We start from the raw sequence: 57671 nt of genomic DNA on the forward strand, positions 1-57671 counted from the left end.
AGTTACCCTGCCATTTAAGAATAGATGACAGCGCCAGGTTTTCCAGTCCGCGACTAAAGTGGCCGGAAAAAAAGGACGTCTGTTACGCATCCAAACGCGAAAACCGCAAGTTCTCCTGCGAGATCCTTGCGGTTTTTTATTGGAAATCAGAGCGCTACATCTGGCAATTAGCAGAGCTTTTCTGCACGCTCTACAAACGGTGCCAGGCTCATTTTTTCGCCCGGTTTCGCAGGATCATCGATCTGGATAATCTCGATCGGCTTTGCCGTGACTTTTCCGCTCTCCACCTGCTGTCTGGCGACATCATTCAACGGGTATTGCACCAGCGTACTGGGATTGATGACATACAGCGCGTTACCTGGACGGCAGGTCAGCATCACCTCTTCCCGATTAAACGCCCACTTATCTTTGCCAACCTCAAAACGGCTGACGGTAATGACCTGCGGCGCAGCCAGCGCGGTTCCGGTACTTGCCAGGAGTAATAAAGAGATAATGATTTTTTTCATGCGTTTCGCCAGTCCATCAATCAGAAAGGTTCAAGGGTTGCAAACAAGCTGACAATCGCCAGCACAACGGCTCCTATGCCCCATTCCAGCTTGGTCATCCAAATAAAATAGAGAGTCATGCCGCGGTTATCCTGCCGCATGCGTGGTACCAGAACATACCGATTCACCAGCGCAATCGCCACCATTAACATGACCAGGGCACCTTTTAACAAAAGCAGTCGCCCGTAAGCCATGTGCCAGGGAACAGAAAAACCGACAATAAACAGCGCATTCATAATACCGGTTAGTAAAACACCGATAACGAAAAGATGCCCATAGCGTGAGAAGCGCATCATGGTACTGATGGCCTGTTCCCGCCAGCGACCTTGCGCCATTCGCATACAGTAAAGTACGGGCAGCAAACCGCCGAACCAGGCGGCAGCGCATACCAAATGTAAGGCGTGGTTAACCTGCTGGATTGCGCCAGGGATACCGCTGTGCAGCGTCGCATGTCCGACGCCAGCCAGCAAAATAAACTGCGCAATTGTCAGCATTAACAGCAGTCGCGGCATGCTACGCGGCACCATGATGTTCACCACCAGCGTGACCAACGCGAGGATAATCTGCCATAACCAGACGCCGCCAAATTGCGTTTGCAACACGGCGAGCCAAACATCAGTAGAGACAACATCCCGCCAGCCTGAGCCCATTAACCCACCCTGAATCGCCAGCATCAGCGTCGCGCTGATAAAGCTCCACGTCGCAGCATGCCGTTGCAGACGTAAAAAACGACGCATCATTAAACGACGAACCGAAACGGGGGCCAGCCATGCGCCGTAAAGCGCACAGCCAAACACCAGCATCAAAGCGGTAAAATGGATAAACCGTAGCGCAACCCAGGTAAATGCCAGCATTGGTTATTTCACGCTAAAGGTATATTGCCCCTTCGTCTTGTGACCATCCACGGAGACAACGTGCCAGTCGACCGTATATTTTCCTGCTTCAAGCGTTTGATCAAGCGGAACAATCAGCTGCGTTTTGTCCTGCTCACTGCGCGATGCCTTGCCCGTTTTGATCTGTTCTTTGTTAGGACCGGTCAGCGTTGCACCGCTGAATCCCGGCTCTACGCCTTCAGAAAAATTCAGCGTCAACGCCTGAGGAGATGCCGCCACTTCAGCGTTAGCCGCCGGACTTTGTTTTGTGAGGTGGGCATGCGCCAATGCCGCAGGTGTTGCCAGAACGCTGGCGAGTACGATGAGCGCGTTGCGAAGCATAGATGCAGATGAAGCCATTTCAACTATTCCTTTTTGTTATGTCTAACCTGTAGAGAATAACCTTCTACAATGGTCGAGTCGAGAATCATCATTTCTGTCTTGCCATTAACGCACACTCTTAGTAACTTTGCGCGCCGAAAGACAGAGAAAAGGAGAAGCCCATGAACATCAATCTGGCCAAACTTGAGCAAGCGGAAATGGACAAGGTCAATGTCGATCTGGCTGCGGCTGGAGTGGCATTTAAGGAGCGATACAATATGCCCGTTGTTGCAGAAGTTGTTGAACGCGAACAGCCAGAGCATTTACGCGACTGGTTCCGCGAAAGACTCATTGCGCACCGCCTGGCATCCGTTTCGCTTTCACGTTTACCATACGAGCCTAAAGTTAAATAAAACTTATATTACGTTACGATTCCTTACATGACGCCTGCTACAGTATAAGCATATTCTTAATCCACACATTAAGGATGGTTGTAGACACTATGAAAAGGAAATCATTATGTCATACTGGAAAATCGCAGCAGCACAATACGAACCTCTTCACACCTCAGTTACCGAACATGTCGCGCATCACCTGCAATTCATTCATGCGGCAGCTCAATGCCAATGTGAATTGCTGGTCTTCCCTTCCCTCTCATTGCTGGGTTGTGTTGATGAGAATGACGCGCTTCCTGCCCCACCCGATGAAGCGCTGTTAGAACCTCTCGCACATGCCGCCGCGACTTATCGCATGACGATAATTGCGGGACTACCGGTAGAACATAACAACCGGTTCGTGAAAGGCATTGCGCTTTTCTCTCCCTGGATGACTTCGCCATTAACCTTCCATCAGAGCCACGGGGCTTGTATTGCCAGACAGCGAAATGCCATCAGCGTTGTAGATAGCCAACCGGAAGGCATTGATATCGACCCGGCTTATTCGCTATTCACCAGCTGCCAGTCAGTCAGTGAACCGGAACTGCTCTCCTCTACATCTCGCCTACAAAGTTTCTCACATAAATTTGCCATCGCGGTATTAATGGCCAATGCGCGGGGTAGCAGTGCGTTATGGGATGAACGAGGTCGATTGATTGTTCGCGCAGACAGCGGTTCGTTGCTGTTAACCGGCCAACGCACGCCACGGGGTTGGCAAGGTGATATCATTCCATTACGCTAGTCGTTTTGGGTCAGGAGCATGGCATGTTGCGCATAATAGATACAGAAACCTGTGGTCTACAGGGAGGCATTGTTGAAATTGCTTCTGTCGACGTGGTTGATGGAAAAATAGTCAACCCCATGAGCCACCTGGTACGCCCCGACCGCCCCATCAGCCCACAGGCGATGGCTATCCATCGCATTACTGAAGCAATGGTGGCCGATAAGCCATGGATTGAAGACGTCATCCCGCAGTATTACGGCAGCGAATGGTACGTTGCGCACAATGCCAGCTTTGACCGCCGCGTATTGCCCGATATGCCCGGGGAATGGATTTGCACCATGAAGCTCTCCCGTCGGTTGTGGCCGGGGATCAAATACAGCAACATGGCGCTGTATAAATCGCGCAAGCTGAGCGTCCAGACGCCAGCGGGTCTCCACCATCACCGCGCCCTGTACGATTGCTACATTACTGCGGCACTGCTGATCGACATCATGCAGACGTCAGGCTGGACAGCCGATCAAATGGTCGATATTACCGGCCGTCCCGCGTTACTCACTACTTTCACTTTTGGTAAGTACCGCGGAAAACCGGTATCAGAAGTAGCTGAACGCGATCCGGGCTATCTGCGCTGGTTATTTAATAACCTTGACAATATGAGCCCGGAACTGCGATTAACGCTAAAACACTATTTGGATCACGCCTGAGCAGGCAGCGTTCCCTGCGCCAGTCCAATCAAAAAAGCGTACTCAAGGGCCACGCCTTCGTAAGATTTAAAACGCCCGGATTTACCGCCGTGTCCGGAATCCATATCCGTGCAAAGTAGCAGCAAACGATCGTCCGTTTTCAGCTCACGCAGTTTTGCCACCCATTTTGCTGGTTCCCAGTATTGCACCTGGGAATCGTGTAATCCCGTCGTGACCAGCAGATGTGGGTATGCCTGCGCGGTTACATTGTCATACGGGCTGTAGCTTTTCATATAGGTGTAATACTCTTCGTCCTGCGGATTACCCCACTCTTCAAACTCACCGGTCGTCAGGGGAATTGATTCATCGAGCATTGTGGTTACCACATCGACAAACGGCACCTGAGCAATAACACCATGGAAGCGTTCCGGGCGTTCATTAATGGCGACGCCCATTAACATGCCTCCGGCGCTTCCGCCCATGCCATAACATAACTCAGGCGCGCCATAGCCCATTTTTAGCAACGCATCACAGACGTCGAGGTAATCATTAAAAGTATTTTTCTTGTGCAGAAACTTACCGTCCTCGTACCACTGTTGTCCTAATTCACCACCACCACGCACATGGGCAATAGCATAAACAAAGCCACGATCCAGTAAGCTCAAACGGCTGCTGCTGAAATCGGCATCCATGCTGGCACCATATGATCCATAGCCATAAACCAGTAACGGATTTTTTCCTTTCAGAAAATACTTTTGATGATAAACCAGCGAAACCGGAACCTCGGTGCCATCACGCGCAGTTATCCATAGGTGTTCGCTACGGTAATTCGCCGCATCAAATCCGGGGACCTCCGTCTGCTTAAGCACACGACGTTCCCCGGTGTCCATATCCAGTTCAAACAACGTGTCCGGGGTGGTCATGGAGGAATAGCCATAGCGCAGACGCGATGTCTCCGGCTCTGGATTATAGGCAAGCCAGGTCACATAAGCCGGATCGTCAAAGGCGATCCCGACCACTTCGCGCGTTTTACGATTAATCTGTCGTAGGCTGGTTAAGCCCCGCTGACGCTCTTCTACCACCAGCCAGTCAGTGAATAGCGTAAAGCCCTCGAGCATCACGTTGTCGCGCGCAGGGATCAGCGTCTCCCAGGCTTGCTCATCACGAACGCGGGTACGATACAGGCCAAAATTTTTCCCCTGACGGTTGGAGCGCAGATAAAAATTGTGTTGATAGTGATCGAGACTGTATTCATGGTCTTTGCGTCGCGCTAAAAAGACCAACGGTTCGGCATCCGCCAGTTCTGCGTCAAGCAGTAAAACCTCACTGGTGGTCGCGCTGGCGATATGAATAACCACATAGTGTAGCGAGGTGGTTTTATGCAGGCTGACATAAAACATATCATCGGCTTCTTCATACACCAGCTCATCCAGTGACGATGGCGAGCCGACCGTATGTCGCCACACCTGATACGGCAATAACGTTGTTTCGTGCTTGCGCACGTAATAGAAAGTCTGAGAATCATTCGCCCAGACCAGATCCGCTTCGACGTTTTCCAGCACTTCCGGATACCAGTTGCCGCTTTGCAGGTTGCGAAAACGCACGCCATATTGCCGGCGAGAGAGATAATCTTCCGCCAGCGCCATGATGGTGTTATCCGGAGATATCGCCAGTCCTCCCAGCGTATAAAACTCGCTGTGTGCCGCGCGCTGGTTCCCATCCAACAGAGTATCCCAATCATCCCATTCTTCATTGAAAGCAGACTGACGCTGATAAATAGCATATTCGCACCCCGGTTCATAAATATGCCGGTAGCGATAACCATTCTTCACATAGGGGGCGGAAGCATCCTGAGGCGGGATACGGTCGATAATCTCTTTCAGGACGCGATCCTGCAAAGCCTGCTGCGAGGCCATAACCTGGCGGCCATAAGCATTTTCTTGTTGCAGATAATCCAGCACTTCTGGCTGCGAGCGGGTGTCATCTCGCAGCCAGTAATAATTATCAACACGAGTATCGCCATGCTGCGTCATGGCGTGGGGAATACGAGAAGCTTTTGGTAGCATGTCATTGTTCTTTTGCTTAAACATCCTATAAGGGTGGCAAAAGACAGCAATGATGCAAGCGAAACATGCGCCTTAGCGGTAAGTAATTAACCCGGTAAAGCCTGTTTTTGTTCTTTGAGATCCTGTTCAATGCCTTCACGAACATCCTGCGGGATCTTCAACGCATCACCCAGCGCATTGAGATAGCTACGCTCCATAAAGTGGTCAATATCAATCGCCGCACAGCTCAGAAAGTAAATTTCTAGCGCTTCTTCTTCGTTGCGGATCCCTTGCGCCAGGCGCTGGGGATCTAACGGTTGTTCAATGGCTCGTTCAATCAGAACGCGGCCCTGCTCTTCCACGCCCGCTTCACGAAGCTGCTGCTCAATGGCCGCTCGTTCTTTAGCATCAATATGACCGTCGCTTTTCGCCGCAAAAACCAGCGCCAGGATCAGACGCTCGGTTCGCTCATCCAGCGGTGAGCTTTGTACGCCGAACTGCGGCTCATCCTGATGCGCAGCGCGAACTTTATCTTTGTATTTGTTCCATAACACGGTACCGGCAACCGCGCCGCCGCCCACCAGAAGCGCGCTGGTGCCGTATTTACTCAGTAATTTACGTGAAGATTTGTTGGCAACCAGTAATCCTGCCAGACCGCCTAACGCGCCTGGAACCAGAAGTTTACTCAGCCCTTGCTCGCCAGAAGATGACGTGGGGGATCCTTTTTGCCCAAGAAGAGATTGTAGTTGATTCAGCCAATTAGCCATTTTGCCCCTCAAGTACAGACGAATAATCATCAAAGCGTACCCGAGGGGATGTCAGGAAGTGTTCAGGTCATCAAAAGATGTGCAAATACCTGCGTTACTGCGGCTGATATTCCGCCGTTCCGGCTTTGCAGTCGACTTTTACCTGATAGTGAATATCCGCGCTTTTACCGCGAACCGTCAGGGGAACTGACCATTTCCCGTCTTTGCCCGTAATATCGGGCGTGTTGACCCAGGCGACAGGGTCGGCTTGCCCGACGAGTTTTTGATCGTCAGCCCAGCGCGCGATGCGATTTTGCTGATAGTCACGTTTCACGCTTGCCGCAATACCGTCAGCATCCAGCCCTTCGCACTTGGGGAACTGAACATTCTTGCTTTCCATATTTGCCGCAAATACCGATACGCTGGCAGACAATAACAGCAGGCTCAATAACGCTCTTTTTTTATACATTCTTTTCTCCTTAATCTCCCCTTCATCCTTCAGGTTGCCTGCGGCAACGTGAAATTACGTCAGGGATTGCACAATGATTCAGGGAAAAGCATGGTACAAAACGTCAGGAGCGCAAGTCGTTTCAGGCAGCCTGAGTATCATCCTCAGTGTGCGCGTCGTTTTCGACCGCCTGCGGCGATGGCAGTTTGCCATTTTTCAGAATGGCGCTCAGCACATCCTTTTGCTCAGCCAGCCACAGGGAAAGTGCTTCACGCTGCTCGTCTTCGAGCGCTACCGGCGATTGTTCCAGCCATGTGTCGAGCAAATCCGCTGTGTCCAGCATTTTGTCATACGCATCGGCTTCCTTTTTGCTGGTAAACGACATTTTTTCCTCACCTTCCCGAATGACTACGTATTTAACTTCAACCGCCATTTTTGCAGCCTCTCAAATTACCTGTATTTATGTACAGTATATTCTTTTTACGCCTCGAAATCAACCTGGTAATAAAGACAGACGCAAACGTTTTCGTATATACTGCGCCCAGATAAAACAGGGGATTAATTTATGACGTTATTAGGCACAGCGCTGCGTCCCGCAGCAACGCGAGTGATGTTATTAGGTTCAGGTGAACTGGGTAAAGAAGTGGCGATTGAATGCCAACGCCTGGGTGTGGAAGTCATTGCCGTGGATCGTTACCCCGACGCGCCAGCCATGCACGTTGCCCATCGCTCCTACGTAATTAACATGCTGGATGGCGAGGCATTACGCCAGCTTGTCGAACGTGAAAAACCACATTACATCGTGCCGGAAATAGAGGCGATTGCCACGGATATGCTGATCAAACTGGAACAGGAAGGTCAACACGTTGTGCCTTGCGCACGAGCGACCCAACTGACCATGAACCGGGAAGGAATCCGTCGCCTCGCAGCCGAAGAATTGTCTTTACCCACATCATCTTTCCGTTTTGCAGACACCGAAACACGATTTCGTGAGGCCGTTGCCGAAATCGGCTATCCCTGCATTGTGAAGCCGGTAATGAGTTCCTCCGGGAAGGGGCAGAGCTTTATCCGTTCAGCCGATCAGCTCACCGAGGCGTGGAACTATGCTCAACAGGGAGGCCGGGCAGGCGCCGGACGCGTTATCGTCGAAGGCGTAGTGAATTTTGATTTTGAAATCACCCTGCTAACCGTCAGCGCCGTTGATGGTGTGCATTTCTGCGCGCCGGTAGGTCATCGCCAGGAAGATGGCGATTATCGCGAGTCCTGGCAGCCGCAGCAGATGAGTGACCTGGCGCTGGCGCGCGCGCAGGAGATTGCCCGCAAGGTGGTACTGGCGCTGGGCGGTCACGGACTGTTTGGCGTGGAGCTGTTTGTCTGCGGTGATGAGGTGATTTTCAGCGAAGTCTCCCCTCGCCCTCACGACACGGGTATGGTGACCTTAATTTCGCAGGATCTGTCTGAGTTTGCCCTGCACGTACGTGCATTTCTCGGTCTGCCCGTTGGCGAAATCCGCCAGTATGGACCTTCTGCTTCCGCCGTTATTCTGCCGCAACTTACCAGCCAGAATATCACGTTTGATAACGTGCAAGCCGCTGTAGGTGCGGGTATGCAAGTGCGTTTCTTTGGCAAGCCGGAAATCGACGGGAGCCGTCGTCTGGGCGTTGTGCTGGCCACAGCACAGAGCATTGAAGATGCGGTGATACGCGCGAAAGACGCAGCCGCACAGGTGAAAGTCGCAGGATAAAAACCAGACCCGTAGGCCGGATAAAGCATTGATGCCGTATCCGACCTACGGTTTACGCATTAACGGATTACTGCTTCGCGCCTTCTACTGCTTCACGAGCCAGCTTAGTAATGCGATCGTAATCCCCCGCTTCCAGCGCATCTGCCGGAACCAGCCAGGAGCCGCCGATGCACAGCACGCTTTTCAGTGCCAGGTAATCGCGGTAGTTAGCCGGGGAAATACCACCAGTTGGGCAGAAACGGACCTGAGAGAACGGACCCGCAATCGCCTGCAGTGCTTTAGTACCACCGTTCGCTTCCGCCGGGAAGAATTTGAATTCTTTCAAACCGTAGTCCATACCCAGCATCAGTTCAGAAACGGTGCTGATACCAGGGATCAGCGGAATAGTGCCTTCGGTTGCAGCCTTCAGCAGCGGCTCGGTCAGGCCCGGGCTGATAGCAAACTGCGCACCGGCTTCGGTCACTTCAGCCAGCTGTTGTGGGTTCAGTACGGTACCCGCGCCAACGATAGCGTCTGGAACTTCTTTGGCGATCGCGCGAATGGCATCCATCGCACATGCGGTACGTAAGGTCACTTCCAGAACGCGCACGCCCCCTGCAACCAGCGCTTTTGCCATCGGCACCGCGTGTTCCAGTTTATTAACCACAATAACCGGTACAACCGGGCCAGTGGTCAGGATTGCTTCTGCACTTGTCTTCCAGTTTTTCATCAGAGTTTTCTCTCGCCTGATTACAAAATAAGTCTTAAAAAGTGATACAGGTTGCGCCCTGCTCCGCACCGGACAGCTTTTCACGCAACGCGCTGAACATTTCACGGCCTGTACCCACGCGCGATGCGCTGAGGTCAGGAATGTGAGGCTGACGAGAGGCAAGTTCCTCTTCATCAACCAGCAGCGTCAATTCACCTGTCTGTCCATTCACACGAATGATGTCGCCATCGCGTACTTTTGCCAGCAACCCGCCATCATAGGCTTCCGGGGTTACATGGATTGCTGAAGGCACTTTACCTGAAGCACCTGAAAGTCGTCCATCTGTAACTAACGCAATTTTGAAACAACGGTCCAATAATACACCAAGTGGCGGCATGAGTTTATGTAATTCTGGCATTCCGTTCGCTTTTGGTCCCTGATGGCGCACAACCACCACGCAATCCCGATCAAGCAGACCCGCATCGAAGGCCGGTAACACATCATGCTGACTTTCAAAAACAACCGCGGGCGCTTCAATTACCTGATTTTCTACCGGAACCGCCGACGTTTTCATCACAGCACGTCCGAGGTTACCGCTCAGTACTTTGGTACCGCCGTGGTGGGAGAATGGCTGATCGATGGTAGCAATCACATTGCTGTCCAGCGACTTCGCCGCCCCTTCACGCCAGTCCAGCTCACCATCGTTGAGCCAGGGTTCCATGGTGTAACGCGATAAACCAAACCCGGCAACGGTGTTCACATCTTCATGCAGCAGACCCGCGTTCAGCAGTTCGCGCATTAACACCGGCACGCCACCCGCTGCCTGGAAGTGGTTAATATCTGCCGGACCATTCGGATACAGACGCGCCATCAACGGCACGATATCGGACAGATCGGAGAAGTCGTCCCAGTTAATCAGAATCCCGGCTGCGCGCGCCATCGCAACCAGGTGCATTGTATGGTTGGTTGACCCCCCGGTCGCCAGCAGCGCGACAATACCGTTCACCACTACTTTTTCATCGATCATTTTACCGATCGGCATCCATTCATTGCCGTTGCCGGTCAGACGCGTTACCTGACGAGCAGCCGCGGCGGTCAACGCTTCGCGCAGCGGGGCATCCGGGTGTACGAATGAGGACCCTGGCAGTTGCATCCCCATAAACTCCACCACCATCTGGTTGGTGTTTGCCGTGCCATAGAACGTACAGGTCCCCGGTGCGTGATAAGACGCCGCTTCGGATTCAAGCAGCGCCATGCGATCGACTTTGCCTTCAGCATACAGCTGACGGATACGCACTTTTTCTTTGTTCGCCAGACCGCTCGCCATCGGGCCGGAGGGAATAAAGATCGAAGGCAGATGACCAAATGACAGTGCCGCCATCACCAGACCCGGGACAATTTTGTCGCACACGCCAAGGAATAACGCGCCGTCGAACATATTGTGTGAGAGGCCGACAGCAGCCGACATCGCAATCACTTCGCGACTCAGCAACGAAAGCTCCATCCCATCCTGTCCCTGGGTCACACCGTCGCACATCGCAGGAACACCGCCAGCGACCTGGCCTACCGCATTGGCTTCATGCAGCGCTTTACGAATGATGTCCGGATAATGTTCGTACGGCTGATGCGCGGAAAGCATGTCGTTATAGGAGGTAATGATCGCGATATTGTTACGCAGCATGCTTTTCAGCGAGGCCTTGTCATCCGGCTGGCAGGCAGCAAAACCATGCGCCAGGTTACCGCACGCCAGCTGTGAACGATGAACGGTAGTCGATTTCGCTTGTTCAATACGGGCAAGGTAGGCGGAACGCGTGTCGCGAGAACGTTCGACAATACGTTTTGTTACGCGTAACAAATTCGGATTCATAGAGGCTCCTAAAATTTATCTGTCAGAGCGTTGGATCAACAATGTGTTTCAGTTGGGTTAAAAGCAGCTGAATCGCTTGTTAGCCGTAGCTCAGGGGCAAAATCGTTTCAGGCAGTGTAATAAAAAAAGCCCCGCGGGTGAATCCACGCGGAGCTTAAAAGTGCAAAAATTATTCTACAATCTGTGTTAGATCATGTTACCGGTAAAATAACACCTATGGGCTAGATGATATTTTACTCGAATTCGTTCCAGGAACGACCATCACGGGTGATCATGGCCACAGAAGCAACCGGTCCCCAGGTGCCTGCCTGATACGGCTTCGGCGCGTCGTTGTCCATCGCCCAGGCTTCGGTAATGGAGTCGACCCACTTCCATGCTTCTTCAACTTCATCACGGCGCACAAACAGCGCCTGAATGCCGCGCATCGTTTCAAGCAGCAGGCGCTCGTAGGCGTCGGCAAGGTGCGTCTGGTTGAAGGTTTCTGAATAGCTCAGATCAAGCTTGGTAATTTGCAGATTATGCTTGTGATCCAGACCCGGCACTTTGTTCAGTACCTGGATATCGACACCTTCATCAGGCTGCAAACGGATGGTCAGCTTGTTCTGCGGTAGATCCTGCCAGGACTCTCTGAACAGATTCAGCTCAGGCGTTTTGAAGTAAACCACCACTTCAGAGCACTTGGTCGGTAAACGCTTACCGGTACGCAGGTAGAACGGTACGCCCGCCCAGCGCCAGTTATCGATATCCACACGGATCGCCACAAACGTTTCCGTGTTGCTGCTCTTGTTCGCGCCTTCTTCTTCCAGGTATCCCGGAACTTTTTTGCCCTGGGCAAAACCGGCGGTGTACTGACCACGAACTGTCTTTTCACGTACGTTCGAACGATCGATACGACGCAGTGATTTCAGTACTTTCACTTTTTCATCACGGATGCTGTCTGCGCTCAGATCGGACGGCGGAGACATCGCGATCATGCACAGGATCTGCAGCAGGTGGTTCTGGATCATGTCGCGCATTTGACCGGCCTGGTCAAAGTAGCCCCAGCGCCCTTCAATGCCCACTTCTTCCGCCACGGTAATTTCTACGTGGTCGATAGTGCGGTTATCCCAGTTATTCACAAACAGGGAGTTGGCAAAACGCAGTGCCAACAGGTTCAGTACCGTCTCTTTGCCGAGATAGTGGTCGATGCGGTAAACCTGGCACTCTTCGAAATACTCGCCAACCTGATCGTTGATTTCACGGGATGTTGCCAGTGACGTGCCCAGCGGTTTTTCCATCACCACGCGGGCAGGCTTAGCATTCAGCTTTGCTTCACCCAGACCTTTGCAGATCGCGCCAAAGGTGCTTGGCGGCATTGCGAAATAGTTGATGGTGGTACGCGATTTTTGATCCAGCATTTTGCCCAGACGCTTAAACGCGGCGGTGTCGTTGACGTCCAGGTTACAAAACTCAAGACGACCGCTGAGGGTTTCCCACAACCTTTCATCAATTTTTTCTTTCATGAAGGTTTCGAGCGCTTCGCGCACAACCTTGGTATAGGCTGCTTTGTCCCAGTCGGCACGCCCAACCCCAATGATGCGGGTATCCGGGTTAATCTGGCCGGCCTTTTCCAGTTGATACAGGGAAGGCAGCAATTTCCGTCGCGCCAGGTCGCCCTTCGCGCCGAAAATGACCAGATCACATGCCTGGGCTGTTTGCGTTACCGCCATGTCATTCTCCTCAATTAAGTGCCTGGTGCTTTTGCCAGACACTGGTTGTAATTTTATTACAGTGCACTGTACTGCTTTTACGTGAATCCGGAAACCGTAAACGCTTATCCAGCCGTGCTGTTACCGCGAACAGCCGCTTTATTGGCGTATAACCCATCAAAATGGATAAAAAAGTCGTCTTTTTCGTACCCATGAAGAAGTATGAAAATCCGACTCCGATCATGTAATGAAAAAAAACAACAACTATTTTGTCCATTTTGCCCCGTTGCTGCACTAGCAGGGGTACTATCTACCAGAGTTACCGCTCGATTTCTCCTTATCGTTGAAATCGTTTTTGCCCATGACCCATGAGTCTACCTACATCATGAATATGCTGGAAAAAATCCAGTTAAAACTGGAACATTTGAGCAAGTCAGAGCGTAAAGTCGCCGACATTATTCTTGCCTCTCCCGAGCGGGCAATTCACTCAAGCATCGCTACGCTTGCTGTAGAAGCCAACGTCAGCGAACCGACGGTGAACCGTTTCTGTCGTAGCATGGATACGCGCGGCTTCCCTGATTTTAAACTGCATCTGGCACAAAGTCTGGCAAATGGTACCCCTTATGTTAATCGCAATGTGGATGAGGATGACAGCGTAGAATCTTATACGGGGAAAATCTTCGAATCGGCGATGGCAAGCCTTGACCACGTTCGTCAGTCGCTGGATAACGCGGCGGTAAACCGGGCGGTAGATTTGTTAACCCAGGCGAAGAAAATCGCCTTCTTTGGTTTAGGTTCTTCCGCCGCGGTCGCACACGACGCGATGAACAAATTTTTCCGCTTTAACGTACCGGTAATCTATTCCGACGACATTGTCCTGCAACGGATGAGTTGTATGAATTGTAGCGACGACGACGTCATTGTGCTTATTTCTCATACCGGAAGAACCAAAAGTCTGGTTGAACTGGCGCAGTTAGCAAGGGAAAACGACGCTATGGTTATCGCCCTCACCTCTCCCGGCACGCCACTGGCGCGTGAAGCCACGCTGGCTATTACCCTCGATGTACCGGAAGATACTGACATTTATATGCCCATGGTCTCTCGACTTGCTCAACTGACCGTGATAGATGTGCTGGCTACAGGATTTACTTTGCGCCGAGGGGCAAAATTTAGAGATAACTTGAAGCGTGTCAAGGAAGCGCTCAAGGAATCGCGTTTTGATAAAGAATTACTCATCAAGAGTGATGACAGCTAAAAGCAATAACAATGTTCTACCCTTTTATCATCCGGGTCGTTCATTTTACCGTTAATGTTTGAGAACGGCCGGATTAATGTTCACGCAACACCTAGTTGTTTCAGTCAACGGAGTATTACATGTCCAGAAGGCTTCGCAGAACCAAAATCGTTACCACGTTAGGCCCGGCAACTGACCGCGATAACAACCTTGAGAAGATTATCGCCGCGGGTGCGAACGTCGTACGTATGAACTTTTCCCACGGCTCTCCAGAAGATCACAAACTGCGGGCGGATAAGGTCCGTGAAATTGCCGCAAAACTGGGACGTCATGTAGCTATTTTGGGTGACCTGCAGGGACCTAAAATCCGCGTATCTACCTTTAAAGAAGGTAAAGTTTTTCTTAATGTTGGCGACAAGTTCCTGTTAGACGCCAACCTCGGTAAAGGCGAAGGCGACAAAGAAAAAGTCGGCATTGATTATAAGGGACTTCCTGCAGACGTCGTGCCTGGCGATATCCTGCTGCTCGACGACGGGCGCGTACAGCTTAAAGTGCTGGAAGTTCAGGGCATGAAAGTCTTCACCGAAGTCACTGTCGGTGGCCCGCTGTCCAATAACAAGGGCATCAACAAACTGGGCGGCGGTCTCTCTGCTGAAGCCCTGACCGAAAAAGACAAAGCCGACATCATTACCGCAGCGCAAATCAGCGTTGACTATTTGGCTGTCTCCTTCCCGCGTTGCGGCGAAGATCTAAACTATGCCCGCCGTCTGGCGCGCGACGCCGGTTGCGATGCGAAAATTGTCGCCAAGGTAGAACGTGCAGAAGCCGTCTGCGACCAGAATGCGATGGATGACATCATCCTCGCTTCTGACGTAGTGATGGTAGCCCGTGGCGACCTGGGTGTTGAAATCGGTGACCCTGAGCTGGTAGGTATTCAGAAAGCGTTGATTCGTCGTGCGCGTCAGCTGAACCGTGCGGTCATCACCGCCACACAGATGATGGAGTCGATGATCACCAACCCAATGCCGACTCGTGCGGAAGTGATGGACGTGGCTAACGCCGTCCTCGACGGCACCGATGCCGTGATGCTCTCTGCCGAAACAGCAGCAGGTCAGTACCCGGCGGAAACCGTCGCGGCAATGGCGCGCGTTTGCCTGGGTGCAGAGAAGATCCCAAGCATCAACGTCTCTAAACACCGCCTGGACGTGCAGTTTGATAACGTTGAAGAAGCGATTGCGATGTCAGCGATGTACGCTGCTAACCACCTTAAAGGGGTCACTGCTATCATTGCTATGACGGAGTCCGGTCGTACTGCGCTGATGACTTCTCGTATCAGTTCCGGTCTGCCAATTTTCGCGATGTCTCGTCATGAACGTACGCTGAATCTGACCTCTCTGTATCGCGGTGTCACCCCGGTTCACTTTGACAGCGAAACAGATGGCGTCGTTGCCGCCAATGAAGCAGTGAACCTGCTGCGTGATAAAGGCTATCTGGTTTCCGGCGATCTGGTGATCGTGACACAGGGCGATGTGATGAGCACTATTGGCTCAACTAACACCACGCGTATCCTGACCGTCGAGTAACGCCAGCGTTTGATGTAAAAAAGCCTCTCGTTTGAGAGGCTTTTTTTTATTTCTTCGGATAAAGATCTTTGCGCTTATAGGGCTCAATCTCGCCGGGTTTACGCGTCTTAAGCAGTTTCAGTATCCAGGTATATTGTTCGACATGAGGCGTGACAAAAATTTCCACCTCTTCGTTCATTCGTCTGGCAATGGTGTGGTCATCCGCTGTCAGGATGTCATCCATCGGAGGACGGACCTTAATCGTCAGGCGGTGAGTTTTACCGTCATACACCGGAAACAGCGGCACTACACGCGCGTGGCAAACCTTCATCAAGCGACCAATTGCCGGTAACGTTGCTTTATAGGTAGCAAAAAAATCGACAAACTCACTGTGCTCAGGCCCATGGTCCTGATCCGGCAAGTAATATCCCCAATATCCCTGACGTACAGACTGAATAAACGGTTTGATGCCATCATTACGCGCATGTAATCGACCTCCGAAACGACGGCGTACCGTGTTCCAGACGTAATCAAATACCGGGTTTCCCTGATTGTGGAACATTGCTGCCATTTTCTGTCCCTGGGAAGCCATCAGCATCGCCGGGATATCTACGCCCCAGCCATGAGGAACGAGAAAAATCACTTTTTCATCGTTGCGGCGCATCTCTTCGATGATTTCAAGGCCCTGCCAGTCAACCCGATTCTGAATTTTCTCCGGCCCTCGCAGGGCGAGTTCCGCCATCATGACCATCGCCTGAGGGGCGGTCGCGAACATCTCATCAACAATGGCTTCGCGCTCAGCTTCGCTGCGTTCAGGAAAACAAAGGGATAAATTGATCAGCGCTCTGCGACGTGAGCTTTTTCCCAAGCGTCCAACCATCCGTCCGAGCTTTGCCAGAATAGGATCGCGAAATGACGCCGGCGTTAACGCAATCCCAGCTATCGCCGCTACACCCAGCCAGGCGCCCCAGTAGCGCGGATAGCGAAATGATTTATCAAACTCAGGGATATACTCAATATTCTTTTTTTTCGTTTCCATGCTCTTCCAGTGTCTGGTGCGGCAAAAAGTAGATCTGCTGATAGTGTAGCGGCGCACGATGCGCCGTACAAAATAAAAAAGCCGGCACGCATCGCGTACCGGCTTTATCAGTGTGCTAATTAATCAAAACGTAGCTGAGGCATAACTTCTTTCACCTGCGCCAGATAATCGGTGCGATCCGAGCCGGTCAGACCTTCTGTACGCGGCAGTTTCGCCGTCAGAGGGTTCACGGCCTGCTGGTTGATCCACACTTCGTAGTGCAGATGCGGACCTGTTGAACGCCCGGTGTTACCTGACAGCGCGATACGATCGCCACGTTTCACTTTTTGACCTGGTTTCACCAACAGCTTACGCAGGTGCATATAACGGGTGGTGTAGGTACGACCATGACGAACCGCAACATAGTATCCGGCAGCGCCGCTACGCTTCGCTACGACCACTTCACCATCGCCTACCGACAGTACTGGCGTCCCCTGCGGCATCGCAAAGTCGACACCTTTGTGCGGCGCTACGCGTCCAGTCACCGGATTCAGGCGACGCGGGTTAAAGTTCGAGGAGATGCGGAACTGTTTCGCCGTCGGGAAACGCATGAAGCCTTTCGCCAGCCCGGTACCGTTACGGTCATAGAACTTACCGTCTTCAGCACGGATGGCGTAATAGTCTTTGCCTTCAGAACGTAAACGCACGCCCAGCAACTGGCTTTGCTCGCGCTTACCGTCCAGCATTTCGCGAGACATCAGCACTGAGAACTCATCGCCTTTTTTCAGTTTGCGGAAATCCATCTGCCACTGCATGGCCTTAATCACCGCGCTGATTTCAGAGCTGGTCAGTCCGGCCTCTTTGGCGCTGGCGACGAAGCTTCCGCCCACCGTGCCTTTGATACGGCTGTTAACCCAATCGCCCTGCTGCATTTCACTGCTCATTTTGAAACCTGTCGCAGTGCGATCGTAAGTGCGGGTTTCACGGCGGGACACTTCCCAGGTCAGACGCTGCAGGTCACCTTCCGCGCTTAAGGTCCAGGATAACTGCTGACCAATTTTCAGATTGCGCAGTTCTTTATCGGAAGCAGCGAGCTGACTGATGTCGCCCATATCGATGCCGTACTGATTCAGAATACTGCTCAGCGTATCGCCTGTGGAGACGACATACTCATGCACGCCGGCTTCACCAGACGTTTTGTCATCCAGTTCATCCTGCGGAATGGCTTCGTCTTCCTGCGCGGCCTGATCGATAGGTTCACTGGCCTCAGGCAACAGTGAACGAATCTCGCTTTTTTCCAGCTCGATAGTTTTAACGATGGGTGCAGAATCGGGATGGTAAACATAAGGCCGCCAGACGGCGACGGCCAATGTCAGTACGGTAAGCGACCCCAGCATAACGCGATGGGGTCGCGGCAGATTATTAAATGCCAGAGCGACAGAGCGGGCTATCTGTTGCACGTATTCACTTCCTCATTAATCTCCTTTCAGGCAGCTCGCATACTGGTTGGCTAATTGGTTCAAAAACGCTGAATAGCTTGTTTTACCCAGTTTGATATTCGTTCCGAGCGGATCCAACGTTCCCATTCGAACGGATGTCCCTCTCGCGACGGCTTCAACGACCGCTGGCCTGAACTGTGGCTCAGCAAAAACGCAGGTTGCTTTTTGCTCAACCAACTGTGTTCTTATTTCATGTAAACGCTGCGCACCAGGTTGAATCTCAGGGTTCACGGTAAAGTGACCAAGCGGTGTTAGTCCGTAGTGTTTTTCGTAGTAGCCATAGGCGTCATGAAAAACGAAATAACCTTTTCCCTTGAGCGGTGCGAGCTCGTTACCTACCTGCTTATCGGTTGCGGCTAATTGTGCCTCAAAATCCTTCAGGTTGGCGTCAAGTTTGGCTCGACTTTGCGGCATAAGTTCCACTAATTTTTCATGGATTGCAACCGCTGAGGCCCGCGCTATCTCTGGGGAAAGCCAAAGATGCATGTTGTAATCGCCGTGATGGTGATGCTCGTCACTTTTTTCACTGCCAGCATCATTGTGTCCATGATCGTCGTCGTCGTCATCCGCACCTTTCATGAGTAACGGTTTCACGTCATTGAGCTGCGCAATCGTTACCTGTTTCGCGTTAGGAATATTCTTGACTGATTTTTCCATAAACGCTTCCATCTCAGGTCCGATCCAAACGACTAAGTCCGCGCCCTGTAAGCGTTTTACGTCTGATGGACGCAATGAGTAATCGTGTTCGGAAGCCCCGTCAGGCAGGAGAACCTCAGTGTCTGTTACCCCGTCTGCAATGGCTGAAGCAATAAACCCCAGCGGCTTGAGCGAGGCCACCACAGCGGCATTTGCTGCCTGTGTTGCACTACCCCAAAGAGCAGCGGATAATGCTGCGAAAAGAAGCGTATTTTTATGTAACATAATGCGACCAATCATCGTAATGAATGTAAGAAATGTGATATTATAACATTCTATAACTTCTGCAAGACTAAAATTGATATGACGACTTTGGTTTCACTGGAAAATGTCTCGGTCTCTTATGGTCAACGCCGCGTCCTCTCTGACGTTTCGCTTGAACTTCGACCCGGTAAAATATTAACGCTACTCGGCCCAAACGGTGCCGGGAAATCTACGCTGGTGCGCGTTGTATTAGGCCTGGTAGCGGCTGATGAGGGAGTTATCAAGCGTAATGGTCAATTGCGGATCGGCTATGTGCCGCAAAAACTGTACCTCGATACTACGCTTCCGCTGACGGTAAGCCGGTTTATGCGTTTACGTCCCGGCACCAAAAAAGAGGATATCCTCCCGGCACTGAAACGCGTTCAGGCCGGACATCTGATGAATGCGCCGATGCAAAAACTCTCCGGCGGAGAAACGCAACGCGTCCTGTTGGCCCGTGCTTTATTGAATAAACCTCAGCTACTGGTACTTGATGAGCCAACCCAGGGTGTGGATGTCAATGGGCAGGTTGCACTGTACGATCTTATCGACCAGTTGCGACGTGAACTGGATTGCGCCGTACTGATGGTTTCCCATGACCTGCATCTGGTGATGGCAAAAACCGATGAAGTACTGTGTCTGAACCATCATATTTGTTGTTCTGGCGCGCCGGAAGTGGTTTCCATGCACCCGGAATTCATCTCAATGTTCGGGCAACGCGGTGCCGAACAACTCGGAATTTACCGTCATAATCATAATCACCGCCACGATTTACAGGGTCGTATCGTCTTACGCCGGGGAAATGGTCACTCATGATTGAATTGTTATTACCCGGTTGGTTAGCCGGGATCATGCTGGCCTGTGCCGCTGGCCCACTCGGCTCGTTTGTGGTCTGGCGTCGAATGTCTTACTTCGGTGATACGCTGGCTCACGCTTCGCTGCTGGGCGTCGCCTTCGGCCTGCTGTTGGATGTAAACCCCTTCTATGCGGTCATCGCCGTCACTTTGTTGCTGGCTGGCGGTCTGGTATGGCTGGAGAAGCGCCCTCACCTCGCGATCGATACCTTACTGGGCATTATGGCCCACAGTGCGCTGTCATTGGGGTTGGTTGTCGTTAGCCTGATGTCCAACATCCGTGTGGATCTGATGGCTTACCTGTTTGGTGATTTGCTCGCCGTGACGCCAGAAGATCTTATCTCCATCGCCATCGGCGTGGTTATTGTTCTGGCGATTCTGTTCTGGCAGTGGCGTAACCTGCTGTCGATGACCATCAGTCCGGATCTGGCATTTGTCGATGGCGTGAAGCTGCAACGCGTGAAGCTGCTGCTGATGCTGGTTACGGCGTTAACGATTGGCGTGGCGATGAAGTTTGTCGGGGCGCTGATTATCACCTCACTGCTTATCATCCCTGCGGCGACCGCCCGTCGCTTTGCCCGTACGCCGGAGCAGATGGCAGGGGTTGCCGTTGGAGTGGGAATGATAGCGGTTACAGGCGGGCTGACCTTCTCGGCCTTCTATGACACCCCGGCAGGTCCTTCCGTGGTGCTGTGCGCCGCGCTGCTGTTTATTTTCAGCATGATGAAAAAGCAAGCGAGCTAAGCATGCGTTGCCCGGTGGCGCTGCGCTTACCGGGCCTACAAAATCGCCCAGGCCTGATGAGCGTCGCGACATCAGGCATTAAGGCATCTGTGGCGGTGTAATGCCAAAATGGTTCCAGGCGCGCACGGTTGCCATACGTCCACGCGGCGTACGTTGTAGAAAACCTTGCTGAATCAGATACGGCTCCAGCACGTCCTCAATGGTTTCACGCTCTTCCCCAATCGCCGCTGCCAGGTTATCCAGTCCTACCGGTCCGCCAAAGAATTTATCGATAACCGCCAGCAGCAGCTTACGGTCCATATAATCGAATCCTTCCGCATCCACATTGAGCATATCCAGCGCCTGGGCGGCAATATCAGCCGAAATCGTGCCGTCATGCTTCACTTCAGCGAAATCGCGTACCCGGCGTAATAAACGGTTGGCGATACGCGGCGTACCGCGGGCGCGGCGTGCCACTTCCAGCGCGCCTTCATCGCTCATTTCCAGGCCCATAAAGCGTGCGCTACGCCCAACAATGTGCTGCAGGTCTGCCACCTGATAGAACTCCAGGCGCTGCACAATACCAAAACGGTCACGCAGCGGAGACGTTAACGACCCGGCGCGCGTCGTCGCCCCGATTAGCGTGAACGGCGGCAGATCGATCTTAATCGAACGGGCAGCCGGCCCTTCACCAATCATGATATCCAGTTGATAATCTTCCATCGCCGGATACAGCACCTCTTCCACCACCGGTGACAGACGATGAATTTCATCGATAAACAGCACATCGTGGGGTTCAAGGTTGGTAAGCATTGCCGCCAGATCACCCGCTTTTTCCAGTACCGGACCAGACGTGGTGCGCAGATTAACGCCCATTTCATTGGCGACAATATTGGCAAGCGTAGTTTTACCAAGACCAGGAGGACCGAAAATCAGCAGGTGATCGAGAGCATCACCGCGCAGCTTCGCCGCCTGGATAAAAATCTCCATTTGCGAACGAACCTGAGGCTGGCCAATATACTCTTCCAGCAATTTTGGGCGAATCGCACGATCCACCAGATCTTCAGGGGTAGTGCTGACAGCCGAAATCAGGCGATCTGCTTCAATCATCCGTTACCTCACAATGCCGCGCGAAGCGCTTCACGAATCAGGGTTTCACTGCTGGCATCAGGGCGGGCAATTTTGCTCACCATGCGGCTGGCTTCCTGTGGTTTATAGCCCAACGCCACCAGCGCAGCAACCGCTTCCTGCTCGGCGTCGTCCGTTGTCGGGCTTGCCGGAGACGTCAGGACCAGATCCGTTGCAGGTGTAAAGAGATCACCATGCAAACCTTTAAAGCGGTCTTTCATTTCTACAATCAGGCGTTCTGCGGTTTTCTTACCAATACCCGGTAATTTCACCAGCGCGCCCAGCTCTTCGCGCTCTACGGCATTAACGAACTGCTGAGCAGACATACCGGAGAGGATCGCCAGCGCCAGCTTCGGCCCCACGCCATTGGTTTTGATTAACTCTTTAAACAGCGTGCGCTCTTGCTTGTTGTTAAAGCCATACAATAGCTGAGCATCTTCTCGCACCACAAAATGGGTGAAAATAATCGCTTCTTGCCCGGCTTCCGGCAACTCGTAGAAACAGGTCATCGGCATATGCACTTCATAGCCTACCCCGCCCGTTTCCAGAAGGACCAACGGGGGTTGTTTTTCAATAATGATGCCTCTGAGTCTGCCTATCACGTGACGCTCCTGCGTTAAGGGCTAAAAGGTAATGCGCTATCATAAAAAAAGGCTGGATAGATATCCAGCCTCATTTGTCACTAACGTAACCGACCTCGCGCCAAATTCAGCCTCGACTCGCTCATTTGCATGGCGTTCTGACTGACATGGCAGTGGGTAATGGCAATCGCTAGTGCATCCGCGGCATCTGCTTGCGGATTCGCCGGGAGTTTTAGCAGCGTGCGTACCATATGCTGGACCTGGCTTTTTTCCGCGCTACCGATCCCCACCACGGTCTGTTTTACCTGGCGGGCCGCGTATTCAAAGACCGGTAGATCCTGATTGGTCGCCGCAACGATTGCCACGCCGCGAGCCTGTCCCAGCTTTAGCGCCGAGTCGGCGTTCTTCGCCATAAAAACCTGCTCAATGGCAAAATAGTCCGGCTGAAACTGGGTGATGATTTCCGTCACGCCCGCGTAAATCAACTTCAGACGTGACGGGAGATCGTCGACTTTGGTGCGAATGCAGCCGCTGCCGAGGTAGGTCAGCTGCCTGCCGACCTGACGAATAACGCCATAACCGGTGATGCGAGACCCCGGGTCAATGCCGAGAATAATAGACATCACGCATCTCCTGTTATTTTATGGCTTAACCACATCATTCTAAGGTGGCAGCAACCTCATCGGAGATTTCACCGTTGTGGTAAACTTCCTGCACGTCGTCGCAGTCTTCCAGCATATCGATCAGACGCATCAGCTTCGGCGCCGTTTCTGCATCCATATCCGCTTTGGTGGATGGGATCATAGACACTTCAGCTGCGTCCGCTTTCAGACCAGCCGCTTCCAGCGCGTCACGCACTTTGCCCATCTCTTCCCACGCGGTGTAAACGTCAATTGCGCCGTCGTCAAAGGTCACAACGTCTTCAGCACCTGCTTCCAGCGCCGCTTCCATGATGGCGTCTTCGTCGCCCTGTTCAAAGGAGATCACGCCTTTTTTGCTGAACAGATAAGCCACGGAACCGTCGGTACCGAGGTTACCACCCGTTTTCGTGAACGCATGACGCACTTCCGCAACGGTACGGTTACGGTTGTCAGACAGACATTCAATCATAACGGCTGTACCGCCAGGACCGTAACCTTCATAGATGATGGTTTCCATGTTGGAATCTTCATCACCACCCACACCGCGCGCAATTGCACGGTTCAGGGTGTCACGGGTCATGTTGTTAGCCAGCGCCTTATCAACCGCTGCACGCAGACGCGGGTTAGCATCCGGATCGCCGCCGCCCAGTTTAGCCGCCGTCACCAGCTCACGAATTATTTTGGTGAAAATTTTACCGCGTTTAGCATCCTGCGCTGCTTTACGGTGTCTGGTGTTGGCCCATTTACTATGACCTGCCATAAATAATATCTCCAAAAAGCGCGCCTTTTCAGGCGACGTTAATTACAAACTCTTCAATCGCCTGCCGGTTACTCCACGACTTGGTTAATTGGGCGGCTTCAACCGCATTAACCCAACGATAGGTCAGATGTTCGGTGAACACGATCTCTCGTTCTGAGGGAAGTGCCAGGCAAAACCAGGATTCAGTATTACGTTCAATTCCCGGTGCATAGCGATGACGTAAATGGCTAAAAATCTCAAACTCCACCGTGCGCTGACAGTCAATTAAGGTCAGTTGCTCAGATGCAACATCAATGGCGACCTCTTCCTTTACTTCGCGCATAGCGGCTTGCGACGCGGTTTCACCTTCTTCAAGGCTGCCGGTGACCGACTGCCAGAAATCAGGATCGTCGCGTCGCTGTAACATCAGCACTCTCCCGGTGTCCTTTGCATAAATCACGACTAACACCGAGACAGGCTGTTTATATGTCATATCAGTTATTCTCGACCTTCTTAACAACCTGAATGCTCAGTTCCGCCAGCGCAGCTGCGTTGGCAAAGCTTGGCGCTTCAGTCATCAGACACGCTGCAGCCGTAGTTTTCGGGAAAGCAATAACGTCACGAATGTTGTCAGTACCGGTCAACAGCATAGTCAGACGGTCCAGACCAAACGCCAGGCCCGCATGCGGCGGTGTACCATATTTTAGCGCATCCAGCAGGAAGCCGAATTTCTCACGCTGTTCTTGCTCATTAATGCCCAGAATACCGAATACGGTTTGCTGCATGTCGCCGTTGTGAATACGCACGGAACCGCCGCCTACTTCGTAGCCGTTGATGACCATATCGTACGCGTTAGCAACCGCGTCTTCCGGTGCTGCTTTCAGCTCAGCGGCCGTCATATCTTTCGGCGCGGTGAACGGGTGGTGCATTGCGGTCAGGCCACCTTCACCATCGTCTTCAAACATTGGGAAGTCGATAACCCACAGCGGCGCCCATTTGGCTTCGTCGGTGATGTTCAGGTCTTTACCCAGTTTCAGACGCAGCGCGCCCATCGCGTCGGCAACCACTTTCTTGTTGTCGGCACCGAAGAAAATCATGTCGCCGTCTTGTGCACCGGTACGTGCCAGAATCGCTTCCACAATTTCTGCGTTCAGGAACTTAGCAACTGGGCTGGTAATACCTTCCAGACCTTTCGCACGTTCGGTGACTTTGATGTAAGCCAGGCCTTTCGCGCCGTAAATCTTGATAAAGTTACCGTAATCGTCGATCTGCTTACGGCTCAGCGCAGCACCGCCCGGTACACGCAGAGCAGCTACGCGGCCTTTCGCATCGTTTGCCGGACCAGAGAACACTGCGAACTCAACGTCTTTCACCAGATCGGCAACGTCAACCAGCTCCATCGGGTTACGCAGGTCTGGTTTATCGGAACCGTAACGACGCTCAGCTTCGGCAAAGGTCATGATCGGGAAATCACCCAGATCGACACCTTTCACTTCCAGCCACAGATTACGCACCAGCGCTTCCATCACTTCACGCACCTGCGGTGCGGTCATGAAGGAAGTCTCAACGTCGATCTGGGTAAATTCAGGCTGACGGTCAGCACGTAAGTCTTCATCACGGAAGCATTTAACGATCTGATAGTAGCGGTCAAAGCCAGACATCATCAGCAGCTGTTTAAACAACTGAGGTGATTGCGGCAGCGCGTAGAATTTCCCTTTATGTACGCGAGAAGGTACCAGGTAATCGCGCGCGCCTTCCGGCGTCGCTTTGGTCAGCATCGGTGTTTCGATGTCGAGGAAGCCGTGGTCGTCCATAAAACGACGCACCAGACTGGTGATTTTGGCACGCGTTTTCAGGCGCTGCGCCATTTCAGGGCGACGCAGATCTAAATAGCGATACTTCAGTCGCGCTTCTTCGGTGTTGACGTGGTTAGAGTCCAACGGCAGCGAGTCTGAACGGTTGATGATGGTCAGATCGGAGGCCAGCACTTCAATTTCGCCCGTCGCCATATCGGCGTTGACGTTTTTCGCGTCACGCGCACGCACGGTGCCCGTAACCTGGATGCAGAACTCATTACGCAGTTCGGAGGCCAGCTTTAACGCGTCCGCACGGTCCGGATCGAAAAATACCTGCACGATACCTTCGCGGTCGCGCATATCGATAAAGATCAGGCTACCAAGATCACGACGACGGTTGACCCAACCACACAGAGTCACCTGCTGCCCCTCGTGGGACAGACGTAGCTGTCCGCAATATTCTGTACGCATGAGATATCCCTTAACTTTGCCGCAGGCGGATTGTCACCTGTCTCGCAGATGACGAAGTCGCAGCTTTAGCTGAATGTCACAACTGAATGAAAAAAGGCGGCTATTATACTGGAAATTCTGCCGCACGATAAGAGCCTACTGGGATAGACTCTCAGTCCGGTACTGACTGTACGCCTGTTTCCTGGACGGGCATTGCGTAATCTCACAAAAAATAACAAAAATTGTCGCCCCTTTCACACTGATTCGCGATTAAGGTGTAACGGAATTCTTTTATTACTGGAGTGACCATGCTGGAATTGAACGCTAAAACAACCGCCCTTGTCGTAATTGATTTACAGGAAGGGATCCTGCCTTTCGCTGGCGGCCCTCATACGGCACATGATGTGGTTACCCGCGCCGCACAGTTGGCGGAAAAATTCCGTGCCCACGGTTCCCCGGTGGTAATGGTGCGCGTCGGCTGGTCTGACGATTACGCCGAAGCGCTGAAACAACCCGTAGATGCTCAGTCTCCGGCAAAAGCGTTACCTGAAAACTGGTGGCATTACCCGGCTGCTTTGGGGAAATGCGCCAGCGATATCGAAGTGACTAAACGCCAGTGGGGAGCCTTCTATGGCACCGATCTGGAATTGCAGCTGCGTCGCCGGGGTGTTGATACCATCGTCCTGTGCGGCATCTCGACGAACATTGGCGTTGAGTCGACGGCGCGAAATGCGTGGGAGCTGGGTTTCAGTCTTATCATTGCAGAGGATGCCTGTAGCGCCGCCAGTGCTGAGCAACACCAGGCCAGCATGACCCACATTTTCCCGCGCATTGCGCGCGTTCGCAGCGTGGAGGAGATTCTGCAAGCGCTATGATTTATATCGGTTTACCCCAGTGGTCGCATCCAAAATGGGTGCGTCTGGGGATCACCAGCCTTGAAGAGTATGCCCGCCACTTTAACTGCGTGGAGGGCAATACCACGCTGTATGCGCTGCCTAAATCCGATATTGTTGCCCGCTGGCAGGCACAGACCACCGATGCGTTTCGATTTTGTTTTAAATTTCCGGCGACCATTTCGCATCAGGCTGCGCTGCGTAATTGTGATGACCTGGTACAGGAATTTTTTACGCGCATGTCGCCGCTGGAATCGCGCATTGGACAATACTGGCTGCAATTACCTGCGACTTTTGGCCCACGCGATCTGCCTGCCCTGTGGCAGTTTCTCGATACGCTCCCGAAATCCTTTACCTACGGTGTGGAAGTTCGCCATCCAGACTTTTTTGCCAAAGGCGAAGCCGAGCAGCTATTTAATCGCGGTTTACACGAGCGTGGAGTAAACCGGGTGATTCTGGACAGCCGCCCGGTGCATGCCGCAATCCCGCATACTGAAGCAATACGTGACGCCCAGCGCAAGAAACCGAAGGTTCCGGTGCATGCGGTAGTGACGGCAAACCATCCGATGGTACGCTTTATCGGTAGCGATAATATGGCACAAAACAGCGAGCTTTTTGCCGTCTGGCTGACCAAGCTGTCGCTATGGCAACGCACCACGACGCCGTATCTGTTTTTGCATACGCCGGACATCGCGCAGGCCCCGGAGCTTGTTGATACGCTATGGGCAGATTTACGCAGCGCCCTGCCAGAGATCGGATCAGCACCCTCTATTCCACAGCAATCTTCTCTTTTCTGAAAATGCCACCTATCATAGTCAGTGCCAGCAGCCATTTTAAAAGGGAGTTTGTATGGTAAGCGCGCTTTATGCCGTATTGGGTGCGTTATTGTTAATAAAGTTCTCCTTTGACGTCGTTCGCCTGCGCATGCAATATCGCGTTGCCTATGGCGATGGAGGTTTTAGTGAACTGCAAAGCGCTATCCGCATTCACGGTAATGCGGTGGAATATATTCCCGTCGCGTTAGTGCTGCTGTTATTTATGGAAATGAACGGCGCAGAGACGTGGATGGTGCATATTTGCGGGCTGATGTTGATTGCCGGACGACTGATGCATTATTACGGATTCCACCACCGGCTTTTCCGCTGGCGCCGTTCAGGCATGAGCGCAACCTGGTGTTCGCTGTTGCTAATGGTGCTGGCGAATCTTTGGTATATGCCCTGGGAGTTGGTTTTCTCCCTGCATTAGCGCACAATACGCCACTTTATTTTTCCCGGATTTTTACGTTATGTCTCACCGCGACACGCTTTTTTCTGCGCCTATCGCCAGTCTGGGTGACTGGACCTTTGATGAACGGGTAGCTGAAGTCTTCCCGGATATGATCCAGCGTTCCGTTCCTGGCTATTCCAATATCATTTCTATGATTGGCATGTTGGCCGAACGTTTCGTACAACCCAACACGCAGGTCTACGATCTGGGCTGTTCTCTGGGCGCGGCGACGCTCTCGGTGCGTCGCAATATTCATCACGAGAATTGCAAAATTATTGCCGTCGATAACTCCCCGGCGATGGTTGAGCGCTGCCGTCGTCATATTGACGCCTATAAGGCACCGACCCCGGTTGAGGTTGTCGAAGGCGATATTCGCAACATTACTATCGAAAACGCCTCGATGGTGGTGCTGAATTTTACCCTGCAATTCCTTGAGCCACCTGAGCGCCAGGCATTGTTGGATAAGATTTATCAAGGGTTGAATCCCGGCGGCGCGCTGGTGCTGTCTGAAAAATTCAGTTTCGAAGACGCTAACGTTGGCGAGCTGCTGTTCAACATGCACCACGACTTCAAACGGGCCAATGGCTACAGCGAACTGGAAATTAGTCAGAAACGCAGCATGCTGGAAAACGTGATGCTGACCGACTCGGTAGAAACGCACAAAGCGCGACTGCATCAGGCTGGCTTTGAGCACAGCGAATTGTGGTTCCAGTGCTTCAATTTTGGCTCTCTGGTGGCGTTGAAAGCTGAGGTTGGCGCATGATCGATTTTGGTAACTTTTATCAGTTGATTGCCAAAAATCATCTGTCCCATTGGCTGGAAACGCTTCCGGCGCAAATCGCTGCCTGGCAGCGCGATCAGCATGGTTTATTTAAACAATGGTCAAACGCCGTCGAGTTTCTGCCCGAGCTGACGCCGCATCGTCTGGATTTACTACACAGCGTTACCGCAGAAAGTAAAGAACCGCTCAGCGAAGGCCAGCTTAAACGTATCGACACCCTGATGCGTAACCTGATGCCATGGCGTAAAGGACCGTACTCGCTGTACGGCGTCAACATCGATACCGAATGGCGTTCCGACTGGAAGTGGGATCGCGTTCTGCCGCACTTGTCTGATCTCACCGGTCGTACCATTCTTGATGTCGGCTGTGGCAGTGGTTATCACATGTGGCGCATGATTGGCGCTGGAGCGCATCTGGCGGTTGGGATCGATCCTACGCAACTGTTTCTGTGCCAGTTTGAGGCGGTACGTAAACTGCTGGGCAATGACCAGCGTGCTCACCTACTGCCGCTGGGTATTGAGCAACTTCCAGCGCTAAACGCCTTTGACACTGTGTTCTCCATGGGCGTGCTTTATCACCGCCGATCGCCGCTGGAACATCTGTGGCAGTTGAAGGATCAGTTGGTTAAAGATGGCGAGCTGGTGCTGGAAACGCTGGTCGTCGAAGGTGATGAAAATACCGTACTGGTGCCGGGCGATCGCTACGCGCAAATGCGTAACGTCTACTTTATTCCATCTGCGTTGGCTTTAAAAAACTGGCTGGAAAAATGCGGTTTTGTTGATGTGCGCATCGCCGATGTCTGCGTCACCACCACCGAAGAGCAACGCCGCACCGAGTGGATGGTAACCGAGTCGCTGGCCGACTTCCTCGATCCGAACGACCACAGCAAAACGGTGGAAGGCTACCCCGCCCCATTACGTGCAGTATTGATTGCGCGTAAGCCGTAATAGATTGCCGAATGACCGTTACGTATAGCACCGTTTCTCCAAAATAGTTCAAGTTGCAGCAAGGCGGCAACGCAGCAAATCCCCGGGAGCGTAGATAACTACGTGACCGGGGTGCGCGAGGCGGCCAACGCTGCCGCGGCTTGAAATATGAAGGAGAAAAAAAGGCCCCTGTTGAAATTGCAGGGGCCTGGTACGAGCAAGCATCATATTGGGCGACATGATGCAACGGTAAAATCAGCTGGCCTGATGGTGTGCAATGATTGCTTTCATTTCAGCAACCGCCGTCCCGTCTACCGCATAGCGCGAATACTCATCCGCCTGCGCATCCGAAGACATCGACAACCCCGAATTGCGATAACGCATTGGTGAAGCCAGCCATACTCCGGCAGAACTGTGGACTTCCTGCACTCCAGCATCAAGGAACAGGGACAAATTCGAGGCGCGAACCCCCGCTCCGGCCATAATGATTGGAGCACCGGGCTGCGCAATAAGTTCCATTATTTTTGTTAAACCTTGCGCCGCATCTGATTTTTGCCCTGAAGTGAGTACTCTGGCAATGCCCAAATCAGCTAATTTTTTAAGCGCATTGAGTGGGTTAGCACACATATCAAAGGCCCGATGAAAAGTGACTTGCAGCGAACCGGCGGCAATCATTATTTTCTCCATGCGCGGCATATCGACATTGCCATCCACATCTAAAATGCCGGTCACCAGCCCTGAGAATCCCAGTTCCCTGACCATCGCAATATCATCCAGCATTGCAGCAAATTCACCTTCGGTGTAGCAAAAGTCGCCTCCACGTGGGCGAATAATGGGATTGACGGGAATCGAAATGTGCTGGCGAACGGAACGCAAGACGCCCAGTGACGGCGTTAAGCCCCCTTCTTTGGGTGCCGAGCATAGTTCAATACGATCCGCGCCGTTTTGCTGCGCCGTGCGCGCGCACTCCATGCTGTAACAGCAGATTTCCAGTATAGCCATGCTCACTCCTGACGTTCGCTTGCCACAATGGTTTCAATCGACCACGGATGGAATTTTATCGTCACGCTACCATCGCTAACCGCCAGCGTCGGATTCGGTAAACGCTCACGCTCACCTTTTGGCGAGCTGGTTTTCACAAAAATGCCCGGTTGACTCAGACCGTGATCGGAAAGCAGCGCCAGCGCTCGCGCATTCAGCGTTTCCGCCTCTCCCGGCAGAACAATTTCAATATGTTCCCAGCCTTCATGTGGGTAGCGTTTTTCGCCCGGCCACGGCAGTTCGACGATGGAAAATTGCCAATGTTGCACACAAACCGGCTCATGCAGTTTAAAAAGACAAATAGGTCTGCCGTTAATGATGTTTTCTGACAACAATTCACCGCACTGTTCAAACCCACGACGCCAGCGCTCTGCGGTGGTATTTTGATGGCAACGCAAGGAAATGTGATCGGCTTCCAGGCCTGTGATATCCAGCCCAAGACGGGTAGAAAGTTCCGTTAATGCCTGCGTGAAATGCGGTAAATCTGCAGAAATATCCTGTAGTTCTGCAACGGTTTGCCAGTTCGCCATATTAAAAGCTCATATCCATGTTCAAAGTCGCTAATTTACTCTGTTGCGCTGCGCCATCCAACCGCTGTTTTCTCCGAACACATCATGAATAAATTTACGCCATTGCATTGTTTATATTTCAGGCTACTGGCGGTACACACAATGCTGACGGCAACGGGCATTTGCAGTATACTCCCGCCCTTAATTCTTAAACTGGTGCGGTGAATTTTAGGCCGCTTCATAAATGTAAGGTATTCCGGTGAATATTCAGGCTCTTCTCTCAGAAAAAGTCAGTCAGGCCATGATTGCTGCAGGCGCGCCTGCAGATTGCGAACCGCAGGTTCGTCAGTCAGCAAAAGTACAGTTCGGCGACTATCAAGCTAACGGCATGATGGCTGTCGCTAAAAAACTGGGTATGGCGCCGCGACAACTGGCTGAGCAGGTGCTGACTCATCTGGATCTCAACGGGATTGCCAGCAAAGTTGAAATTGCAGGCCCGGGCTTTATCAATATTTTTCTCGATCCGGCATTTCTGGCGCAGCACGTTCAGCAGGCGCTGGCTTCCGATCGTCTGGGAGTAACTCAACCGACCAAACAAACCGTCGTGGTTGACTACTCCGCGCCTAACGTAGCGAAAGAGATGCACGTTGGTCACCTGCGTTCCACCATCATCGGTGACGCGGCGGTGCGTACGCTGGAGTTCCTCGGTCACAACGTTATTCGCGCTAACCACGTCGGCGACTGGGGTACTCAGTTCGGTATGCTCATCGCATGGCTGGAAAAACAGCAGCAGGAAAATGCCGGAGAGATGGCGCTGGCTGACCTGGAAGGTTTCTACCGTGATGCGAAAAAACATTACGACGAAGATGAAGCCTTCGCTGAACGCGCCCGTAGTTATGTCGTGAAACTGCAAGGCGGTGACGAATACTTCCGCGAGATGTGGCGCAAACTGGTCGACATTACCATGTCGCAGAACCAGTTAACCTACGATCGCCTCAACGTTACCCTGACCCGTGACGACGTCATGGGCGAGAGCCTGTACAACCCGATGCTGCCTGGCATCGTCGCCGATCTGAAGGCGAAAGGTCTGGCTGTTGAAAGCGAAGGCGCTACCGTCGTATTCCTTGATGAGTATAAGAACAAGGAAGGCGAACCGATGGGCGTTATCATTCAGAAGAAAGATGGCGGCTATCTCTACACCACAACCGACATCGCCTGCGCCAAGTATCGTTACGAAACCCTGCATGCCGATCGCGTACTTTATTACATCGACTCCCGCCAGCATCAGCACTTAATGCAGGCCTGGACCATCGTACGTAAAGCCGGTTATGTGCCGGATTCAGTGCCGCTGGAACACCACATGTTCGGTATGATGCTGGGCAAAGACGGTAAACCGTTCAAAACCCGCGCGGGCGGCACAGTTAAACTGGCCGATCTGCTGGATGAAGCGCTGGAGCGCGCACGTCGTCTGGTCGCGGAGAAGAACCCGGACATGCCTGCCGACGAACTGGAAAAACTGGCAAATGCGGTCGGTATCGGCGCAGTGAAATATGCGGATCTGTCCAAAAACCGTACCACCGACTACATCTTCGACTGGGACAACATGCTGGCGTTCGAAGGTAACACCGCGCCATATATGCAGTACGCTTATACCCGCGTACTGTCCGTGTTCCGTAAAGCAGATATCGACGAAAGCGCGCTGGCAAATGCGCAGGTCGTTATCAGCGAAGATCGCGAGGCTCAACTGGCGGCGCGTCTGTTGCAGTTCGAAGAAACGTTGACCGTCGTTGCGCGTGAAGGTACACCACACGTGATGTGTGCTTACTTGTACGACGTTGCTGGTCTGTTCTCCGGCTTCTACGAGCACTGCCCTATTCTCAGCGCTGAAAACGAAGAGATTCGTAACAGCCGACTGAAGCTGGCACAGCTGACGGCGAAAACCCTGAAGCTGGGTCTGGATACACTGGGTATCGAAACCGTAGAACGTATGTAAGTTAGCTAACAATAAGACCTGAGTCTGTAATCAGGACTCAGGTCTTTTTAATTTCTGATCTAAACGATTTCTGAATATTCTCCCTATTCCCCAGATACCACTGAAACACATTCTCAAACAGGTGTAAGGTACAAATCCTGATGTTTTACAAAAGGATTTGGCGATGAGCGGTGGTAAACCGGCAGCCCGGATGGGCGACATGACGAAGTTCGGCGGCCCGATTGTCCAGGGTGCCATGGGCGTGATGATTGGCACCCCCACCGGCATCGCCTGCTCTGTCTGTCCCGGCGGCATCACCTCCGGTAACCCGGTCAACCCGCTACTCGGCGCCAAGGTCCTGCCCGGTGAAACTGATTTCACCCTGCCCGGCCCGCTGCCGTTTGTTCTCACCCGCGCCTACAGCAGTTACCGGACCCAAACCCCGGCACCGGCCGGCATCTTCGGTCCCGGCTGGAAAGCACCATTCGATATCCGCTTACAGATACGTGATGAGGAACTGATTCTCAACGACAACGGCGGGCGCAGCGTTCAATTTGAGCACCTGTTCCCCGGGGAAGTGGCCTTCAGCCGCAGCGAACGCTTCTGGCTCGCCCGTGGTGGCGTGGCGAAACTGCACGAGAGTCATCCCCTGCACCTGCTCTGGCAGGCGCTGCCGGAAGACACCCGCCTGAGCCCGCATCAGTACCTGACCACAAACAGTCCGCAGGGACCATGGTGGATTATCGGCTGGTCTGAACGGGTACCGGAGCCGGATGAGGTACTCCCCGCCCCGCTGCCGCCGTACCGGGTGCTGACCGGGCTGGTGGACAGTTTCGGGCGCAGACTCTCATATCACCGTGATGTCACCGGGCCGTTCAGCGGCCATATCACCGGTGTGACGGACGGCGCAGGCCGTCGCTTCCGGCTGGTGCTGAAGCAGATGAACACACTGCCCGTCACCCGCTACGGCCAGGATGACGGGGTCCGCCTCGGTGCCGTCTGGCTGACGCACGACCCGCTGTATCCGGACAACCTGCCGGCGTCCCCGCTGGTGCGCTATGACTATTCCCCGCGCGGGGAGCTGGCGACGGTGTATGACCGGGGCGGAGTGCAGGTTCGCCGCTTTGACTATGCCGCGGACACCCCCGGCAGGATGGTGGCACACCAGCACGCCGGACGCCCGCAGACCACCTACCGCTATGATGCAGCGGGCCGTGTGGTGGAGCAGCATAATCCGGCAGGCTTAAGCTACCGCTATGAATACGGGAAAAACGCCGTCACCATCACCGACAGCCTGCACCGCCGGGAAGTGCTGCACACCGCCGGTGAAGGTGGCCTGAAGCGGGTGGTGAAAAAGGAATACGCCGACGGCAGCGTGACCTGCAGTGAATACAACCCCGTGGGCTGGCTCACCGCACAGACAGATGCGGCAGGCCGGAAAACCGAATACCGGTACAGTATCGCGTCCGGTAACGTCACTGGAATTATCTCCCCTGACGGCCGGAAGACGGTGTTTTATTACAATGGCGAGCGTCAGCTGACCTCCGTCATCCACCCGGACGGCTTACGGGAGAAGCGCGAATATGATGAGCATGGCCGCCTGACGGCGCAGACTTCCCGCCAGGGAAACACCACCCGCTATGTTTATGCTGACCCGCACAGTGAATCCCCCTGCACCAGTGAAGATGCCACCGGCAGCAAAAAGCAGATGACATGGAGTCGCCACGGGCAGTTGCTGAGCGTCTCCGACTGCTCCGGGTATGAGACCCGCTATGACTATGACCGTTTCGGGCAGGTCACGGCCATTCATCAGGAAGACGGTCTCAGCCAGTATCGCGCTTACGATACCCGGGGCCGGCTTGTCAGCCAGAGAGATGCGGCAGGCCGCGAGACCCGCTATGAATACAGTGACGCCGGAGACCTGACGACAGTGATTGCCCCGGACAGCAGCCGCACGGAAACACAGTACGATGCGGGCGGCAGACCGGTCAGTATCACCGCAGGCGGCCTGACGCGGCAGATAACATACGATGCCGCCGGACGCGTGACACAGCTGACCAATGAGAACGGCAGCCACACCAGCTTCACGTATGACCTTCTCGACCGTCTGACGCAGCAGACCGGCTTTGACGGCCGTACGCAGCGCTATGGCTACAACACCGGCGGGCAGCTTGTCCGCAGCGAGGACGAAAGCCTGGTCACGCGGTGGCATTACGATGAATCTGACCGCCTGACGCATCGCACGGTGAACGGCGAACCAGCGGAACAGTGGCAGTACAACGAACGCGGCTGGCTGGCGGAAATCAGCCACCTCAGTGAAGGCCACCGCGTCGCCGTGCACTACGGCTATGATGAGAAAGGCCGGATGAGCCGCGAGCGGCAGGTGGTGCATCACCCGGAAACGGACGAACCGCTCTGGCAGCATGAGACCCGGCACGACTACAGCGACGCAGGCCTGGCGCACCGCATGACATCAGACAAACTGCCTGCCGTGGAGTGGCTGACTTACGGCTCCGGTTATCTGGCTGGAATGAAACTCGGCGACACCCCGCTTATCGACCTCACCCGCGACCGCCTGCACCGGGAGACACAGCGCCGTTTCGGCGAATATACGCTCACCACCGGCTACAGCGCGGCCGGACAGCTGCTGAGCCAGCACCTGAACAGTCCGCTTCTGAACCGCGACTACGGGTATGACGGGACCGGGCATCTGACCCGCATCAGCACCCCGCGCCAGACCCGGGAATACGACTACAGCCAGACCGGCAGGCTCACCGGCGTGCGCATGACTGCGGACGGTCTGGATATCCGCCTCCCTTACACCACCGACCCGGCGGGCAATCGTCTGCCGGACCCGGAATTTTATCCGGACAGCAGCAGAAAAGTATGGGCGGATAACCGCATCACGGAGGATGCACAGTACCTGTACCGCTATGACCGTTACGGCAGGCTGACGGAGAAGACGGACCGTATCCCGGACGGGGCCATCCGCATGTACGATGAACGCACGCACCGCTACAGCTACGATAACCAGCACCGGCTGGTGCGCTACCTCCGCACGCAGTACGGCAAAAAGCAGGCGGAAGGACGGTACCTCTACGACCCGCTGGGCAGGCGTATCGGAAAGCAGATGTGGAAACGGGAGCGTGAACATCCGGACCATGACCAGATGGCGCTGTCGCACAGGCCGTACACCACCTGGTACGGCTGGGACGGCGACCGGCTGACCACCACGCAGACGGCGCAGACCCGCGTCCAGACGATTTACGAACCCGGCAGCTTCACGCCGCTCATCCGGGTGGAGACCGCCACGGAGGCGCTGGATGCCCTGCGCCGTCACCGGACGCTGGCGGAGAAACTCCGGCAGGAAGGCAGCGAGGATGGCGCTGGCGTGGTGTTCCCGCCGGCGCTGGTACAGATGCTGGACCGCCTGGAAGGAGAGCTGCGCGCCGGGGTTATCAGCGATGAAAACCGGCAGTGGCTGGCCGGGTGCGGCCTGACGCCGGAACAGATGGCGGCGCAGATGGAGCCGCTGCCGGTCCCGGAAAGGACGCTTCATCTGTACCACTGCGACCACCGGGGCCTGCCGCTGGCGCTGATACGCCAGGACGGTGCCATCAGCTGGCGCGCGGAGTATGACGAATGGGGCAACGTGCTGCGGGAGGATAATCCACATAATCTGCAACAGCTTATCCGCCTGCCGGGCCAGCAGTATGACGACGAATCCGGACTGCACTACAACCGCCACCGGTACTACAATCCGGGACTGGGGCGGTATATCACCCAGGACCCGATAGGGCTGATGGGGGGGTGGCATTTATATCAGTATTCTTTTAATCCAATTCAATTTATAGATCCACTAGGCTTGGCTCAAATTTGTACAAGACCCCTTAAAGGTTCGCGAGGTTTCAGGACAAATGGCATGACAGGTCTCGACCTTGGTATTTTCCATGCACACATATTCTTTGATGATGGTACTAATATCGGCTATGGTGGTGATAGTGGGGTATTTAGTGAACCTAAAACTAATGATTATACCTGTAACAAAGAAAAATATAACGATGAAATAATGAAAAAAGCAGTCGATATAGTCAAAAATGAACCAGATAACTTATTATTTCCGAAAGGAAGTAAACAATATGAAAATGATAACTATGGTTTTATAGTAAATAACTGTCAAGACTTTGTAAGTGATGTTCTGGATGAATACAACAACATAGAAAGTGCGAAACAATGAGCCGTTTTCTGGTAAGAATTTTTATCGTTGATATTTTTATATTATCAATTCAGGCTGCATTGCTACTTTACCATCCATTTCGCTCGCAAAAAAATGATGTAATATCTGATTTAATTATTCACTTAACGTTTACTATAAAAAATGATACTGTCTTATTTCTAAATCCGCCCTTATTAATTTTTTTATATTACGCACTATTTTTTTTAACAAATAAAACTGGTGGATTGATACTGAGATTATTCGTACCAGGGATTTTAAATTTCATTACTCTGTATTGTTTTTCTTGGATTGAAATGCTTCTGTTAATAACCAATGACGTTAGGGTATAGCAGTACGAATACAGTCACCTCCGTGAGGATGATTTTAGTTAAATGGACATGCCCCGTATTAGCACCTAGCGGGACAACTGGAGGAGTACCTACAGGATAGGAAAGTTCATCTATACCACTGCGACCACCGGGGCCTATCGCTGGCGTTGGTCAACGCGAAGGGGAAAGTGGACTGGTCGGCAGAATATGATGCTTGGAGTAATGTGCTGCGTGAGAATAATCCACACAATCTGACGCAGCTCATCCGTCTGCCGGGACTGCAGTATGACGACGAATCCGGACTACACTACAACCGTCACCGGTACTACAATCCGGGACAGGGACGGTATATCACCCAAGATCCGATTGGACTGGAGGGCGGATAGAACCTATGTTCATACCCGCTAAATCCTATTAAGAATTAAGGAAAATATGGTTTAGACGAAAAAATCATCTCCAACTACAATCCTTCGTAATGGGCTTTACAGATGATTACTTATCTACAATTGTAACAACCCACAAGGAATGACACATTTCCCTAGAGATATGGAACATCTTTTGCCTGTCATCCCGTCTAAGCCTCCGTATCATTAGGCGGCGAATTAATCGGGTACGGGTCAATGACATTCAGAGATTTTGAGGCGGAAGAAAAGCTCTTCCAGCGGCGTGTATTGGTGGCCTTTGGCCTGGTAGTCATCTGTTTTGGCATCCTGATTTACAATCTGTATAACTTACAAATCTGTCAGCACCAGTATTACACCACCCGGTCGAATGCAAACGACATCAAAATGCTGCCCGTCGCCCCAACGCGTGGCATGATTTACGATCGCAACGGCATCCCGCTGGTGCGCAACGTTACCTGGTACGATATTTCCGTTACGCCGTATAAAATCAGCGATATGAATGCGTTACTCCAGCAGCTCACGCCGATCGTTGACCTCACACCTGATGACATAGACCAGTTTCGCCATGAGCTGAAAGCCAGCAGCCGCTATCGTCCTGTGGTGCTAAAAAATGCGCTAACCGATGTCGAAATCGCCCGTTTTTCGGTAAACCAGTTTCATTTTAGCGGCGTCAACATCAATAGTTACGAAGACCGCCAGTATCCCTATGGCGCGGCGCTGGCGCATGTCCTGGGTTATGTTTCAAAAATCAATGACAACGACCTGAAAGCACTGGATCAAAAGGGTCTGGCGGAGAACTACGCCGCCGATCACAACATCGGTAAGCAAGGTATTGAGCGCTATTACGAAAACGAACTGCATGGAAAAACCGGTTATCAGGAGGTGGAAGTAGATAACCACGGACGCATCGTACGCCTGATCAAAGATGTGCCGCCCGTTGCCGGAAAAGATATCCATCTGACGCTGGATTTACATTTACAGCAATACATTGAGAGCCTGTTGGCTGGCCAGCGTGCCGCCGTTTTGGTTGAAGATCCACACGACGGTTCCGTACTGGCGATGGTCTCAAACCCCAGCTATGACCCTAATCCGTTTGTCAAAGGCATCAGCTATCAGGACTATAACAAGCTACTCCAGGATAAAGACCTGCCATTAATCAACCGCGTCACGCAGGGATTGTACCCTCCCGCTTCAACGGTCAAACCGTATATGGCGATGTCGGCATTACTGAACGGTGTGATCACGCCGCAGACCAGTTTCTTCGGTGCCCCTACCTGGACGCTACCCGGCACCGAGCGACATTACCGTGACTGGAAAAAAACGGGCCACGGTATGCTGGATGTCACCAAAGCGATAGAAGAGTCTGCCGATACGTTCTTCTATCAGGTGGCGTATATGATGGGGATCGACCGGATTAACAGCATGCTCAGCCAGTTTGGTTACGGTAAACCGACCGGCATCGATCTTGATGAGGAGTATAACGGCCTGCTCCCGAGCCGCGAATGGAAGCAAAAAGTGCACAAAAAAGCCTGGTATCAGGGGGACACTATTTCAGTTGGCATCGGTCAGGGCTACTGGATTGCCACACCTATCCAGATGGTAAAAGCCATGGTCGCACTGATTAACAACGGCAAGGTTATCGTCCCTCACCTGCTGCTCGATGAAGAGAGCGGCAAAACCATCACGCCGTATCAGGCTCCAGAAGCACCGTCACAAATCGCCTCAGCCTCATCGCCCTACTGGGGACTGGTGCGTCAGGCGATGTTCGGCATGGCGAATGAACCAAATGGTACAGGTTATAAGTTCTTTCACACCGCTCCATACGGCATTGCGGCAAAAAGCGGCACCTCGCAGGTCTTTAGCCTGAAAGAAAATCAGACCTACAATGCGAAGATGATCCCTGTCCGCTTGCGCGACCACGTGTTCTATACCGCATTTGCACCCTATAAGAACCCGAAGGTCGCGGTGGCGTTAATTCTGGAAAACGGCGGCAGCGATGGTGTCACCGCCGCGCCGGTTATGCGTCAAATCATGGATCATCTGTTTGCCCCGCAGGACAATACGGTACAAACAGTGACGACTGAACAATCAGGACCGATAGCGGTATCGCCATCGAATACCGATATCAAAAATACTTTCGCAAGTATTCGGTAAGGCACAGCATCGCCATCGCCTGTCCGTAAGGCATGGAGGTCCGAGGGATGTTGCGGTAGAAATCAAGATTGTGTCCCATCCCGGTACCAAACGAGGTGTGCAGCAGTTCACCTTCCGGTGAAATATGCTGCACAATGCCGCGAATGGCTTTTTCGGCTACCGGCGCATACTCTTGCCCAACATAGCGTTTACGTACTGCTTTGAGGATCCCATAGGCAAATCCGGCAGTTGCCGATGCTTCCAGATACGACTGCGGGTCGTCCAGCAAGGTATGCCACAACCCACTTTCATCCTGGCATTTCGCCAGCGCCGCGATTTGCGCGTTCAGGACCTGTACCAGATAGCGGTGAACAGCATTGTTTTCCGGTAAATCAAGTAATTCGAGGAAGTCCGGGATCACGATAGTTAACCAACTGTTGCCACGCGCCCAGCGGGCATTAGCAAAGTTATGATTTCCTTCATAGCTCCAGCCGTGGAACCACAGCCCCGTTTCTTTATCCATCAGGTTTTGCACGTGCAGCAGGAACTGATACGTTGCCTCTTCGATGTAGTCCGGGCGATTGAGTAGCTTGCCAATCTTCGCCAGCGGTAAAACCGTCATCATCAGCGTGTCATCCCACATCTGTTGATGGTTTTCTTCCGCCAGCGTGATGTGTTGCATACCACCAAATTCGGTACGCGGCATCTCATGCATTGCCCACTCAGCCCAGCTGTCGAGCCACGGCAGATACGCTGGATTACGCGTCTCTTCATAGCGATACGCCAACGTTAAAAATGGCGCCATGGTGTTCACGTTTTTGGTGGTCGCACCTTCAGCAAAACGATCGGCAAACCAGCTATCGATGATATCGCGCATCGTTTCATCGCCGGTTTGCAGATAGTACTGATACATCCCGTACAGGCCGACGCCGTGTGTCCACTCCCATCCCGCCCAGCCTTTAGTATCAATTACGCGTCCATCGTCCAGACGCAGCAAGAACTCGCCGGTTTCGTCATGAATATTGACCAGGTTATGCGTCACCTTTTTGATCAGCGTTTTTAATTCATCCCTGGCAATAAAATGTTCTGGCTGGCGCAATAACGGGCTATGTTTAACCGGGTAAACAATCATTTACTAAACCTCTGTCAATGTCGGATTCAATGCTGTGACCTGCCCCTGTTACGGCGCAGCAGCTTTATTTGGGAGGCCCCGCAATCCTCGCTTTGACAATGGGCATCCTTATAGGGTCACAGTAAAAGCTAACAGAAAGTGAAACCTTTCTATTTCTGCCAGAAGGATTCGTGAAATGGCAAGAATACAAAGAGTCCGGCAACGTACGTCACTTATTTTATAAAACGACGTTTCTATTTAATTGAATGAGAAGCTGCAATGTTGAAACAACCAGCAGTTTCAACTGCTGGTCTGAATGACGGAGGGGGTTAACGGTAGTTCACAATCACCTGATTGCTCTGAATGCGTAACGCGGGGATCAGGCGACCACCGCCGGGGACCTCCCAGACAAAATGCATCGGTTCAATGGCCGGAACGTTATTGAACCCGTTGGTGGTCCCACTTTGCCCGTCCAGCTCGACACAACGGGACTGAGAACATAAACGCACCCGCAAACCTGCGGGCGTGGGTCCATTCAGCTCATAGCGCCAGGCCACCAGCGTCATCAAGCCTGAGACCGGCTGGCTGGGAACCAAAGGATCAGACGAGGCTGACTGGCCACGGTGATTTAAGGTGATCCCCATGCCACTTGCCTGCCAGGCCCCTTCTCCGGCGGCCTGCGCCACCAGAGGAAAAAACAACAACCACAATAAATTACGCATTATTTACCTCCAATGGTCGCCGTCATGCGGATATGGCGGTTATCGGAAAGCTCCATATTCGATAACACCACCAACTGCGGGATGCTGCGGCGTAAAAACCGCGCCAGTAACGGACGTAACGCGTGATTAACCAGCAAGACCGGCGGCGCGCCCAACATTTCCTGCCGGGACAGCGCTTCCTGAGTCTGGGCCAGCAGTCGGTCTGCAAGCCCAGGCTCCAGACCGCCGCCCCCCTGCAGCGCTTGCAGCAGCAAACGCTCGAGCGGAGTATCAAGACCGATAACCTGAACCTCTTCATTACCCGGGAACCACTGCTGAGTGATGGCACGTCCTAACGCAACACGGACGACCGCGGTAAGCTCATGCGGATCGTTTTGCAACGGCGCATGTTCCGCCAGCGTTTCAAGAATGGTGCGCATATCGCGAATCGGTACTTTCTCATCCAGCAAGTTCTGCAGCACTTTATGCAGCGTGGTGAGCGTCACAACGCCCGGCACCAGATCTTCCGTCAGCTTTGGCATCTCCTGCGACACTCGATCCAGTAACTGCTGCGCTTCCTGACGGCCAAACAGCTCAGCGGCGAACTGCCCAATCAGGTGGTTTAGATGCGTAGCGACAACTGTACTGGCTTCAACCACCGTAAAGCCCTGAATCTGCGCCTGTTCCTTCAATGCGCTTTCAATCCAGATAGCGTCCAGTCCGAACGCCGGATCGACCGTTTTCTCACCCGGCAGCGACCCGGCGGCAGTACCCGGGTTAATGGCCAGCCAGCGTCCCGGATAGGCGTCACCGCTGCCAATTTCTACCCCTTTCATCAAAATTCGATAGCGGGCTGGCTGCAGATCCATATTGTCTCGAATGTGTACCACCGGCGGCAGGAAGCCCATATCCTGGGCAAATTTCTTACGAATACTGCGAATTCGCCCCAGCAACTCGCCATCCTGTTGAAAGTCCACCATTGGGATCAGGCGGTAACCTACCTCCATGCCCAGCGAATCTTCCAACTGCACGTCGTTCCATGTGGCTTCCACCACGGAGTTGTTTTCCGGCATTTTCACCGGCTGCGGTTCATCTGGCGCTTTTTGCTCACGACCGCGCATCCACCATGCCAGAGCCAACAATGCGGCAGTAAACATCAGAAACACCAGGTTCGGCATGCCCGGAACCAGACCCAAAAGTCCAAGTACCGCCGCACTGAGCAACATGACGCTGGGGTTGCTGAACAGTTGGGTCACCATCTGTTCGCCTACGTCCTGGTCGGTACTCACGCGGGTCACGATAACACCCGCCGCGGTAGAGATAACCAGCGCAGGAATTTGTGCCACCAGCCCGTCACCGATGGTCAGCAGGGTATAACTTTCCGCAGCGCTGCCCATGCTCATACCATGCTGCAACACCCCAACTAACAGACCGCCGACCACGTTGATTACCATGATCAAAATACCAGCGATGGCATCTCCACGGACGAATTTACTCGCACCGTCCATTGAGCCGTAAAAATCCGCTTCCTGGGTCACTTCCGAGCGTCGTTTTTTAGCTTCATCTTCGCCAATCAGACCGGCATTCAAATCCGCATCAATCGCCATCTGCTTGCCGGGCATACCATCCAGCACGAAGCGCGCGCCAACCTCGGCGATACGCCCCGCACCTTTGGTGATGACCATAAAGTTAATGATGACGAGAATCACGAAGACCACGATGCCGATCGCAAAGTTACCGCCCACCAGGAAGTGGCCGAAGGCTTCAACCACCTTCCCCGCCGCCGCCGCGCCAGTGTGTCCTTCCATCAAAATGATACGGGTAGACGCGACGTTCAGCGCCAGACGTAATAATGTGGTAAACAGCAAAATCGTCGGGAATGCGGCAAACTCAAGTGTACGCTGGGTGAACATCGCCACCAGCAGCACCATGATCGACAGCGCAATGTTAAATGTGAACAGCAAATCGAGGACGAAAGCCGGCAGCGGCAGCACCATCATCGACAGGATCAGCAGGATGAGGATCGGTCCGGCAAGTATTTGCCATTGCGTGGATTTCAGGTTGCTGGGCAGACGCAGCATCGCGACCAGATTAGCCATCAGTATTCTTCTCGTTCATGAAATCCAGTGCTTCAGGCACCGGAAGGTTTTCAGGTTGTGGTGGACGCTTGCCGCCAGCCAGACGCCAGCGTTTTAGCTGCCATACCCATGCCAGTACTTCAGCAACGGCGGCATATAATTGACCCGGTATTTGCTGACCAATCTCAGCATGGCGATAGAGCGCACGCGCCAGTGGCGGCGCTTCTAATGTCGGGACACGGTGCTCTGCGCCAATTTCACGAATGCGCAGCGCAACCAGCCCGGCCCCTTTCGCAACAACTTTCGGCGCACTCATTTTGTTCTCGTCATACTTCAACGCCACTGAGTAGTGCGTAGGGTTAGTGACAATAACGTCTGCTTTCGGCACATCCGCCATCATGCGACGCTGAGCGGCCGCGCGCTGCATTTGACGAATTTTGCCCTTAACGTGCGGGTCACCTTCGCTTTGCTTAAATTCATCGCGGATATCCTGACGCGACATACGCAGTTTTTTCACATGGCTATAGATCTGGAAAAAGACGTCGAACCCCACCATCGGAATAACGCCAAGCACCACCAGTAGTGCACACATACCGACTAAATCCAAGGCATTGCCCATCGCCGTAATCGGTGACTCCGCCATCAGACGCATCATCGCCGGCCAGTTATGCCAGAGATAAAATCCGGCCACGCTTCCCACCAACGTGGACTTCAGTATTGCTTTGAGCAGTTCTGCGCCGGTTTGCGCGGAAAACATGCGCTTAATGCCCGGCAGCGGATTCAGCTTGGAGAATTTGGGTTGCAGGGATTTACCGCTGAAAATCAAGCCGCCAAGCATCACCGGGGAAATTAAAGCCACCAGAACGACGCCGGTAATCAACGGCAACAGCGCAATCATCGCGTCTTTAATCAGCAGGATGATTTGGCTGAGGATCAGATTCGGGTCGTTGACCATACTGTGGTCAAAACGTAATCCGGCCGACAGCATGCCAGCCAGCCTACGGGCAAGCGACTCCCCACCAATCCAGATAATGCACACACCCACCAGCAAAATAAGCAGTGAGGTTAGCTCTTTGGATCGGGGGATCTGCCCTTCTTCCCGCGCTTTTTCAAGTCGGTGGGGTGTGGGGGCTTCTGTTTTGTCGTCGTCGCTTTCTTCTGCCACGCATCAGACCCTAGATAGAGATATAGGCGAGAATGATGCCAGAACAGCTATCCAGCAATGGGAAGAGTAAGCGGTAAAAAAGACGGGATTTATGGCTTTAAGCAGAATTGCGCATAAGCCGGATGAGAGGCCCACGCCTCACATCCGGCAAATACTCATCAGAACCCGAGGCTATCCAGCAGGTCGTCAACCTGATCCTGACTTGCCACTACACCGGCTTTCGAGGCGTCAACCTGCGGGCCGTTAAGCAAGCTTTCGTTTTCACGTTTTGGACGAGCGCCCTGTTCCGGAATGTTTTCCAACAGAACCATCAGCAGCTGACGTTCAATCTCCTGGATAACATCCATCATGCGCTTGATGACCTGTCCGGTGAGATCCTGGAAATCCTGCGCCATCATGATGTCCAGCAGTTGGGCATTGGTAAAGCTGGTATGTCCAGGTACATCACCAAGGAACTGACGGGTATCGGTGACCAGTTCACGTGCGTCGGAGAGTTCGATCGGATTTTCGAACCATTCATCCCAGCGTTTAGTCAGGTCTTTGGCCCCTTTTTCCATCGCGTCCTGATGCGGCTGCGAAGCTTCTACGCTGTTTAGCGCACGCTCCGCCGCCTGCGCGGTCATCTGTACAACATAATCGAGACGATCGCGGGCATCAGGAATCGCTTCTGCCGCTTCGGCAATGGCCTGATCCAGCCCCAGTTCACGCAGGCTGTCGCGCAGCATTCGGGTCAAACTGCCGATGCGCGCGATGATGTCCCCTGCAGAGTGTTCGTCAGCAGGTTTAATTTGTGGTTGCATCATCATCACACCCTCACATGCCCAGTTTCTCAAAGATTTTATTCAGTTTTTCTTCCAGCGTCGCCGCCGTGAACGGTTTCACGACATAGCCACTGGCACCTGCCTGTGCTGCCGCAATGATGTTCTCTTTTTTCGCTTCTGCCGTGACCATCAGCACCGGCAGAGAAGCCATCCCGCCATCAGCACGGATGGTTTTCAGCAGTTCCAGTCCATCCATGTTCGGCATGTTCCAGTCAGAAATAACAAAACCGAATCCCCCAGCCTGCAGCTTGTTCAGCGCATCCACGCCGTCTTCAGCTTCTTCAACATTGTTGAATCCCAGCTCTTTAAGCAGGTTACGCACGATGCGACGCATGGTGGAAAAGTCATCCACAACCAAAAACTTAAGCTCTTTATCCGCCATAAAAATAAACTCCTGATTCAAATACGTATTGCCTGTCCGGCACTAATTTTCACCAGCATTTGCTGGCTCACCTGGCTAAGATCGACCACTTCGCTTACGCCACCCATATTGATGGCCTCGCGCGGCATGCCGAACACCACACAACTTGCTTCGTTTTGCGCAATGGTCCAGGCTCCCGCCTGATTCATCGCTAACATTCCGGCTGCGCCATCGTTGCCCATACCGGTCAGGATCACCCCGACGGCATTGCGCCCCGCATGTTTCGCCACCGAATGGAACAGCACATCCACTGAGGGCCGATGCCGATTAACCGGCGGACCGTCATGAATTTTGATTTGATAGTTCGCGCCGCTGCGTGCCAGTTCCATATGCTTGTCGCCCGGCGCGATATACGCATGCCCCGGGAGTACGCGCTCTCCGTCTTCTGCCTCTTTCACGGTTATCTGGCACAGTTTGTTCAGACGTTCGGCGAACGAACGGGTAAACCCTGGTGGCATATGCTGGGTAATAAGAATACCGGGGCTTGAAAGCGGCAATGGCTGGAGTACATGGCGAATTGCCTCTGTTCCTCCGGTTGATGCCCCAATCACCAGCAGCTTTTCCGAACTGAGTAACGGCCCTGCTTTCAAGGTCGTCGGTGCCGCCATGGGCTTATGGGCCGCCAGTTTTGCGCGCGATGCGGTGCGGATCTTTTCAGCAATCATCTCGCTATACGCCAGCATCCCTTCGCGGATCCCCAGTTGCGGTTTGGTGACAAAATCAATCGCCCCCAGTTCCAAGGCCCGCAGCGTGACCTCTGAACCTTTGCCGGTCAGTGAAGAAACCATCACCACAGGCATTGGACGCAGGCGCATCAACTTATCCAGGAAGTCGAGGCCGTCCATGCGCGGCATTTCCACGTCCAGCGTCAGGACGTCGGGATTGTATTTTTTGATTAAATCCCGGGCGACCAACGGATCCGGCGCCGTCGCCACCATTTCCATATCACTGTGACTGTTAATAATTTCGGTCATGATTTGACGCATCAATGCAGAATCATCTACCGACAACACCCTGATTTTACTCATGCTTTATCCTTACCTGGCGCATGCGCATACACGGTCTGTCCACGCAGGCTAAACTCGCGCACAAGGTTGCTAAAGTTTTCTGAATGACCTGCAAAGAGCAGCCCGTCAGGTTTAAGAAGTGGAACAAAACGGTGCAAAATGTCCTGTTGTGTCGTTTTATCGAAATAGATCATCACGTTACGACAAAATATGGCGTCGAACGGTCCGGGCACGTTGTACTGCTTATCCAGTAAGTTCACGCTGGAAAATTCAACATGACCTGCCAGTTCCTGCCTTACGCGTACCAGTCCTTCATGCGGCCCGGTGCCGCGCATGAAATAACGCTGCAACTGCTGGGGTGACAGCGTCTTTAGCTCATCGAGGCGGTAAATGCCGTTTCTGGCCTTTTCCAGCACTTCGGTATCAATGTCGCTGGCAAAAACGCGCCAGCGGCCCGGTGCCATACCTAAGGTATCGGCAAGCGTAATCGCAATGCTGTAGGGTTCTTCTCCGGTTGACGCCGCCGCGCTCCAGACGCGGTATTCACCGCTGCGCCGACGAGCGTGATCTGACAGCACCGGAAAATGATGCCCTTCGCGAAAAAACGCGGTCAGGTTGGTAGTCAGGGAGTTAATAAAAGCCTGCCACTCAGCACTGTTCTGGTTAGCTTCCAGCATGCTGAGATAGCGACCAAAGTCATCCAGCCCCAGGGTACGCAGACGACGAACCAGGCGGTTATAAACCATGTCCCGCTTATGGTCGGCCAGTACGATCCCCGCACGCTGGTAGATTAATTGACATATCCGACGAAAATGCGCGTCAGACAGCGCGAGGCGCTGTGTCATCTGTAACAATAATGACGTTTGCCCGGAGGGCAGAGATGATGTCATAGCGCCTTCTCAATCACATTCAGGATACAACGGGCGCAACCTGAGGCTGCGCCAACTCTTGTTTTGCTACGGTTTGCTCTTCAAGTTTAAAAAATGCGACACAAGCAGAAAGATGATCGGCCTGCGTGGCAAGTTGTCCGGCGGCGGATGCGGCTTCTTCCACCAGACCGGCGTTTTGCTGCGTCACGGAGTCCATCTGGCTGACGGCCTGCGCCACCTGCTCAATGCCTCTGCGCTGTTCATCGGATGCCGAGGCAATCTCGCCCATGATGTCGTTAACCCGGGTCACCGAACTGACTATTTCCGTCATAGTGCGCGACGCCATATCCACCAGCTGCGAGCCCTGATGCACCCGGGTGACAGATTCCTCAATCAGTCCCTTAATTTCTTTCGCCGCCTGTGCGCTACGGCTTGCCAGATTGCGCACCTCACCAGCGACGACGGCAAAACCACGCCCTTGCTCCCCCGCCCTGGCGGCCTCTACCGCGGCATTCAACGCCAGAATATTGGTCTGGAAGGCAATGCTGTCAATCACGCCGATGATGTCGCCGATTTTCTGCGAGCTGGCAGAAATCTCATGCATAGTGCTGGCGACCCGGGACGTCTGCTCGCCACCTTTATGCGCTGTGTCTGCCGCACTTTTGGCGATTCCTGACGCCTGGCGTGCGTTATCAGCGTTCTGGCCGACGGTGGCGGTCAGTTGCTCCATGCTGGCCGCCGTTTGCGCCAGAGCGGCCGCTTGCTGTTCGGTTCGCGAAGATAAATCGTTATTGCCCATCGCAATTTCTGAAATACCGCTATGCATGGCTGAGCTGCCCTGACGAACGTCACTGACCGTTTCGCGTAACGCCTTTTGCATCTTCTGCAGGCTGGCAAAAATGGCCGAGATCTCATTGCGACCATAAACCGCTACCGGTCGTGCCAGGTTCCCCGCGGCAATACTGTCGAAATGGCTGCCAATAATCGCCAGCGGCTGAACGATCATCTTGCGCGACCAGAACAGCGCACCGCTGGTGAGCAGTGCCGCCAGTACCACCATGGTGGCGAAAATCACCCCCGACATATGGTAATTTCGCTGGCTCTGATCGCCTGCCGTTTGTAACACGCTGTCGATGTTGCTCTGCCACGCATTCACATTCGCATCAAAAGCATCCTGAGCCGCCTGCACCGGCGCGGTCAGAAAATCTGACAACTGATTGTTTTCAAGCCAGGTGGCCTGATGCGCGAGAGCGCTATGCCACTGGTTGAAATTTTCCTCAGTTGCGCCTAACAGCGCCTTGCCTTGTTCCGTCGAATCCGACGTCGCCATAAAGCGTTTAAACATCAATTCAGACTGCGCCAGGCTGTCGCGCGCGAGGGTCATCAGCGTTTTGATGTCCTCTGGCGGATAGCTCAGGGCGGTCAGCGTCCCTGCCTTATTAAGGGCCGTACTGGCCTGTAATAACACAGCGCGGGTTTGGGCCAGCGCAGCGCGTTGCTGATTACTCCGTTCGACCTGATTCAGGTTCTGAAAACCGTCCCGAAATGCCCAGAAGGACAAGCCATTACTGCCAATCTGCAAAACACCGCAGAGGATTAAAATCAAAAACAGCGTGGTCGAAATTCGAATACGATTAAACATCAACGCTCCCATTGGGCGGCACTGGCCGCGGTTTAACTATCAGTCAAAATGTTTCCCAATTCGTATCTTGTTCAATGCTCTGGCGCGGATAGGATGCGCTCGGGGCTGTTGGTAATCGTGTATCGCGTGGTTTTGTCGAGGCCGGACGTGACGCAAGACGGAAAGTCGATACCGACTGCGTTAAGCGACTGGCCTGTTCTTCAAGAGCGGCCGCTGCGGCAGCTGACTCCTGTACCAAAGAGGCGTTCTGCTGCGTAACGCGATCCATTTCAGAGACCGCGAGCGCAACCTGATCAATCCCCCGGCTTTGCTCATCAGATGCCGAGGCAATCTCGCCCATAATGTCGGTCACCCGCGTCACGGCATTGACGATATCGTTCATTGTTTCGCCGGCGCTTTCTACCAGTACGGAACCGGTATCAACCCGGGAAACGGAATCTTCAATCAATGCTTTGATCTCTTTCGCCGCCTGCGCACTGCGACTTGCCAGATTACGCACTTCACCCGCTACCACAGCAAAGCCGCGGCCTTGCTCACCGGCACGTGCTGCTTCAACTGCCGCGTTCAGTGCGAGAATGTTGGTCTGAAAGGCAATGCCATCGATGACGCTGATGATGTCGGCGATTTTCTTCGAGCTATCGGCGATTTCGTGCATGGTGTTCACCACGCTATCAACCACTTTGCCGCCATGCTGCGCGGTATCGGACGCGCTTTTTGCCAGTTGCGAGGCCTGACGCGCGTTGTCCGCGTTTTGCTTCACAGTTGCGGTCAGCTGTTCCATGCTGGCTGCGGTCTCTTCAAGTGCAGACGCCTGCTGTTCCGTACGAGATGAAAGGTCAGTGTTTCCGCTGGCAATTTCACTGGTACCGGAATAAATCGCGTCAGAGCCTTCACGCACCAGAGTGACGGTTTCCGTCAGCGAGCGCTGCATATGATCAACCGTACTGGCCAACTCGCCGATTTCGTTACGGCCACTAACGGCGAGAGTTGCGGTCAGGTTACCGCTGGCGATTTCCCGGATATGGGCAATGACACGGGACAGAGGATTAAGCAGGGTATGACGGATGCCATACCAGACCACCACCAGAATCAGCACCAGCACCACGGCCAGCACGCCGAGCTGCCATTGGGCGAAATGGTAATCCCGCGCGCTTTGATCAAATGCCTGGACGTAAAGCTTTTCGCTAACGCTGGCGTACTTGCCCAGCGCCTCGCCGAGCGCGTTTTGCATTCCCTGCGTAGGCTGCGCGAAGTAGGCGTCCATATTGCCGCTTTCCAGAAACTGAACCAGTTCTGCCAGGGCCGCATGGTACTGCTGATATTTTTCCTCAACGTTGCCGCTGGCTTCTGCCATTTCCGGCAACGGTGTGATGTTTTTAAATTTTGCGTAATGCGTTTCAGCCTGCGCCAGCGATGCTTTCGCATTCTTCAGCAGATCGTTTTTGGCGCTGCTTTGCTGGTTAGATGCATCCATCATCATGCGCGCAGAAGAACGGCTTAAATTGATTCGTGTCTGCAGCATCAGATCCCATGTTGAGGTGAGTTCACTTTGCTGCTGTCGAAGATCGTTAGAAATAACAAAACTTTGCTGATTCTGCTGCAATGAAGAAAACAACAGACCACCGGAAACAAGCTGTAGCAGTGCGAAAACCCCCAGCACCATCATCAGCATTGTGACAACGCGGATACGGTTAAACATAAGGCACCTTCCTGAAAACGAGTTATCAACGTTATCGGCACTCGCTGAGATAACTTTACGTTTGCGAAAAGGAAATCCTGAAGGGATGTGAAGCCTGGCGAGGGGAAGATAAAACGGGTGTGCAGCAACCACAAATCATTCACATAAAAACACCATAATTATCATGTAAATAACATTTATTTTCATCGGTGAGCACGGTCAGAATGGCCGAAATACGCATTTTTATGTGATTGAGATCACACATACGCATCGTAAATACCACAACAAAATGGATAAAAAATTAAAAAAAGTTGTATCCGCTTACGCTTTAATCCAATTTATATGATGAATACCTCGTTACCACTTAATAAGTATAAAAAATGAGTAACCGATCAATAAATGTTAAATCCTTACTGAGGGCTTTTTAGTGGCAAATGCAAACAAACTCACGTTGTTTATCGTGATCTTCATGCTGGCGGGGATCCTGTCGGGTGCGGTGATCCACTCTTATGCCTCCCCCGGCGTTGTGACCGCCTGGGCCGATAACATTACGCTTCTTACCGACATCTTTATACGCCTGATTAAAATGGTGATCGCACCTTTAGTATTCAGCACCCTGACCGTTGGTATTATGCGCCTGGGAGAAACGTCCACCATCGGTCGCGTGGGCGGCAAAGCGATGATCTGGTTTATCAGCTCTTCTATATTGTCTATCCTGGTCGGTCTGTTTGTGGTTTCCCTTGAGCAACCCGGCAGCGGGCTGAACCTGGCGATCCCGCTGGAAGCCACCGACACCGGCCTGGCCGTAGGCGGCATGAGCCTGAAAGGTTTTCTGACGCATACCATTCCAACCAGCATCGCCGAAGCGATGGCTAACAATGAGATCCTGCAAATTGTGGTGTTCTCAATGTTCTTCGGTATTGGTGGCGCATCGCTCGGAGAGAAATTTAACGCTCCACTGGTTGCCGCGCTGGATGTGGTTTCCCACATTATGCTGAAAGTGACCGGCTACGTGATGTACGTTGCGCCGCTGGCTATTTTTGCCGCCATCTCTTCCGTCATCTCCACCCAGGGTCTGGGGATCCTGCTTAACTATGCGTCGTTTATCGGCGGCTACTATGTAGCGATTTTGCTGACCTGCCTGGTTCTGCTGGCTGTGGGTTATGTGATGCTGAAAAAAGAGGTATTTCGCCTGGTAAGCATGCTGAAAGACCCGGTTCTGGTCGCATTCACCACCAGCAGCTCTGAGGCCGCTTATCCGAAAACGCTGGAGCAATTAACTAAATTTGGCTGCTCACCCAACATCGTGTCATTCGTGCTGCCTATCGGTTATTCGTTTAACCTGGTCGGTTCCATGGTCTATTGTTCATTTGCCTCCATGTTTATCGCGCAGGCCTATAACATCCACCTCTCCTTCGCAGAAATCACCGTCCTGATGCTGACGCTGATGCTGGCGTCCAAAGGGATTGCCGGTGTGCCGCGTTCAGCACTGGTAGTGCTGGCTGCAACCATCCCGAGCTTTAACATTCCGGTCGCCGGGATCCTGTTACTGATGGGAATTGACCACTTCCTGGATATGGGACGTTCAGCAATCAACGTATTAGGTAACGGGATTGCAACGGCGATGCTGGCGCAGGATGAAGGTTTACTGGAAGAAGAACCGGAGCTGGTTGAGCGGGAAGCGTAAGAGGGAAATCTGCCGGATGCGCTACGCTAATCCGGCCTGCAACAGCAATCATTGTAGGCCGGATGAGTTATGGCGATTATGCGACGTGGGAAGCGGCAATATCCAGCAGCGCCATTTCTTCGCTGTTCAGCAGCTTCTCAATGTTGACCAGAATCAGCATCCGGTCACCCAGCGCACCCAATCCCGTCAAATATTCCGTCGACAGCGTGACCGCAAACTCCGGTGCCGGACGGATTTGATCCGTTGTCAGCGACAGCACATCCGAGACGCCATCTACCACAATTCCAACCACCCGCTGACCCAGATTCAGCACAATCACCACTGTGTTTTCGTTGTAATCCACATCGCTCTGGCTAAATTTCACGCGCAGGTCGACGATAGGCACAATCACACCACGCAGGTTTGTGACGCCTTTGATAAACGCAGGCGTGTTAGCGATACGCGTCACCTGATCATAACCACGGATTTCCTGCACTTTCAGGATATCGATACCGTACTCTTCATCCCCCAGCGTAAACACGAGGAATTCCTGACCTGACGGTTCGCCGGCCAGTTTAGTTACATTACTCATACCGGTCATATTATTCCCTTCTCACTCAATCAGGCGGCTGTGATCGCCACACGTTGTTCGCGGTTTAACCCCTGCAATGCAGAGACATCGACAATCAGCGCGACGCTGCCGTCGCCGAGGATCGTTGCAGCAGAAATACCTGGCACTTTGCGGTAGTTGCTTTCCAGGTTTTTGACCACCACCTGGTGTTGACCAATTAACTGATCCACCAGCAGCGCATAGCGACGCCCTGCACTTTGTAAAATGACCACTATGCCCTGAGTCGCTTCAGTTTTAGCGCCTTCAACCTCAAAGACTTTCCACAACTCAACCAGTGGTAAATATTCGCCACGCACTTCCAGAACGCGCTCTCCTCCGGCCAGCGGATGGAGATCTTCTTCGCGCGGTTGCAGCGATTCCATAACGGCATTCAGTGGCAGAATGAAGACCTCATCGGCCACACGCACGGACATCCCGTCGAGGATCGCCAGCGTCAGCGGCAGCAGAATGCGAATAGTGGTCCCCTGTCCCTGTTTAGACTGGATCTCAACATGGCCGCCCATCTCCTGGATATTTCGCTTCACCACATCCATACCCACGCCGCGTCCGGAAACATCCGTCACCTGTTCGGCGGTCGAAAAGCCTGGAGCGAAGATCAACATACCCACTTCGTCATCACTCATGTTTTCGTGGATCGGCATGCCCTGAGAGACAGCTTTAGCCAGGATACGTTCGCGGTTCAGGCCAGCGCCATCATCGGTCACTTCAATACAAATATTCCCGCCCTGATGCTCCGCGGAAAGCGTCAGATTGCCGATTGGGCTTTTGCCGGATTCAAGGCGTTTTTCCGGCAGTTCGATACCATGGTCGAGGCTGTTACGCACCAGGTGCGTCAACGGATCGATGATGCGTTCAATCAGGCTCTTATCGAGTTCGGTTGAGCTACCTACCTGCGTCAGCTCGACCTGTTTACCCAGCTTACCGGCCAGATCGCGCACCAGACGAGGGAAACGGCTGAACACGTACTCCATTGGCATCATACGAATCGACATCACCGACTCTTGCAAATCGCGGGCGTTACGTTGTAACTGACCCATACTGGTGATGAGATCGCCATGATTGACAGGATCCAGTTCGTTAGAGCGCTGGGCCAGCATCGACTGGGTGATCACCAACTCACCGACCAGGTTAATAAGCTGATCAACCTTTTCAACCGCTACGCGGATACTGGTCGACTCGCTGGCGCGGGCGGGTTTTTCACGTTCCGCGCGGCTATGTGGTGCTTCACTGGCGGTAGCTTTCACCGCAGGTGCCACAGCAACCGGCTGCGGTTCAGTGACAACTGCCACCTCTTCAGCTTCAACTGCCACAGGCGCTGCGCTGACGGTTTCGAATTCAATTTGGTCAGCTTCAATGACAAAGCAAAGCACCGCGATGATGTCATCTTCTGCCAGGTTGCCATCAAGCGTTGCTGATAACGTGTCGCTTCCTTTTACCACATCGGTTAAGGTCGCCAGATTCCCCAGTTCCTCTTCCAGTAAATCCACTTCGCTGGCTTTCAGACGCGAGAGAGTAATGCGTTTTTTGCTCTCTTCACTGGCGGGTTCAGGCTTTGCAACCGCCTCTTCCTGCATCGCGGCACTGTCAACAACGCTAAGTTTTGCTGAGTTAACAACTGCCGGTGCGGTTTCACCTTTCGCTTCGAGCGCTAACTGCCGTAACGCCTGGCAGATGTACTCAAAACTGTCGGCATCAGGCTCCACTGAGCTTTTATAGGCGTCGAGCTGTTCCTGCATAATATCTTTCGTTTCCAAAAACAGGTTGATAATGTCGGCATTGAGCTGCATCTCGCCACGCCGCGCTTCATCCAGCAGGTTTTCCATCAGATGGGTCGTTTCCTGCAAAATGGTAAAGCCGAAGGTGCCCGCCCCGCCTTTAATCGAGTGCGCTGCACGAAAAATGGCATTCAGCTGTTCGGAATCCGGGGCTTCAGGAACCAAATCAAGCAGGTGTTGCTCCATATCAGCCAACAGTTCGTCAGCTTCATCAAAAAATGTCTGATAAAAATCGCTAATATCCATGCTCACGCTATCACCTCGGATTGGCTGGTGGCGATGTGGGAACGCTTACCGGCGGGAGTTCCGCTGGCCGTTGTAAGACACTTACCGGCTCATTCTGGCTTTCAGCGTTTTCATGCAAAATGGCCTCTTCTGCCTGCTTATTGAGAACCAGCAGGCTAATACGGCGGTTGATAGCGTCTTCAGGACCGCGATCGCTCAGACGCATCGTGGCGGCCATACCTACCACACGTAATACTTTTCCATCATCCAGACCGCCGCTAACCAGCTCGCGACGCGATGCATTTGCGCGATCGGCAGACAATTCCCAGTTGCTGTACCCTTTCTCACCATTCGCGTAAGGGTAATCATCCGTGTGACCGGAAAGGCTGATCCGGTTAGGGATCCCGTTGAGCACTGGAGCAATCGCGCGCAGGATATCGCGCATGTACGGCTCAACTTCAGCGCTACCGGTCTTAAACATCGGGCGATTCTGACTGTCGATAATCTGTATCCGCAGCCCTTCCTGAACCAAATCAATCTTTAAATGCGGACGCAGCGCTCGCAGTTTGGGATCGGATTCAATCAGTTGATCGAGATCGCCGCGAAGTTTGCTCAAGCGGCTCTGTTCCATACGTTTTCTCAGGTCATCAATATTCGGCTGCTTGTTCACCTCGCCCTGCTGCTGGGTGTAATCATCCCCGCCGCCTGGAATCGGGCTTTGGCTATTCGAAATACGATTTCCCCCGGTCACTGCGGTGGCCAGCGGTGTACGGAAATATTCGGCAATCTGGATCAATTCTTTAGGGCTGGAAATAGAAATGAGCCACATCACCAGAAAGAAGGCCATCATCGCGGTCATAAAATCGGCGTAGGCGATTTTCCACGAGCCATGCGCCCCACCACCGTGATTCTTATGTTTGCGTCGCTTTACAACGATAATGGGATGGGCCTGATTTTTCATGCGTCCTCGGTCGTCTGTTGCGCAGTTGGATTTCTCACCGCACGAACATGTTCTTCCAGTTCGATAAACGAAGGACGTTCGCTGGAGTACAGTGTCTTACGACCAAATTCAACGGCAATCGGCGGCGCGTAACCATTCAGATTGGAGAGCAGCGTTATCTTCACGCACTGCATCATTTTGGTTGTTTCAGCGCTTTTCTGGCGCAGAACGCTGGCAAGCGGAGAAATAAATCCATAGGCCAGCAAAATACCGAGGAATGTTCCCACCATCGCATGCGCAATCAACGCACCCAGCTCTGCTGCCGGGCGATCGGCAGAAGCCAGCGCATGCACAACACCCATAACGGCCGCGACGATCCCGAATGCCGGTAGTGAGTCGCCGACCATCGCCAGACTATTCGCCGGGACTTCAGCCTCACTCTCATGAGTCTCAATTTCTTCGTCCATCAGCGCTTCAATTTCAAACGTATTCATGTTGCCGC

Annotated in this window: 52 protein-coding genes and 1 pseudogene (1 of these 53 cut by a window edge); 18 read left to right on the forward strand and 35 right to left on the reverse strand. The window is 53.0% G+C overall.

Annotated features, from left to right (window positions below):
• Window positions 1-167: 167 nt before the first annotated feature.
• Genes OGX90_RS03050 through yobA form a run of 3 tightly spaced genes read right to left on the reverse strand, consistent with a single transcriptional unit; the run spans window position 168 to window position 1777 of the window.
• A complete protein-coding gene (locus OGX90_RS03050) occupies window positions 168-506 on the reverse strand; it encodes a YebY family protein (protein ID WP_048235206.1) in 339 nt (112 codons plus the stop codon).
• A 20-nt stretch (window positions 507-526) separates the two neighbouring features.
• Window positions 527-1399 (reverse strand): copper homeostasis membrane protein CopD, encoded by an 873-nt coding sequence (gene copD, locus OGX90_RS03055; protein ID WP_235127353.1) that lies wholly within the window; start codon window positions 1397-1399, stop codon window positions 527-529.
• A gap of 3 nt (window positions 1400-1402) precedes the next feature.
• A complete protein-coding gene (gene yobA, locus OGX90_RS03060) occupies window positions 1403-1777 on the reverse strand; it encodes a CopC domain-containing protein YobA (protein ID WP_003833799.1) in 375 nt (124 codons plus the stop codon).
• A gap of 143 nt (window positions 1778-1920) precedes the next feature.
• Between yobA and OGX90_RS03065 the strand changes: the two genes are divergently transcribed.
• From OGX90_RS03065 to exoX, 3 genes are all read left to right on the forward strand, one after another.
• On the forward strand, window positions 1921-2151 hold the full coding sequence (locus OGX90_RS03065; RefSeq protein ID WP_003034925.1) for a DNA polymerase III subunit theta: 231 nt from the start codon (window positions 1921-1923) through the stop codon (window positions 2149-2151).
• Between the two features lie 106 nt (window positions 2152-2257).
• On the forward strand, window positions 2258-2914 hold the full coding sequence (locus OGX90_RS03070; protein ID WP_008785043.1) for a carbon-nitrogen hydrolase family protein: 657 nt from the start codon (window positions 2258-2260) through the stop codon (window positions 2912-2914).
• A gap of 23 nt (window positions 2915-2937) precedes the next feature.
• Window positions 2938-3600 carry an exodeoxyribonuclease X gene (gene exoX / locus OGX90_RS03075; RefSeq protein WP_003833802.1) on the forward strand — a complete coding sequence of 221 codons (663 nt, stop codon included), beginning with the start codon at window positions 2938-2940 and terminating at the stop codon, window positions 3598-3600.
• Here the strand turns inward: exoX and ptrB are convergent.
• The 4 genes from ptrB to yebG all read right to left on the reverse strand — a co-directional run bounded on the left by ptrB (window position 3591) and on the right by yebG (window position 7251).
• Window positions 3591-5645 carry an oligopeptidase B gene (gene ptrB, locus OGX90_RS03080; RefSeq protein ID WP_174771466.1) on the reverse strand — a complete coding sequence of 685 codons (2055 nt, stop codon included), beginning with the start codon at window positions 5643-5645 and terminating at the stop codon, window positions 3591-3593. The two genes, exoX and ptrB, sit on opposite strands and share 10 nt — an antisense overlap.
• Window positions 5646-5731: 86 nt before the next feature.
• A complete protein-coding gene (locus OGX90_RS03085) occupies window positions 5732-6391 on the reverse strand; it encodes a tellurite resistance TerB family protein (protein WP_008785046.1) in 660 nt (219 codons plus the stop codon).
• A gap of 94 nt (window positions 6392-6485) precedes the next feature.
• Window positions 6486-6839 (reverse strand): protein YebF, encoded by a 354-nt coding sequence (gene yebF / locus OGX90_RS03090; protein WP_020996626.1) that lies wholly within the window; start codon window positions 6837-6839, stop codon window positions 6486-6488.
• Window positions 6840-6960: 121 nt separating this feature from the next.
• Window positions 6961-7251 carry a DNA damage-inducible protein YebG gene (gene yebG, locus OGX90_RS03095; protein ID WP_032943780.1) on the reverse strand — a complete coding sequence of 97 codons (291 nt, stop codon included), beginning with the start codon at window positions 7249-7251 and terminating at the stop codon, window positions 6961-6963.
• A gap of 132 nt (window positions 7252-7383) precedes the next feature.
• Between yebG and purT the strand changes: the two genes are divergently transcribed.
• A complete protein-coding gene (gene purT, locus OGX90_RS03100; RefSeq protein WP_079934737.1) occupies window positions 7384-8562 on the forward strand; it encodes a formate-dependent phosphoribosylglycinamide formyltransferase in 1179 nt (392 codons plus the stop codon).
• Window positions 8563-8629: 67 nt separating this feature from the next.
• On the opposite strand, the gene kdgA is transcribed toward purT, so the two are convergent.
• The 3 genes from kdgA to zwf form a co-directional block, all read right to left on the reverse strand.
• A complete protein-coding gene (gene kdgA, locus OGX90_RS03105) occupies window positions 8630-9271 on the reverse strand; it encodes a bifunctional 4-hydroxy-2-oxoglutarate aldolase/2-dehydro-3-deoxy-phosphogluconate aldolase (protein WP_003034901.1) in 642 nt (213 codons plus the stop codon).
• A 34-nt stretch (window positions 9272-9305) separates the two neighbouring features.
• Complete coding sequence (gene edd, locus OGX90_RS03110) at window positions 9306-11117, reverse strand: phosphogluconate dehydratase (protein WP_008785050.1); 1812 nt, start codon at window positions 11115-11117, stop codon at window positions 9306-9308.
• A 233-nt stretch (window positions 11118-11350) separates the two neighbouring features.
• Window positions 11351-12826 carry a glucose-6-phosphate dehydrogenase gene (gene zwf, locus OGX90_RS03115; RefSeq protein WP_048216177.1) on the reverse strand — a complete coding sequence of 492 codons (1476 nt, stop codon included), beginning with the start codon at window positions 12824-12826 and terminating at the stop codon, window positions 11351-11353.
• A gap of 364 nt (window positions 12827-13190) precedes the next feature.
• On the opposite strand from zwf, the gene OGX90_RS03120 reads away from it, so the two are divergent.
• Both OGX90_RS03120 and pyk read left to right on the forward strand, forming a co-directional pair.
• Complete coding sequence (locus OGX90_RS03120; protein WP_125362639.1) at window positions 13191-14060, forward strand: MurR/RpiR family transcriptional regulator; 870 nt, start codon at window positions 13191-13193, stop codon at window positions 14058-14060.
• A 119-nt stretch (window positions 14061-14179) separates the two neighbouring features.
• Window positions 14180-15622, forward strand: a complete 1443-nt coding sequence (gene pyk / locus OGX90_RS03125; protein ID WP_003034890.1) for a pyruvate kinase — start codon at window positions 14180-14182, stop codon at window positions 15620-15622.
• A gap of 46 nt (window positions 15623-15668) precedes the next feature.
• Here the strand turns inward: pyk and lpxM are convergent, their stop codons facing one another.
• The 3 genes from lpxM to znuA all read right to left on the reverse strand — a co-directional run bounded on the left by lpxM (window position 15669) and on the right by znuA (window position 19039).
• Complete coding sequence (gene lpxM, locus OGX90_RS03130) at window positions 15669-16640, reverse strand: lauroyl-Kdo(2)-lipid IV(A) myristoyltransferase (protein WP_020996628.1); 972 nt, start codon at window positions 16638-16640, stop codon at window positions 15669-15671.
• A 119-nt stretch (window positions 16641-16759) separates the two neighbouring features.
• The gene (gene mepM / locus OGX90_RS03135) at window positions 16760-18079 is read right to left on the reverse strand and encodes a murein DD-endopeptidase MepM (RefSeq protein ID WP_003833825.1); all 1320 of its coding nucleotides are present in this window, start codon (window positions 18077-18079) and stop codon (window positions 16760-16762) included.
• A 15-nt stretch (window positions 18080-18094) separates the two neighbouring features.
• Window positions 18095-19039 (reverse strand): zinc ABC transporter substrate-binding protein ZnuA, encoded by a 945-nt coding sequence (znuA, locus tag OGX90_RS03140; RefSeq protein ID WP_003844151.1) that lies wholly within the window; start codon window positions 19037-19039, stop codon window positions 18095-18097.
• Between the two features lie 78 nt (window positions 19040-19117).
• Between znuA and znuC the strand changes: the two genes are divergently transcribed.
• Complete coding sequence (gene znuC, locus OGX90_RS03145) at window positions 19118-19873, forward strand: zinc ABC transporter ATP-binding protein ZnuC (RefSeq protein ID WP_003034877.1); 756 nt, start codon at window positions 19118-19120, stop codon at window positions 19871-19873.
• Window positions 19870-20655: a zinc ABC transporter permease subunit ZnuB gene (gene znuB / locus OGX90_RS03150; protein ID WP_003034874.1), complete on the forward strand. Its 786-nt coding sequence runs from the start codon at window positions 19870-19872 to the stop codon at window positions 20653-20655. Before znuC ends, znuB begins: the two co-directional genes overlap by 4 nt.
• A gap of 78 nt (window positions 20656-20733) precedes the next feature.
• On the opposite strand, the gene ruvB is transcribed toward znuB, so the two are convergent.
• The 6 genes from ruvB to aspS all read right to left on the reverse strand — a co-directional run bounded on the left by ruvB (window position 20734) and on the right by aspS (window position 25990).
• Window positions 20734-21744 (reverse strand): Holliday junction branch migration DNA helicase RuvB, encoded by a 1011-nt coding sequence (gene ruvB, locus OGX90_RS03155; RefSeq protein ID WP_003034872.1) that lies wholly within the window; start codon window positions 21742-21744, stop codon window positions 20734-20736.
• An 8-nt stretch (window positions 21745-21752) separates the two neighbouring features.
• Window positions 21753-22364: a Holliday junction branch migration protein RuvA gene (gene ruvA / locus OGX90_RS03160; RefSeq protein WP_279850680.1), complete on the reverse strand. Its 612-nt coding sequence runs from the start codon at window positions 22362-22364 to the stop codon at window positions 21753-21755.
• Between the two features lie 80 nt (window positions 22365-22444).
• Window positions 22445-22966: a crossover junction endodeoxyribonuclease RuvC gene (gene ruvC / locus OGX90_RS03165; protein WP_003034867.1), complete on the reverse strand. Its 522-nt coding sequence runs from the start codon at window positions 22964-22966 to the stop codon at window positions 22445-22447.
• A gap of 34 nt (window positions 22967-23000) precedes the next feature.
• The gene (locus OGX90_RS03170) at window positions 23001-23744 is read right to left on the reverse strand and encodes a YebC/PmpR family DNA-binding transcriptional regulator (protein WP_003833836.1); all 744 of its coding nucleotides are present in this window, start codon (window positions 23742-23744) and stop codon (window positions 23001-23003) included.
• Between the two features lie 28 nt (window positions 23745-23772).
• A complete protein-coding gene (nudB, locus tag OGX90_RS03175) occupies window positions 23773-24216 on the reverse strand; it encodes a dihydroneopterin triphosphate diphosphatase (RefSeq protein ID WP_003034863.1) in 444 nt (147 codons plus the stop codon).
• A gap of 1 nt (window position 24217) precedes the next feature.
• Entirely contained in the window at window positions 24218-25990 is a 1773-nt protein-coding gene (aspS, locus tag OGX90_RS03180; RefSeq protein ID WP_234692059.1) for an aspartate--tRNA ligase, read from the reverse strand.
• A 287-nt stretch (window positions 25991-26277) separates the two neighbouring features.
• On the opposite strand from aspS, the gene OGX90_RS03185 reads away from it, so the two are divergent.
• Genes OGX90_RS03185 through cmoB form a run of 5 tightly spaced genes read left to right on the forward strand, consistent with a single transcriptional unit; the run spans window position 26278 to window position 29856 of the window.
• Window positions 26278-26844, forward strand: coding sequence for a hydrolase (locus tag OGX90_RS03185; protein WP_048216172.1), 567 nt, complete (start codon window positions 26278-26280; stop codon window positions 26842-26844).
• A complete protein-coding gene (locus tag OGX90_RS03190; protein ID WP_234692060.1) occupies window positions 26841-27659 on the forward strand; it encodes a DUF72 domain-containing protein in 819 nt (272 codons plus the stop codon). The genes OGX90_RS03185 and OGX90_RS03190 overlap by 4 nt, the downstream gene beginning before the upstream one ends.
• A gap of 52 nt (window positions 27660-27711) precedes the next feature.
• A complete protein-coding gene (locus OGX90_RS03195; protein WP_003833847.1) occupies window positions 27712-28107 on the forward strand; it encodes an MAPEG family protein in 396 nt (131 codons plus the stop codon).
• A 40-nt stretch (window positions 28108-28147) separates the two neighbouring features.
• Window positions 28148-28891 carry a carboxy-S-adenosyl-L-methionine synthase CmoA gene (gene cmoA, locus OGX90_RS03200; RefSeq protein ID WP_008785057.1) on the forward strand — a complete coding sequence of 248 codons (744 nt, stop codon included), beginning with the start codon at window positions 28148-28150 and terminating at the stop codon, window positions 28889-28891.
• The gene (gene cmoB, locus OGX90_RS03205; protein ID WP_003833851.1) at window positions 28888-29856 is read left to right on the forward strand and encodes a tRNA 5-methoxyuridine(34)/uridine 5-oxyacetic acid(34) synthase CmoB; all 969 of its coding nucleotides are present in this window, start codon (window positions 28888-28890) and stop codon (window positions 29854-29856) included. The genes cmoA and cmoB overlap by 4 nt, the downstream gene beginning before the upstream one ends.
• 234 nt (window positions 29857-30090) lie before the next feature.
• Here the strand turns inward: cmoB and cutC are convergent, their stop codons facing one another.
• Window positions 30091-30837 carry a copper homeostasis protein CutC gene (gene cutC, locus OGX90_RS03210; RefSeq protein WP_020996630.1) on the reverse strand — a complete coding sequence of 249 codons (747 nt, stop codon included), beginning with the start codon at window positions 30835-30837 and terminating at the stop codon, window positions 30091-30093.
• Window positions 30838-30839: 2 nt separating this feature from the next.
• On the reverse strand, window positions 30840-31406 hold the full coding sequence (locus tag OGX90_RS03215) for a VOC family protein (RefSeq protein WP_003833855.1): 567 nt from the start codon (window positions 31404-31406) through the stop codon (window positions 30840-30842).
• A gap of 238 nt (window positions 31407-31644) precedes the next feature.
• Between OGX90_RS03215 and argS the strand changes: the two genes are divergently transcribed.
• The 4 genes and pseudogenes from argS (at window position 31645) to mrdA2 (ending at window position 40460) form a co-directional block, all read left to right on the forward strand.
• Window positions 31645-33378, forward strand: coding sequence for an arginine--tRNA ligase (gene argS / locus OGX90_RS03220; protein ID WP_149282004.1), 1734 nt, complete (start codon window positions 31645-31647; stop codon window positions 33376-33378).
• Between the two features lie 163 nt (window positions 33379-33541).
• A complete protein-coding gene (locus OGX90_RS03225) occupies window positions 33542-37594 on the forward strand; it encodes an RHS repeat-associated core domain-containing protein (protein ID WP_234692061.1) in 4053 nt (1350 codons plus the stop codon).
• 415 nt (window positions 37595-38009) lie between these two features.
• Window positions 38010-38288: pseudogene (locus OGX90_RS03230) on the forward strand (RHS repeat-associated core domain-containing protein); the annotation flags it as partial.
• Between the two features lie 234 nt (window positions 38289-38522).
• Window positions 38523-40460, forward strand: a complete 1938-nt coding sequence (mrdA2, locus tag OGX90_RS03235; protein ID WP_048216124.1) for a peptidoglycan DD-transpeptidase MrdA2 — start codon at window positions 38523-38525, stop codon at window positions 40458-40460.
• Here the strand turns inward: mrdA2 and bglB are convergent.
• From bglB to tar, 10 genes are all read right to left on the reverse strand, one after another.
• Window positions 40432-41571, reverse strand: coding sequence for a beta-galactosidase BglB (gene bglB / locus OGX90_RS03240; RefSeq protein WP_008785063.1), 1140 nt, complete (start codon window positions 41569-41571; stop codon window positions 40432-40434). The two genes, mrdA2 and bglB, sit on opposite strands and share 29 nt — an antisense overlap.
• 308 nt (window positions 41572-41879) lie before the next feature.
• Complete coding sequence (gene flhE / locus OGX90_RS03245) at window positions 41880-42272, reverse strand: flagellar protein FlhE (protein ID WP_008785064.1); 393 nt, start codon at window positions 42270-42272, stop codon at window positions 41880-41882.
• Window positions 42272-44350 carry a flagellar biosynthesis protein FlhA gene (gene flhA / locus OGX90_RS03250; protein WP_003833865.1) on the reverse strand — a complete coding sequence of 693 codons (2079 nt, stop codon included), beginning with the start codon at window positions 44348-44350 and terminating at the stop codon, window positions 42272-42274. Before flhA ends, flhE begins: the two co-directional genes overlap by 1 nt.
• Complete coding sequence (gene flhB / locus OGX90_RS03255; protein WP_003833866.1) at window positions 44343-45494, reverse strand: flagellar biosynthesis protein FlhB; 1152 nt, start codon at window positions 45492-45494, stop codon at window positions 44343-44345. Before flhB ends, flhA begins: the two co-directional genes overlap by 8 nt.
• A 158-nt stretch (window positions 45495-45652) precedes the next feature.
• On the reverse strand, window positions 45653-46297 hold the full coding sequence (cheZ, locus tag OGX90_RS03260) for a protein phosphatase CheZ (RefSeq protein ID WP_003034659.1): 645 nt from the start codon (window positions 46295-46297) through the stop codon (window positions 45653-45655).
• Between the two features lie 10 nt (window positions 46298-46307).
• A complete protein-coding gene (gene cheY, locus OGX90_RS03265; protein ID WP_003034656.1) occupies window positions 46308-46697 on the reverse strand; it encodes a chemotaxis response regulator CheY in 390 nt (129 codons plus the stop codon).
• A 17-nt stretch (window positions 46698-46714) separates the two neighbouring features.
• Window positions 46715-47764: a protein-glutamate methylesterase/protein-glutamine glutaminase gene (locus tag OGX90_RS03270; RefSeq protein ID WP_279850684.1), complete on the reverse strand. Its 1050-nt coding sequence runs from the start codon at window positions 47762-47764 to the stop codon at window positions 46715-46717.
• Entirely contained in the window at window positions 47761-48633 is an 873-nt protein-coding gene (cheR, locus tag OGX90_RS03275) for a protein-glutamate O-methyltransferase CheR (RefSeq protein WP_032943796.1), read from the reverse strand. The genes OGX90_RS03270 and cheR overlap by 4 nt, the downstream gene beginning before the upstream one ends.
• A gap of 19 nt (window positions 48634-48652) precedes the next feature.
• Window positions 48653-50254 carry a methyl-accepting chemotaxis protein IV gene (gene tap / locus OGX90_RS03280; protein ID WP_174771409.1) on the reverse strand — a complete coding sequence of 534 codons (1602 nt, stop codon included), beginning with the start codon at window positions 50252-50254 and terminating at the stop codon, window positions 48653-48655.
• A 43-nt stretch (window positions 50255-50297) separates the two neighbouring features.
• Entirely contained in the window at window positions 50298-51953 is a 1656-nt protein-coding gene (gene tar, locus OGX90_RS03285; protein WP_079934729.1) for a methyl-accepting chemotaxis protein II, read from the reverse strand.
• Window positions 51954-52359: 406 nt separating this feature from the next.
• Here tar and OGX90_RS03290 point away from each other — a divergent pair, with 406 nt between their 5' ends.
• Entirely contained in the window at window positions 52360-53619 is a 1260-nt protein-coding gene (locus OGX90_RS03290; protein WP_286623125.1) for a dicarboxylate/amino acid:cation symporter, read from the forward strand.
• A 76-nt stretch (window positions 53620-53695) separates the two neighbouring features.
• Here OGX90_RS03290 and cheW read toward each other — a convergent pair whose 3' ends face one another.
• The 4 genes in view from cheW to motA are tightly spaced (at most 20 nt apart) and all read right to left on the reverse strand, a layout consistent with a single transcriptional unit that may run on beyond the window.
• Complete coding sequence (gene cheW, locus OGX90_RS03295) at window positions 53696-54199, reverse strand: chemotaxis protein CheW (protein ID WP_003034638.1); 504 nt, start codon at window positions 54197-54199, stop codon at window positions 53696-53698.
• Window positions 54200-54219: 20 nt separating this feature from the next.
• Complete coding sequence (gene cheA, locus OGX90_RS03300) at window positions 54220-56256, reverse strand: chemotaxis protein CheA (RefSeq protein ID WP_057068897.1); 2037 nt, start codon at window positions 56254-56256, stop codon at window positions 54220-54222.
• A gap of 4 nt (window positions 56257-56260) precedes the next feature.
• Complete coding sequence (gene motB / locus OGX90_RS03305) at window positions 56261-57190, reverse strand: flagellar motor protein MotB (protein WP_003034631.1); 930 nt, start codon at window positions 57188-57190, stop codon at window positions 56261-56263.
• Window positions 57187-57671: the 3' portion of a flagellar motor stator protein MotA gene (motA, locus tag OGX90_RS03310; protein ID WP_003034628.1), read on the reverse strand. The gene runs 403 nt beyond the window's last position; only the last 485 of its 888 coding nucleotides appear in the window; the start codon falls outside the window, past its right edge; the stop codon is at window positions 57187-57189. Before motA ends, motB begins: the two co-directional genes overlap by 4 nt.

This window comes from Citrobacter sp. Cpo012, from assembly GCF_030333015.1.
Lineage (GTDB): Bacteria > Pseudomonadota > Gammaproteobacteria > Enterobacterales > Enterobacteriaceae > Citrobacter > Citrobacter portucalensis.

Bases quoted from the DNA above. Each gene is read 5' to 3' on its own strand.
- OGX90_RS03050 (WP_048235206.1), bottom strand. From the start codon at position 506: ATGAAAAAAATCATTATCTCTTTATTACTCCTGGCAAGTACCGGAACC.
- copD (WP_235127353.1), bottom strand. From the start codon at position 1,399: ATGCTGGCATTTACCTGGGTTGCGCTACGGTTTATCCATTTTACCGCT.
- yobA (WP_003833799.1), bottom strand. From the start codon at position 1,777: ATGGCTTCATCTGCATCTATGCTTCGCAACGCGCTCATCGTACTCGCC.
- OGX90_RS03065 (WP_003034925.1), top strand. From the start codon at position 1,921: ATGAACATCAATCTGGCCAAACTTGAGCAAGCGGAAATGGACAAGGTC.
- OGX90_RS03070 (WP_008785043.1), top strand. From the start codon at position 2,258: ATGTCATACTGGAAAATCGCAGCAGCACAATACGAACCTCTTCACACC.
- exoX (WP_003833802.1), top strand. From the start codon at position 2,938: ATGTTGCGCATAATAGATACAGAAACCTGTGGTCTACAGGGAGGCATT.
- ptrB (WP_174771466.1), bottom strand. From the start codon at position 5,645: ATGCTACCAAAAGCTTCTCGTATTCCCCACGCCATGACGCAGCATGGC.
- OGX90_RS03085 (WP_008785046.1), bottom strand. From the start codon at position 6,391: ATGGCTAATTGGCTGAATCAACTACAATCTCTTCTTGGGCAAAAAGGA.
- yebF (WP_020996626.1), bottom strand. From the start codon at position 6,839: ATGTATAAAAAAAGAGCGTTATTGAGCCTGCTGTTATTGTCTGCCAGC.
- yebG (WP_032943780.1), bottom strand. From the start codon at position 7,251: ATGGCGGTTGAAGTTAAATACGTAGTCATTCGGGAAGGTGAGGAAAAA.
- purT (WP_079934737.1), top strand. From the start codon at position 7,384: ATGACGTTATTAGGCACAGCGCTGCGTCCCGCAGCAACGCGAGTGATG.
- kdgA (WP_003034901.1), bottom strand. From the start codon at position 9,271: ATGAAAAACTGGAAGACAAGTGCAGAAGCAATCCTGACCACTGGCCCG.
- edd (WP_008785050.1), bottom strand. From the start codon at position 11,117: ATGAATCCGAATTTGTTACGCGTAACAAAACGTATTGTCGAACGTTCT.
- zwf (WP_048216177.1), bottom strand. From the start codon at position 12,826: ATGGCGGTAACGCAAACAGCCCAGGCATGTGATCTGGTCATTTTCGGC.
- OGX90_RS03120 (WP_125362639.1), top strand. From the start codon at position 13,191: ATGAATATGCTGGAAAAAATCCAGTTAAAACTGGAACATTTGAGCAAG.
- pyk (WP_003034890.1), top strand. From the start codon at position 14,180: ATGTCCAGAAGGCTTCGCAGAACCAAAATCGTTACCACGTTAGGCCCG.
- lpxM (WP_020996628.1), bottom strand. From the start codon at position 16,640: ATGGAAACGAAAAAAAAGAATATTGAGTATATCCCTGAGTTTGATAAA.
- znuA (WP_003844151.1), bottom strand. From the start codon at position 19,039: ATGTTACATAAAAATACGCTTCTTTTCGCAGCATTATCCGCTGCTCTT.
- znuC (WP_003034877.1), top strand. From the start codon at position 19,118: ATGACGACTTTGGTTTCACTGGAAAATGTCTCGGTCTCTTATGGTCAA.
- znuB (WP_003034874.1), top strand. From the start codon at position 19,870: ATGATTGAATTGTTATTACCCGGTTGGTTAGCCGGGATCATGCTGGCC.
- ruvB (WP_003034872.1), bottom strand. From the start codon at position 21,744: ATGATTGAAGCAGATCGCCTGATTTCGGCTGTCAGCACTACCCCTGAA.
- ruvC (WP_003034867.1), bottom strand. From the start codon at position 22,966: ATGTCTATTATTCTCGGCATTGACCCGGGGTCTCGCATCACCGGTTAT.
- OGX90_RS03170 (WP_003833836.1), bottom strand. From the start codon at position 23,744: ATGGCAGGTCATAGTAAATGGGCCAACACCAGACACCGTAAAGCAGCG.
- nudB (WP_003034863.1), bottom strand. From the start codon at position 24,216: ATGACATATAAACAGCCTGTCTCGGTGTTAGTCGTGATTTATGCAAAG.
- aspS (WP_234692059.1), bottom strand. From the start codon at position 25,990: ATGCGTACAGAATATTGCGGACAGCTACGTCTGTCCCACGAGGGGCAG.
- OGX90_RS03185 (WP_048216172.1), top strand. From the start codon at position 26,278: ATGCTGGAATTGAACGCTAAAACAACCGCCCTTGTCGTAATTGATTTA.
- OGX90_RS03190 (WP_234692060.1), top strand. From the start codon at position 26,841: ATGATTTATATCGGTTTACCCCAGTGGTCGCATCCAAAATGGGTGCGT.
- OGX90_RS03195 (WP_003833847.1), top strand. From the start codon at position 27,712: ATGGTAAGCGCGCTTTATGCCGTATTGGGTGCGTTATTGTTAATAAAG.
- cmoA (WP_008785057.1), top strand. From the start codon at position 28,148: ATGTCTCACCGCGACACGCTTTTTTCTGCGCCTATCGCCAGTCTGGGT.
- cmoB (WP_003833851.1), top strand. From the start codon at position 28,888: ATGATCGATTTTGGTAACTTTTATCAGTTGATTGCCAAAAATCATCTG.
- cutC (WP_020996630.1), bottom strand. From the start codon at position 30,837: ATGGCTATACTGGAAATCTGCTGTTACAGCATGGAGTGCGCGCGCACG.
- OGX90_RS03215 (WP_003833855.1), bottom strand. From the start codon at position 31,406: ATGGCGAACTGGCAAACCGTTGCAGAACTACAGGATATTTCTGCAGAT.
- OGX90_RS03225 (WP_234692061.1), top strand. From the start codon at position 33,542: ATGAGCGGTGGTAAACCGGCAGCCCGGATGGGCGACATGACGAAGTTC.
- mrdA2 (WP_048216124.1), top strand. From the start codon at position 38,523: ATGACATTCAGAGATTTTGAGGCGGAAGAAAAGCTCTTCCAGCGGCGT.
- bglB (WP_008785063.1), bottom strand. From the start codon at position 41,571: ATGATTGTTTACCCGGTTAAACATAGCCCGTTATTGCGCCAGCCAGAA.
- flhE (WP_008785064.1), bottom strand. From the start codon at position 42,272: ATGCGTAATTTATTGTGGTTGTTGTTTTTTCCTCTGGTGGCGCAGGCC.
- flhA (WP_003833865.1), bottom strand. From the start codon at position 44,350: ATGGCTAATCTGGTCGCGATGCTGCGTCTGCCCAGCAACCTGAAATCC.
- cheZ (WP_003034659.1), bottom strand. From the start codon at position 46,297: ATGATGCAACCACAAATTAAACCTGCTGACGAACACTCTGCAGGGGAC.
- cheY (WP_003034656.1), bottom strand. From the start codon at position 46,697: ATGGCGGATAAAGAGCTTAAGTTTTTGGTTGTGGATGACTTTTCCACC.
- OGX90_RS03270 (WP_279850684.1), bottom strand. From the start codon at position 47,764: ATGAGTAAAATCAGGGTGTTGTCGGTAGATGATTCTGCATTGATGCGT.
- cheR (WP_032943796.1), bottom strand. From the start codon at position 48,633: ATGACATCATCTCTGCCCTCCGGGCAAACGTCATTATTGTTACAGATG.
- tap (WP_174771409.1), bottom strand. From the start codon at position 50,254: ATGTTTAATCGTATTCGAATTTCGACCACGCTGTTTTTGATTTTAATC.
- tar (WP_079934729.1), bottom strand. From the start codon at position 51,953: ATGTTTAACCGTATCCGCGTTGTCACAATGCTGATGATGGTGCTGGGG.
- cheW (WP_003034638.1), bottom strand. From the start codon at position 54,199: ATGACCGGTATGAGTAATGTAACTAAACTGGCCGGCGAACCGTCAGGT.
- motB (WP_003034631.1), bottom strand. From the start codon at position 57,190: ATGAAAAATCAGGCCCATCCCATTATCGTTGTAAAGCGACGCAAACAT.